Annotated in this window: 58 protein-coding genes and 2 riboswitches (1 of these 60 running past the window's edge); of the genes, 34 read left to right on the plus strand and 24 right to left on the minus strand. The window is 62.7% G+C overall.

What is annotated here, in order from left to right; translation table 11 throughout:
- Positions 1–437: 437 nt before the first annotated feature.
- Genes ABFY71_RS11440 through nagA form a run of 3 tightly spaced genes read left to right on the plus strand, consistent with a single transcriptional unit; the run spans position 438 to position 3,420 of the window.
- Positions 438–1,226 carry a GntR family transcriptional regulator gene (locus tag ABFY71_RS11440; RefSeq protein WP_347946118.1) on the plus strand — a complete coding sequence of 263 codons (789 nt, stop codon included), beginning with the start codon at positions 438–440 and terminating at the stop codon, positions 1,224–1,226.
- Between the two features lie 20 nt (positions 1,227–1,246).
- A complete protein-coding gene (locus tag ABFY71_RS11445) occupies positions 1,247–2,257 on the plus strand; it encodes an SIS domain-containing protein (protein WP_347946307.1) in 1,011 nt (336 codons plus the stop codon).
- The gene (gene nagA, locus ABFY71_RS11450; protein WP_347946119.1) at positions 2,254–3,420 is read left to right on the plus strand and encodes an N-acetylglucosamine-6-phosphate deacetylase; all 1,167 of its coding nucleotides are present in this window, start codon (positions 2,254–2,256) and stop codon (positions 3,418–3,420) included. Before ABFY71_RS11445 ends, nagA begins: the two co-directional genes overlap by 4 nt.
- Before the next feature lie 115 nt (positions 3,421–3,535).
- Here the strand turns inward: nagA and ABFY71_RS11455 are convergent, their stop codons facing one another.
- Positions 3,536–4,279 carry an SDR family oxidoreductase gene (locus ABFY71_RS11455; RefSeq protein ID WP_347946120.1) on the minus strand — a complete coding sequence of 248 codons (744 nt, stop codon included), beginning with the start codon at positions 4,277–4,279 and terminating at the stop codon, positions 3,536–3,538.
- A 424-nt stretch (positions 4,280–4,703) separates the two neighbouring features.
- On the opposite strand from ABFY71_RS11455, the gene ABFY71_RS11460 reads away from it, so the two are divergent.
- The 3 genes from ABFY71_RS11460 (at position 4,704) to ABFY71_RS11470 (ending at position 9,749) form a co-directional block, all read left to right on the plus strand.
- A complete protein-coding gene (locus ABFY71_RS11460) occupies positions 4,704–6,104 on the plus strand; it encodes a hypothetical protein (protein WP_347946121.1) in 1,401 nt (466 codons plus the stop codon).
- A gap of 251 nt (positions 6,105–6,355) precedes the next feature.
- Positions 6,356–9,043 (plus strand): OmpA family protein, encoded by a 2,688-nt coding sequence (locus ABFY71_RS11465; protein ID WP_347946123.1) that lies wholly within the window; start codon positions 6,356–6,358, stop codon positions 9,041–9,043.
- Between the two features lie 148 nt (positions 9,044–9,191).
- A complete protein-coding gene (locus tag ABFY71_RS11470; protein ID WP_347946124.1) occupies positions 9,192–9,749 on the plus strand; it encodes a hypothetical protein in 558 nt (185 codons plus the stop codon).
- Positions 9,750–9,796: 47 nt separating this feature from the next.
- Here ABFY71_RS11470 and ABFY71_RS11475 read toward each other — a convergent pair whose 3' ends face one another.
- A complete protein-coding gene (locus tag ABFY71_RS11475; protein WP_347946125.1) occupies positions 9,797–10,735 on the minus strand; it encodes an alpha/beta hydrolase in 939 nt (312 codons plus the stop codon).
- Positions 10,736–11,008: 273 nt separating this feature from the next.
- Here ABFY71_RS11475 and dapA point away from each other — a divergent pair, with 273 nt between their 5' ends.
- Both dapA and smpB read left to right on the plus strand, forming a co-directional pair.
- Positions 11,009–11,884 (plus strand): 4-hydroxy-tetrahydrodipicolinate synthase, encoded by an 876-nt coding sequence (gene dapA / locus ABFY71_RS11480; RefSeq protein WP_305582588.1) that lies wholly within the window; start codon positions 11,009–11,011, stop codon positions 11,882–11,884.
- Positions 11,885–11,889: 5 nt separating this feature from the next.
- Positions 11,890–12,387, plus strand: a complete 498-nt coding sequence (smpB, locus tag ABFY71_RS11485) for an SsrA-binding protein SmpB (RefSeq protein WP_305582586.1) — start codon at positions 11,890–11,892, stop codon at positions 12,385–12,387.
- Between the two features lie 113 nt (positions 12,388–12,500).
- On the opposite strand, the gene ABFY71_RS11490 is transcribed toward smpB, so the two are convergent.
- Positions 12,501–13,067 carry a LabA-like NYN domain-containing protein gene (locus ABFY71_RS11490; protein WP_347946126.1) on the minus strand — a complete coding sequence of 189 codons (567 nt, stop codon included), beginning with the start codon at positions 13,065–13,067 and terminating at the stop codon, positions 12,501–12,503.
- Positions 13,068–13,294: 227 nt separating this feature from the next.
- On the opposite strand from ABFY71_RS11490, the gene rpoZ reads away from it, so the two are divergent.
- The 10 genes from rpoZ (at position 13,295) to ABFY71_RS11540 (ending at position 23,616) form a co-directional block, all read left to right on the plus strand.
- On the plus strand, positions 13,295–13,663 hold the full coding sequence (gene rpoZ, locus ABFY71_RS11495) for a DNA-directed RNA polymerase subunit omega (protein ID WP_305582582.1): 369 nt from the start codon (positions 13,295–13,297) through the stop codon (positions 13,661–13,663).
- Between the two features lie 252 nt (positions 13,664–13,915).
- Positions 13,916–16,201 carry a RelA/SpoT family protein gene (locus ABFY71_RS11500; protein ID WP_347946127.1) on the plus strand — a complete coding sequence of 762 codons (2,286 nt, stop codon included), beginning with the start codon at positions 13,916–13,918 and terminating at the stop codon, positions 16,199–16,201.
- Positions 16,188–16,781, plus strand: a complete 594-nt coding sequence (gene pyrE / locus ABFY71_RS11505) for an orotate phosphoribosyltransferase (protein ID WP_305580472.1) — start codon at positions 16,188–16,190, stop codon at positions 16,779–16,781. Before ABFY71_RS11500 ends, pyrE begins: the two co-directional genes overlap by 14 nt.
- Positions 16,782–16,857: 76 nt before the next feature.
- Positions 16,858–17,277 carry a holo-ACP synthase gene (gene acpS, locus ABFY71_RS11510; protein ID WP_305580470.1) on the plus strand — a complete coding sequence of 140 codons (420 nt, stop codon included), beginning with the start codon at positions 16,858–16,860 and terminating at the stop codon, positions 17,275–17,277.
- Between the two features lie 30 nt (positions 17,278–17,307).
- Positions 17,308–18,102, plus strand: coding sequence for a signal peptidase I (gene lepB, locus ABFY71_RS11515; protein ID WP_347946129.1), 795 nt, complete (start codon positions 17,308–17,310; stop codon positions 18,100–18,102).
- Positions 18,099–18,806, plus strand: coding sequence for a ribonuclease III (rnc, locus tag ABFY71_RS11520; RefSeq protein ID WP_305580466.1), 708 nt, complete (start codon positions 18,099–18,101; stop codon positions 18,804–18,806). The genes lepB and rnc overlap by 4 nt, the downstream gene beginning before the upstream one ends.
- Positions 18,803–19,726, plus strand: a complete 924-nt coding sequence (era, locus tag ABFY71_RS11525) for a GTPase Era (RefSeq protein ID WP_347946130.1) — start codon at positions 18,803–18,805, stop codon at positions 19,724–19,726. The genes rnc and era overlap by 4 nt, the downstream gene beginning before the upstream one ends.
- 167 nt (positions 19,727–19,893) lie before the next feature.
- A complete protein-coding gene (gene recO, locus ABFY71_RS11530) occupies positions 19,894–20,601 on the plus strand; it encodes a DNA repair protein RecO (RefSeq protein WP_347946131.1) in 708 nt (235 codons plus the stop codon).
- 436 nt (positions 20,602–21,037) lie between these two features.
- Positions 21,038–23,308: a DNA topoisomerase IV subunit A gene (parC, locus tag ABFY71_RS11535; protein WP_347946132.1), complete on the plus strand. Its 2,271-nt coding sequence runs from the start codon at positions 21,038–21,040 to the stop codon at positions 23,306–23,308.
- Positions 23,305–23,616: a Dabb family protein gene (locus tag ABFY71_RS11540; RefSeq protein ID WP_347946133.1), complete on the plus strand. Its 312-nt coding sequence runs from the start codon at positions 23,305–23,307 to the stop codon at positions 23,614–23,616. The genes parC and ABFY71_RS11540 overlap by 4 nt, the downstream gene beginning before the upstream one ends.
- A gap of 20 nt (positions 23,617–23,636) precedes the next feature.
- Here ABFY71_RS11540 and ABFY71_RS11545 read toward each other — a convergent pair whose 3' ends face one another.
- The 4 genes from ABFY71_RS11545 to hemB all read right to left on the minus strand — a co-directional run bounded on the left by ABFY71_RS11545 (position 23,637) and on the right by hemB (position 27,079).
- A complete protein-coding gene (locus tag ABFY71_RS11545; RefSeq protein ID WP_347946134.1) occupies positions 23,637–24,626 on the minus strand; it encodes an endonuclease/exonuclease/phosphatase family protein in 990 nt (329 codons plus the stop codon).
- Positions 24,627–24,690: 64 nt separating this feature from the next.
- Positions 24,691–25,419 carry an arginyltransferase gene (locus tag ABFY71_RS11550; RefSeq protein ID WP_347946135.1) on the minus strand — a complete coding sequence of 243 codons (729 nt, stop codon included), beginning with the start codon at positions 25,417–25,419 and terminating at the stop codon, positions 24,691–24,693.
- A 59-nt stretch (positions 25,420–25,478) separates the two neighbouring features.
- Complete coding sequence (locus ABFY71_RS11555) at positions 25,479–26,006, minus strand: RDD family protein (RefSeq protein WP_347946137.1); 528 nt, start codon at positions 26,004–26,006, stop codon at positions 25,479–25,481.
- A gap of 59 nt (positions 26,007–26,065) precedes the next feature.
- Positions 26,066–27,079, minus strand: coding sequence for a porphobilinogen synthase (hemB, locus tag ABFY71_RS11560; RefSeq protein ID WP_347946139.1), 1,014 nt, complete (start codon positions 27,077–27,079; stop codon positions 26,066–26,068).
- 95 nt (positions 27,080–27,174) lie between these two features.
- On the opposite strand from hemB, the gene ABFY71_RS11565 reads away from it, so the two are divergent.
- From ABFY71_RS11565 to nusB, 8 genes are all read left to right on the plus strand, one after another.
- Positions 27,175–27,564 (plus strand): DUF6163 family protein, encoded by a 390-nt coding sequence (locus ABFY71_RS11565; protein WP_305580633.1) that lies wholly within the window; start codon positions 27,175–27,177, stop codon positions 27,562–27,564.
- Positions 27,565–27,774: 210 nt separating this feature from the next.
- Positions 27,775–28,284: a transcriptional regulator LdtR gene (ldtR, locus tag ABFY71_RS11570; RefSeq protein ID WP_305580631.1), complete on the plus strand. Its 510-nt coding sequence runs from the start codon at positions 27,775–27,777 to the stop codon at positions 28,282–28,284.
- Positions 28,285–28,584: 300 nt separating this feature from the next.
- On the plus strand, positions 28,585–29,796 hold the full coding sequence (locus ABFY71_RS11575; protein ID WP_347946140.1) for a L,D-transpeptidase family protein: 1,212 nt from the start codon (positions 28,585–28,587) through the stop codon (positions 29,794–29,796).
- Between the two features lie 46 nt (positions 29,797–29,842).
- Entirely contained in the window at positions 29,843–30,094 is a 252-nt protein-coding gene (locus ABFY71_RS11580) for a DUF6898 family protein (protein WP_347946141.1), read from the plus strand.
- Between the two features lie 49 nt (positions 30,095–30,143).
- A riboswitch (ZMP/ZTP riboswitch) is annotated at positions 30,144–30,226 on the plus strand.
- A gap of 120 nt (positions 30,227–30,346) precedes the next feature.
- Positions 30,347–31,648, plus strand: a complete 1,302-nt coding sequence (gene glyA, locus ABFY71_RS11585; protein ID WP_347946142.1) for a serine hydroxymethyltransferase — start codon at positions 30,347–30,349, stop codon at positions 31,646–31,648.
- A gap of 9 nt (positions 31,649–31,657) precedes the next feature.
- Positions 31,658–32,134 carry a transcriptional regulator NrdR gene (nrdR, locus tag ABFY71_RS11590; protein ID WP_305580623.1) on the plus strand — a complete coding sequence of 159 codons (477 nt, stop codon included), beginning with the start codon at positions 31,658–31,660 and terminating at the stop codon, positions 32,132–32,134.
- A gap of 5 nt (positions 32,135–32,139) precedes the next feature.
- On the plus strand, positions 32,140–33,204 hold the full coding sequence (gene ribD / locus ABFY71_RS11595; RefSeq protein ID WP_347946145.1) for a bifunctional diaminohydroxyphosphoribosylaminopyrimidine deaminase/5-amino-6-(5-phosphoribosylamino)uracil reductase RibD: 1,065 nt from the start codon (positions 32,140–32,142) through the stop codon (positions 33,202–33,204).
- 102 nt (positions 33,205–33,306) lie between these two features.
- A complete protein-coding gene (gene nusB / locus ABFY71_RS11600) occupies positions 33,307–33,801 on the plus strand; it encodes a transcription antitermination factor NusB (RefSeq protein WP_347946147.1) in 495 nt (164 codons plus the stop codon).
- Positions 33,802–33,813: 12 nt separating this feature from the next.
- On the opposite strand, the gene ABFY71_RS11605 is transcribed toward nusB, so the two are convergent.
- Both ABFY71_RS11605 and ABFY71_RS11610 read right to left on the minus strand, forming a co-directional pair.
- A complete protein-coding gene (locus ABFY71_RS11605) occupies positions 33,814–34,200 on the minus strand; it encodes a putative immunity protein (RefSeq protein WP_305580619.1) in 387 nt (128 codons plus the stop codon).
- 63 nt (positions 34,201–34,263) lie between these two features.
- Positions 34,264–34,713 (minus strand): outer membrane protein assembly factor BamE, encoded by a 450-nt coding sequence (locus tag ABFY71_RS11610; RefSeq protein WP_347946148.1) that lies wholly within the window; start codon positions 34,711–34,713, stop codon positions 34,264–34,266.
- A gap of 166 nt (positions 34,714–34,879) precedes the next feature.
- Here ABFY71_RS11610 and ABFY71_RS11615 point away from each other — a divergent pair, with 166 nt between their 5' ends.
- The 7 genes from ABFY71_RS11615 (at position 34,880) to iolG (ending at position 40,243) form a co-directional block, all read left to right on the plus strand.
- Positions 34,880–35,407: a ubiquinol-cytochrome C chaperone family protein gene (locus tag ABFY71_RS11615; RefSeq protein WP_347946149.1), complete on the plus strand. Its 528-nt coding sequence runs from the start codon at positions 34,880–34,882 to the stop codon at positions 35,405–35,407.
- A complete protein-coding gene (locus tag ABFY71_RS11620; protein ID WP_347946150.1) occupies positions 35,404–35,952 on the plus strand; it encodes a YceD family protein in 549 nt (182 codons plus the stop codon). Before ABFY71_RS11615 ends, ABFY71_RS11620 begins: the two co-directional genes overlap by 4 nt.
- Before the next feature lie 78 nt (positions 35,953–36,030).
- Positions 36,031–37,101, plus strand: coding sequence for a phosphate acyltransferase PlsX (plsX, locus tag ABFY71_RS11625; RefSeq protein WP_305580613.1), 1,071 nt, complete (start codon positions 36,031–36,033; stop codon positions 37,099–37,101).
- Entirely contained in the window at positions 37,098–38,075 is a 978-nt protein-coding gene (locus tag ABFY71_RS11630; protein WP_347946151.1) for a beta-ketoacyl-ACP synthase III, read from the plus strand. The genes plsX and ABFY71_RS11630 overlap by 4 nt, the downstream gene beginning before the upstream one ends.
- 240 nt (positions 38,076–38,315) lie before the next feature.
- A complete protein-coding gene (locus ABFY71_RS11635; protein ID WP_305580609.1) occupies positions 38,316–38,627 on the plus strand; it encodes an integration host factor subunit alpha in 312 nt (103 codons plus the stop codon).
- A gap of 24 nt (positions 38,628–38,651) precedes the next feature.
- Positions 38,652–39,107 (plus strand): MerR family transcriptional regulator, encoded by a 456-nt coding sequence (locus ABFY71_RS11640; protein ID WP_305580607.1) that lies wholly within the window; start codon positions 38,652–38,654, stop codon positions 39,105–39,107.
- Positions 39,108–39,205: 98 nt separating this feature from the next.
- Positions 39,206–40,243: an inositol 2-dehydrogenase gene (gene iolG / locus ABFY71_RS11645; RefSeq protein ID WP_347946153.1), complete on the plus strand. Its 1,038-nt coding sequence runs from the start codon at positions 39,206–39,208 to the stop codon at positions 40,241–40,243.
- A gap of 112 nt (positions 40,244–40,355) precedes the next feature.
- Here the strand turns inward: iolG and iolB are convergent, their stop codons facing one another.
- From iolB to ABFY71_RS11690, 9 genes are all read right to left on the minus strand, one after another.
- Positions 40,356–41,159 (minus strand): 5-deoxy-glucuronate isomerase, encoded by an 804-nt coding sequence (gene iolB / locus ABFY71_RS11650; RefSeq protein ID WP_347946154.1) that lies wholly within the window; start codon positions 41,157–41,159, stop codon positions 40,356–40,358.
- Positions 41,101–41,349, minus strand: a complete 249-nt coding sequence (locus tag ABFY71_RS11655) for a DUF3329 domain-containing protein (RefSeq protein WP_347946155.1) — start codon at positions 41,347–41,349, stop codon at positions 41,101–41,103. The genes iolB and ABFY71_RS11655 overlap by 59 nt, the downstream gene beginning before the upstream one ends.
- Positions 41,350–41,413: 64 nt before the next feature.
- A complete protein-coding gene (iolE, locus tag ABFY71_RS11660; protein WP_347946156.1) occupies positions 41,414–42,331 on the minus strand; it encodes a myo-inosose-2 dehydratase in 918 nt (305 codons plus the stop codon).
- 114 nt (positions 42,332–42,445) lie between these two features.
- Positions 42,446–44,293, minus strand: a complete 1,848-nt coding sequence (gene iolD / locus ABFY71_RS11665; RefSeq protein WP_347946157.1) for a 3D-(3,5/4)-trihydroxycyclohexane-1,2-dione acylhydrolase (decyclizing) — start codon at positions 44,291–44,293, stop codon at positions 42,446–42,448.
- 92 nt (positions 44,294–44,385) lie between these two features.
- Entirely contained in the window at positions 44,386–46,323 is a 1,938-nt protein-coding gene (locus tag ABFY71_RS11670; RefSeq protein WP_347946158.1) for a bifunctional 5-dehydro-2-deoxygluconokinase/5-dehydro-2-deoxyphosphogluconate aldolase, read from the minus strand.
- Positions 46,324–46,441: 118 nt separating this feature from the next.
- Complete coding sequence (locus tag ABFY71_RS11675) at positions 46,442–47,284, minus strand: MurR/RpiR family transcriptional regulator (protein WP_347946159.1); 843 nt, start codon at positions 47,282–47,284, stop codon at positions 46,442–46,444.
- 131 nt (positions 47,285–47,415) lie between these two features.
- Positions 47,416–48,393, minus strand: coding sequence for a DMT family transporter (locus ABFY71_RS11680; RefSeq protein WP_347946160.1), 978 nt, complete (start codon positions 48,391–48,393; stop codon positions 47,416–47,418).
- A 104-nt stretch (positions 48,394–48,497) separates the two neighbouring features.
- Positions 48,498–48,645: riboswitch (FMN riboswitch) on the minus strand.
- A gap of 516 nt (positions 48,646–49,161) precedes the next feature.
- Positions 49,162–50,511: an MFS transporter gene (locus ABFY71_RS11685; protein ID WP_347946161.1), complete on the minus strand. Its 1,350-nt coding sequence runs from the start codon at positions 50,509–50,511 to the stop codon at positions 49,162–49,164.
- A complete protein-coding gene (locus ABFY71_RS11690; protein WP_347946162.1) occupies positions 50,508–51,245 on the minus strand; it encodes an MBL fold metallo-hydrolase in 738 nt (245 codons plus the stop codon). Before ABFY71_RS11690 ends, ABFY71_RS11685 begins: the two co-directional genes overlap by 4 nt.
- 86 nt (positions 51,246–51,331) lie before the next feature.
- On the opposite strand from ABFY71_RS11690, the gene ABFY71_RS11695 reads away from it, so the two are divergent.
- Complete coding sequence (locus ABFY71_RS11695) at positions 51,332–51,991, plus strand: ArsR/SmtB family transcription factor (protein ID WP_347946163.1); 660 nt, start codon at positions 51,332–51,334, stop codon at positions 51,989–51,991.
- A gap of 158 nt (positions 51,992–52,149) precedes the next feature.
- Here the strand turns inward: ABFY71_RS11695 and ABFY71_RS11700 are convergent, their stop codons facing one another.
- From ABFY71_RS11700 to ABFY71_RS11720, 6 genes are all read right to left on the minus strand, one after another.
- Positions 52,150–52,362 (minus strand): VOC family protein, encoded by a 213-nt coding sequence (locus tag ABFY71_RS11700; protein ID WP_347946164.1) that lies wholly within the window; start codon positions 52,360–52,362, stop codon positions 52,150–52,152.
- A gap of 56 nt (positions 52,363–52,418) precedes the next feature.
- A complete protein-coding gene (locus tag ABFY71_RS11705; protein WP_305576829.1) occupies positions 52,419–52,811 on the minus strand; it encodes a cupin domain-containing protein in 393 nt (130 codons plus the stop codon).
- Positions 52,812–52,921: 110 nt separating this feature from the next.
- Positions 52,922–53,509 carry an HWE histidine kinase domain-containing protein gene (locus ABFY71_RS11710; RefSeq protein WP_347946165.1) on the minus strand — a complete coding sequence of 196 codons (588 nt, stop codon included), beginning with the start codon at positions 53,507–53,509 and terminating at the stop codon, positions 52,922–52,924.
- A gap of 37 nt (positions 53,510–53,546) precedes the next feature.
- Positions 53,547–54,005: a PAS domain-containing protein gene (locus ABFY71_RS19325; RefSeq protein ID WP_431021530.1), complete on the minus strand. Its 459-nt coding sequence runs from the start codon at positions 54,003–54,005 to the stop codon at positions 53,547–53,549.
- A 336-nt stretch (positions 54,006–54,341) separates the two neighbouring features.
- The gene (locus ABFY71_RS11715) at positions 54,342–54,749 is read right to left on the minus strand and encodes a VOC family protein (RefSeq protein ID WP_347946166.1); all 408 of its coding nucleotides are present in this window, start codon (positions 54,747–54,749) and stop codon (positions 54,342–54,344) included.
- A 240-nt stretch (positions 54,750–54,989) separates the two neighbouring features.
- Positions 54,990–56,231 carry the 3' portion of an aldo/keto reductase gene (locus tag ABFY71_RS11720; protein ID WP_347946167.1) on the minus strand. Its footprint extends 765 nt past the window's final position, so only the last 1,242 of its 2,007 coding nucleotides appear in the window; the start codon falls outside the window, past its right edge — the gene reads right to left on this strand; the stop codon is at positions 54,990–54,992.

Raw genomic sequence — 56,231 nt, forward strand, 5'->3', positions numbered from 1 at the left:
CGCCAGACTGGCCGCCGCCAGCCGCGCTGCCGCCGCGATTTCGCTGGCCGCGCCCTGAACGGCCCGGGCCGCCTCGACCTGTGCCGCTGCCAGAATCGCCAGCGCCTCGCTGTCAGCGCGGGTATCAAAGCCCGGGGCACTGGCATGGCTCATTTCGGTCTGCGGTGTGGTCATGGCGTTCTCCCCGTCGCCAGCGATAATGCCAAAAAAATACCACTTGTCCACCAAACCATCGCCATTCAGTCCGAAAGCCCCACCCCTGCCGTGGAAACCCCAATATGTTCAGGTGCGACCGGCGAATTCGCCCCGGCTGTGGATTGTCAGTTGGAAAATGGTATTTTATTGGTATTATACGATGAAGGGGCTGGCACCCGGCGAGCCAGACGCTAAACAGGGCTTGGCCGCACAGTGCCAGGCGTCAAGGGGCGAGGGGATAAGTGACGGATTTGTCGAACAGCTTCTTTGCCGACGGCCCGGTGCAACTGCCCGCCGGCGGCCCGCTCTATTTGCAGCTCAAGCGCTGGATCGAAGACGCCATCCATCGCGGTGCCATCAATCCCGGCGACGCGCTCCCCTCCGAACGCGATCTGGCAACCAGGGTGGACGTGTCCCGGGTGACCGTGCGCAAGGCCGTGCTGCATCTGGTCAAGGAGGGCGTGCTGGTGCAGCGCCATGGGTCGGGCACCTTCGTCGCGCCCTTGACCCAGCGCGTTGAACAATCGCTGTCCCAGCTGACCTCCTTTACCGAAGACATGGCGCGCCGTGGCATGGCGGTGCACGCCGAATGGCTCGATCGCGGCCTTTACGCGCCGTCGCCCGAAGAGACCGTCATTCTTGGCCTGTCATCTGACGACCTGGTCGCCCGCATCGCCCGCCTGCGCCTGACTGGGGATACGCCGCTGGCCATCGAACGCGCCAGCCTGTCGGCGCGCACGCTGCCCGATCCAGAGGCCATTGGCGATTCGCTCTATACCCATCTCGACAAGACCGGCAACCGCCCGACCCGGGCAATTCAGCGCATCCGCGCCGCCAATCTGGCTGAGGAGGATGCCCTCCTTCTCGAAGTGCCGGTCGGCTCGGCCGGTCTCAATATCGAGCGAACCTCCTATCTCGCCTCCGGGCGGGTCATCGAATTCACCCGCTCCATCTATCGGGGCGATACCTATGACTTTGTTGCCGAGCTCCGCATCGGCGAAGCGCCCACCATTGGAGGCAAAACGCCTTGAATCTGTCTGAACCGACCCATATGCGCCGCGAAATCGAGGAAATCCCCGCTCTTGTCGCTAATTTCCTTGATCGCAGTGGCCCCGTGCTGGACGCCACTGCCGCCGTGCTGCGCGCCCGCGATCCGGGCCTGGTGGCCACCGTGGCGCGCGGCTCGTCCGATCACGCCTGCGCCTATCTCAAATATGCCATTGAACTGACGCTGGGCCTGCCGGTGGCCTCGATCGGGCCATCGATTGCCTCGATCTATGGCAAAGATCTCAAGCTGGCCAACAGCGCCACGATCGCGGTTTCGCAATCGGGCAAGTCGCCCGACATTGTCGGCATGGCCGAGTCGGCGCGCCGCTCGGGCGCCATTTCCATTGCCATTACCAATACCGCCGGCTCGCCTCTGGCCGCCGCGTCAGATTTCACCATCGATGTGCATGCCGGGGTCGAGCAGAGCGTTGCCGCGACCAAGACCTTTGTCACCTCGGTGGTGGCCGGCCTGGCCCTGATTGCCCGCTGGAGCGGCGACCATGCGCTGACCGCCGCCGTCAGCGATCTGCCCGAGGCGTTGTCTCGCGCCGTTGCCTGCGACTGGTCGGCGATGCTCGCGGCCCTTGATGGCCACAACGCGCTCTATGTGCTCGGTCGCGGTCCCGGCCTGGCCATTGCCAATGAAGCGGCGCTGAAATTCAAGGAAACCTGCAATATCCAGGCCGAATCCTATAGCGCCGCCGAAGTGATGCATGGCCCCGTCGCCATCGTCACCCCGGGCTATGCCGTGCTGGGTCTGGCGGCGCGCGATGCAGCAGAAGGCTCCGTCGCCGCGATGACGCACAAGCTGGCCGGACAGGGCGCCCTGGCCTTCCTCACCAGCGATCAGGCCGGACCGGCCAACCGGCTGCCCTTCGCGGCGACCGGCCACCCGATCACCGACCCGCTGGCGCTGATTGTCTCCTTCTATGGGTTTGTTGAAGCGCTGTCGCGCCATCGGGGCTTTAATCCCGATCTGCCCGTTGCGCTCAAAAAGGTCACTGAAACGCTATGAGCGATCTCCTCGCCATTGCCGGCGCGCGCATCTTTGACGGACACGATTGGCATGACGATGCCGCGCTGCTGCTCGAATTCGGCATGGTGTCGGCCATTGTGCCGGCCAGCGCCGTGCCGGCCCATGCGGCAATGGTCCGCCTCGATGGCGGCAGCCTGGTGCCCGGCTTTGTCGATCTGCAGGTCAATGGCGGCGGCGGCGTATTGTTCAACAACGAGCCATCGCTGGCCGGCATCCGCACCATCTGCGCCGCGCATGCCCGGTTCGGCACCACGGCCCTGCTGCCGACCCTGATCAGCGATACGGTGGCGGTCAATATGGCCGCCATCGCCGCCGGTCAGGCTGCGGTGGCCCATGCGGTTCCCGGTTTCATCGGCCTGCACCTCGAAGGCCCCCATCTGGCGCTGGCCCGCAAGGGCACGCACGACCCGGCCTTGCTCCGGCCCATGGATGACAGCGATCTGGCGCGGCTGCGCGCGGCCCGCGATATCCTGCCCAATCTGCTGGTGACGGTGGCCCCCGAAGCCGTAACCCCGGCGCAGATCGCCGCCCTGCGCGAGGCGGGCATTGTCGTCAGCCTGGGCCATTCTGACGCCAGTTTTGAAATGGCGTCCGCGGCCTTCGCCGCTGGCGCCGGTATGACCACCCATCTGTTCAATGCCATGAGCCAGTTGGGCAACCGCGCCCCCGGCATGGTTGGCGCGACCCTGCACAACCCATCTATTCATGCCGGACTGATTGCCGACGGCATCCATGTCCACCCCGCCGCCATCCAGATCGCCCTGCAGGCCAAAATCGGCCCGGGCCGGCTCTTCCTCGTCACCGATGCCATGTCCCAGACCGGCACCGACCTCAAGGAGCTGACCCTTAATGGCCGCACCATTACCCGCTCAGCTGGTGCTCTGCGTCTGGCCGATGGCACGCTGGCCGGGGCCGATCTGGACATGATCGATGCCGTCATCTTCATGCACAGCACCATTGGCCTGCCCATTGAGGAGGCGATCCGCATGGCTTCGCTCTATCCGGCCCAGGCGCTGGGCATTGACGACAGCCACGGGCATCTGGCGCCTGGCGCCGTGGCCAGCTTCGTTCACCTGGGTGACGATCACGCCGTTCGCGCCACCTGGATCGGTGGCGCCCAGGTCTATCCGCGTCCGATATAGGGCATATTGGTCGCCATCACTGTCATGAACTGCACACTTCGACCCGTTCCGCAGGGCAAATCGCTCCGGTGGAGCGATTTGAGGAGAGAAGGCCTTGAGAGCTACGCTCGAATGGCTATCCGCGTCCGATATAGGGCATATTAGTCGCCATCACTGTCATGAACTGCACATTGGCGCTCAGCGGCAGCCCTGCCATATAGAGCAGGGCATCGACCACATGCTGCACGTCAAAGGTCGGTTCGGGCATCGTCGTGCCATTGGCCTGCAGCGATCCGGTATTCATCTGGCTGGTCATGTCGGTGGCCGCATTGCCGATATCGAGCTGGCCGCAGGCAATCGAGAACGCGCGCCCATCCAGCGAGATCGATTTGGTCAGGCCGGTAATGGCATGCTTGGAAGTGGTGTAGGACGCCGCCTCGGGGCGCGGGGTATGCGCCGAAATCGAACCATTGTTGATAATGCGCCCGCCCTGCGGGCTCTGGTCCCGCATTATGCGGAACGCCTCGCGCGCCACATAGAAGGCGCCGTTGAGATTGGTATTGATCATGTCCTGCCAGACCTGCACGTCCAGATCGCCAAACGACGTGGCGGGCGCAAACCGTCCGGCATTGTTGAACACCACGTCAACGCGGCCATAGGTGTCGCGCACCGTGGCGAAGAAATCGGCCACCGCGGCCGGATCGCCGACATCGCAGACGCCGGCATGGCCCCCGGTCGCCACGCGCACCGCTTCCAGTGCTTCCCGGCGCCGCCCGCAAATCGCCACGTCATAGCCTTGCGCGGCGAATCCCAGCGCCGCCGCCTTGCCAATCCCCGAGCCACCGCCGGTAATTACCGCGACTTTTCTGGTCTCTGTCATACTGCCTCCAAATGTGGCGCCGCGCCGCGCCAGCCGCTGATTTCGCCATATTGCCGCCACACCAGGGCGCGGCCATTTCCCGTGCTTGCCGCCCGCAATCTGCCATTCATGCCAGTGCCAGCCGGCAAAAGTCCCGGAAAACTGCGGAATTTAACGCTTGATTCAGTTCGGTTAACAAATGGTTTCCAGGTGTGTGCTGAATCTGCAACATCCGCATCCCAACCACGGTGCAGAGCTGCAAAACGGCCTTTGTGTGATTGCGTCGGCATTCACCATGCGTAGAGTGGGTCTTGCGAATCCATGCATGGGATCGTTTGTCGGTCGCAACGCGACGGCAACACACTGCACCACGAATAGTGTGGTCGCGTTTCGACAAACTGCCGGATAACCGGCACCAAGAATGACTGACTTTGGAGGTCAACCTATGAAACTCAAGAGCCTTATCCTCGGTTCTGTCGCTGCTGTCGGTCTCTCGACCGCTGGCTTTGCTGCCGATCTCGGCGTCCTCACCTCGCTGGACGTTTGCGACGACCTGGGCCTGTCCGGCCTGACGATCTCGTCCGACACCAACTGCCTGCAGATCTCGGGTAGCGTTGCCTACACGTTCGAAGCTGGCAAGTTCAGCGCCAGCCGCAACATCGCCAACACCTTCGTGTCCGGCAATACTCCAGCTGCTCCCGGGGTTGGTAACCTTGGTTCGAAAAAGAACGCTGATGGCGTTCGCAACATCGACGTTCCTGCCGCCAATGGCGATTGGGACTCGAAGGTCGAAACCTACCTGAAGTTCGTTGGAACTGCTTCGAGCGACTTCGGTCCTGCTCGCGTGGTGATCAACCTGCGCCAGCGTGACTACAAGCGCGTTCGCAACGGTGTTGTCGCTGTCAATGGCGATGAGCACGCACTGCGCGCACAGGATGCTTACGTTCAGATCGGCGACAGCACTGTCCTCAGCGCTGGTAAGAAGGGTTCGATCTTCAACGAAGGCGACGACGAGCCGTTCAACTTCACTGGCCTGTTCATGTCCGACGACGCCGACAAGGGCGTTTGGGAAGGTCCAGTATTCAAGGGTGGCCATGTCATCCAGCTCGAATCCTCGTTCGGCAACGGCGTGGTCGGCAAGATTGGTCTTGAAGCCCTCAATGAAACCGATGCCAACGCTGGCAGCCTGATCGGCGTGTTGGAATATGCTGGCGACGGCATCACTGCACACATCAGCGGCTCCATGGGCGGCCTGCTTGACGGCCAGCAGAACACTGGTGACGTCTATGGCGTTCACGCTGGCATCACCGGCACCTTCGATGCCTTCAAGCTGCGCGCAGCTCTGGCAGCTGGCGGCGGCTACAATCCAGCCGGCAACTGGTCGTACTGGAATGGCCTGGTTTCGGGCGAAGGCAACTTTGACATGTTCAAGGTCGCTCTCTCGGGTGAATTCGCTGGCGGCACTGCCATCGGCGGCGGCGCTCTCGACACCGACTACGGCTTCGGCGCCTCGATCGGCGCCAAGGTAACTGACGGCGTGGAAATTAACCTCGGCGGCCGTTACTTCAACGACGGTACCCCTGGTGTTGGCGATGGCTACCAGGTCGCTGCGCAGCTCGTTGCTGCTGTGACCGAGACCATCAAGATCACCGGTGAAGTTGGTGTCTATGGCCACGGCGAGAACGTTGCTCCGGTGGTTCCAGTCGCGGGTTCCTTCTCCGACGTGTACGGTTCGGCCGAACTGGCTTGGGCTCCAGGCGGTGGTTTCACCTCCTCGCTCGGCGCCAAGGTTCAGCAGAACGGCGCTTACAAGGTTACCTTCAAGGCAGCCAAGTCCTTCCAGTAATCTCTGGTTCGACCCACAATACGGAAAGGCCCGGCTCACGCCGGGCCTTTCTGCTGTCTGGACCAGCCTGGCGCCCGCGCTGATCCGTCCGGCTTGCTGATTCTGTGCACTGCCGACCGTTCGCGCATTACTCGTCGGCCCCGTTTCCAAAAATCCTTTGAAAACAATGGTTTACGCTCCCAATTTTCGTTCCCTCCGGCGCCGAAATGCACTAGCTTTGCAGCAAATGCGGCCAGTTCATCGGAGCGGGAATGATTAGGGACCTCCTCAAATGGGTGGCGCCGGGGCTTGTCACAATCCTGGCCGGAACAACGCTCACTCTGGCCATGAGCGCCCCCGATATCGCCCGCGATGTAGCCACGCAAACCACTGCCGCCATGCAGCGCGCCGGCTTTGACTGGGCCGAGTTGTCCTTTTCCATGCGCGATCTGACGCTGTCCGGCACCACCACCGATCAGCGCAATATCGAAGCCGCCCGCGAGCGCCTTGCGCGTATTGCTGGCCTGCGCAGCGTCGATACCAATGTGACGCTGGCCCCCATGGCCGCGCCCTATCGCCTGGAAGCGCGCCTCGCCGATGGAGAAATTGCGCTCACCGGCGGCGTTCCCGACCAGACCACTCGGCAAATGCTGCTGGCCCGCGCCGATCTGGAGCAGGGCGCGCTTGAATTGCGTTCCGGCATGCCGGAACGCCGGGCCTGGATTGCTGGTGCCCAGTTCGCCATCGATCAGCTGCGTTTTTTCGACCAGGGGCAAAGCACGCTGTCCGATCTGACACTCGATATCAGCGGCCGCGCCAAATCGGCCCGCGATTTTCGCGATCTGCTGATTGTGCTGCGGGCAGGGGCGCCGGCCGGGGTAACCCTGGGCGCTGTCGATATCACTCCGGCGCTGGTGTCGCCCTATCAATGGAGCGCCAGCTCGGACGGCAAACGCATCGAGATATCCGGCTATGTGCCCGACGAAACCCTCGCCGAGCGCTACCGCATGGCGGCAACAGGTGGACTTTCCGTCGCCACCGGTCTTGCACTAGGCTCGGGTGAGCCGGAAGATTTTGTTGATATATCGCAGCTGCTTATCGAGCAGCTCTCAACCCTTGAATACGGTACGGCCAGCATCATAGACGGGCAAAGCACGCTGACCGGTGCGCCACCGACCGAAGAGATCGCGCAGGCCGTGACCGACAATCTGGCGCCGGCCGGCTCGATTGTAACGCTCGAGCCGCCCCGCATTGCCGACTATTGGGTCAGTGCCACGCTGCAGCCTGGCGGCACGCTGGTGTTTGATGGCTATGCGCCCGATGCCGCGACGCGCGATGACCTGACGCAGCATCCCGGCGCCGACACGGCATGGCTGAAACTGGGGCGCGGCGCGCCCGAACGCTACCAGTCGGCAATGGATTTCGGTCTGGCCGCGCTGCAGCAGATGAGCGAAGGGCGTTTTGCCTTGCGTCAGAACGTGATGACGCTCAGCGGCGTCGCGCAGTCGAGCGAAGATTATTTGCGTCTGCTGACCGTTTTGGCCGAGGATGCGCCGCAGGGCCTGGTGCTGGCCCGCGCCGAAATTGCCCCGCCAGCGGCTTCGCCCTATCAGTGGTCGGCGATCAAGGCCCCATCGGGCGATTTGACGCTGTCGGGCATGGTGCCCAGCCCGGAGATCCGGTCGGCGCTACTGTCGGCCGCTGGTTCGTCCTCCAGCGCGACCCTGGCCTATGCCTCGGGTGAACCGCGCAATTTTATGGCCTCCGCCGAAACCGGCCTGGCCTTGCTGGCCTGGCTCGAGCAGGGCGAAGTCAGGTTTGACGGCAGCGGCTGGACCGTCACCGGGTCGGCCGGCTCGGCCATCGACAAGGCGGCGATCGAGGCCGATTTCGTGTCCCGCAAGCTGGCCGCTGCCGGGTGGTCGATGGCCATTGCCGCCGTGACGCCCACAGCGCCGGAGGCGCCCATGGCGTCGAGCGAGCCGGCAGTTCCCGCCGCCGCCGACCCCGTCCCCGCCGTGCCGGTCGCAGAGGACGCACCGCCACCTCCCGCTCCGGAGCCCGCCGCGCCGGCAGTCCCCACCGCCGAGAGTGACCCGGCAGGTCCAGCGTCTGCGCCCGCCGCACCTGTCGCGCCCGCGCCAGTGGCCGAGGCGCCTGAAGCGCCCGAACCGCCCGCAATCGATGCGACCTATGCGTTTTCGGCTGACCGTGCCGAGGATGGCGCCGTGATCCTGAGTGGGCAGGTGCCCAGCGATGCCGCCTTGCGCGACCTGCTCGCCATCACCGCTGCCGATACTGCGGCGGTCAGCATTGCCGACGGTGCGCCCGAGCAGTTCAAGGACAGTGCGGCTCTGGGGTTGCGGGCGCTGGCCCGCTTGCGCGCGGGGCAACTCGACTTTGCCGATGGCGCCTGGCGCCTGACCGGCACGGCAGACGATGCCAATGATCGCGATGCGGTTCTGGCGCTCATTGCGGCTGACCCGGCGGCTGAGTGGTCCTTCGCCGTCGATCTGCCGCCGGCCGCTGTGGCGGCCCCCGCGCCTGCGCCCCAGGCAGATGAACCCGCCGCGGCCAAGGTCGATATCGCCGCCTGCGCCGGTCCCATCTCCGATTTTACCGGACGGAACGCCATTCTGTTCCAGTCCGGCGCCGCGCTGATTGCGGCGGGTTCGGCGACCGCACTTGATGAACTGGCAATCCTGTTGGCGGCGTGCCCCGACGCGGTGATCCATGTCGAAGGCCACACCGATGCGGATGGTGATGCCAGGCTCAATCTCGGCCTGTCGGTTGCCCGGGCCGAAGCGGTGGTCAATGCCCTGGTCGAGCGCGGCATCAATCCGCAGCGGCTCTACGCCGTGGGCTATGGCGAGGCCAATCCGATTGCTGATAATGCAACCAGTGCCGGCAAGGCGCAGAATCGGCGCATTGTAGTGACGGTGAGCGATAGGCATTTTTGAGTCGTAACGCCGGGGGGAGAGCCGATGAGCTGGGATTCACTGCAGTTTCTGCTGGGCTATTACTGGCCCTATCTGCTGGTCGTGGCGCTGATCGGGCTGGCCGTCGGCTGGCGCAGCTTCAGCCCACCCAAAGCGTGATCATCCAGCCATGACCAATCTGGCCCATATCGCTGAAACGGCCCTGATGATGCTGGCGGCCTATCTGCTCGGCTGCGTCCTTGGCTATGCGGCCCGGCGCATTCTGTACGCTGGTCGCGGCACCCGCCAGGTCACCGCTGTCGCCGCGCCCCAAGCAGCGGCGGGCGCCGATGCGCCCTTGCGCTCGCGCCGCACCATGACGCCGGCGGCGCGGCTGGCCGCGTCAGTTGCCGACGAGCCAGCCCCGCCACGGGTCGCCGCACCTGCCGGCAAGCCCGCGCCAAAACCCAGACCCGCCGCCGCCAAATCTGCGCCCCCCAAGCCGGCATCAATGCCCACGCCTCGCGCCGGCGGCGCCGACAATCTCAAGCAGATCAAGGGGATCGGCCCCAAAATTGAGACATCGCTGAACGAGTTGGGCATCTATCATTTCGACCAGATCGCGGCCTGGTCCAAAGCCAATATCGACTGGATCGACAAGAAGCTGGCGCTCAAGGGGCGGATCGCCCGCGAGCGCTGGGTGGCGCAGGCCCGCGAACGCGCCAGCGCCGTCGAGCTCCGCGCCTAGACCGTTTTCAGCACAATCGGCGTCATTTTTGGCGGTGCCGGAATTGTCTAGGCGGCGCGCCCCAGCAGGCGCCTGCCGATGCTCGTGACGAAATCTGCCACTGCTTCAATCTCTTCATGCTGGTCAAACAGCGCCGGTGAGCCCTGGCCGGCAATCGTCAGCGCCGTGGCATCGGGGCGGCGACGCGCCATTTCCTCGAATGTTTCGCGGCGCAACTGGTCGGTCAGCTGCGTCCGCAGCAGCATCAGGGGCGCGCAGGTAAGGGCGTCAAACAGTGGCCATTGCGCCACCAGCACGTCGTCAAAATTGATCTCGGCCAGCGCGGCCAACAGGCGCGGATCGTAGAGGGGCAGGGCCCGGCCGCGCTTGTCGAGGTAATGGCTGCGCCCGATCAGTGCGTCCAGTTGCGGCTCGGGCAGGCCCGGATAGTCACCGCCCAGAATCCGGCGGAACCCCGTGCTCACCGCCTTGGCGCCGCGCAGCGCCTCGATATGCTCGAAATTGTGGCGCAGCCGGACCAGGCCGCGCGGGTCCGTCACCGGCCCGGCATCGAGCAGCACCGTGCCGGCCACCAGCAGCGGATGGGCGGCGGCGAAAGCCATTGCCACTTGCCCGCCATGGCCCTGACCCAGCAGCACGGCGCGTTCAATGCCCAGCGCCGCCAGGATGGCGGCCAGATCGCGCGCGTCGGTCAGCGAGTTGTAATCCTCCAGACGCCGGCGATTATCGGCCCGGCCACGGCCCGGCAGATCGAGCAGCACGAGCGGCCACGCGCCCTCATCGAGCCGGCGGAAATGGGCGGCAAAGGCGGTGAAGTCGCTCATATTGCGCTGATAGCCGGGAATGCAGACCACCGGCAGGCGCTGGCGCGACAAGGTGGCGGCCACATGCACTGCCGCGCGCACGCCTGCTTCCAGCGTCACATGGCGCACGGACAGATCGGCAAAGGCCGCGTGGTCGCTGGGCACGGTTCTCGGACGGGGCATGAAACGGGCACTCTTGCTGGGACACCACGCAGTGGTAGCACAGGATCAGTCCCATTCAATTGCCATCAGCCGCATGGCCGCCGACCCTTATCGCGCCCGGACCCGCAATCGGCCGGGCAAGGATCGAATTTGCGCGTTTGCGCCGCACAACTAGGCGTTGTGGAGTGATTTGATAAAAACTATGGTGCACCATCAAAAAACCGACGGGATCGCCGGTTCAAACCATCGGCTGCGGTACGACCGCGGCACGCCCAACTGAGGAATTTACGACAAATGCTGCGAGGATCGATACCGGCGCTCATCACTCCCATGCGCAACGGGGTCATCGATGAGAAAGCCTTCGCCAGCTTTGTCGAATGGCAGATCGAGCAGGGCAGCCATGGTCTGGTGCCCGTTGGCACCACCGGCGAAAGCCCCACCGTCAGCCACGAAGAGCATCGCCGCGTCGTCGAGATTGCGGTCGAGGTGGCCAATAAGCGCGTGCCGGTCATTGCCGGGGCAGGGTCCAACGCCACCGCCGAGGCCGTGTCGCTGGCCCGGTTTGCCGAAGATACCGGCGCCGATGCGGTGCTGTCCGTCGTGCCCTATTACAACAAGCCGAACCAGGAAGGGCTGTTCCAGCATTTCTCGGCGGTTGCCAGCGCTGTCGGCATTCCTGTCATCCTCTACAGCGTGCCCGGGCGCACCATTGTCGATCTGACCGTCGACACCATTGCCCGCCTGCACGAAGCCCACGCCAATATTATCGGCGTCAAGGATGCCACCGGCAGCATGGAACGCACCAGCATGCAGCGCAACAAGCTGGGGCCCGATTTCATCCTGCTTTCGGGCGATGACAGCACGGCCTTGGGCTTCAACGCCCATGGCGGCCATGGCTGCATTTCGGTCACCGCCAATATTGCCCCGCGTCTCTGCTCGCAAATGCAGGAATTGTCGTTGGCCGGCGATTTCGTCGGCGCCCGCGCCATCAACGACAAGCTGGCCTACCTGCACAAGGACCTGTTCATGGAGCCCAATCCGGCGCCGGCAAAGTACATTGCCAGCCGGCTCAACCTCTGTGCCAACGAGATGCGGCTGCCGCTGGTGCCGATCAGCAAGCCGACGCAGGACGCCATGGACTTTGCAATTGCCCATGCAGGTCTTATCTAACACCCATGGCCCCAAAGAACGACAAATCCAAAAACGGTGTGATCAGCCACGGTCTCGTGGCTGAAAATCGCCGTTCGCGCTACGATTACGCCATTGGCGAGACCATGGAGGCCGGCATTGTGCTGACCGGCACCGAGGTGAAATCGCTGCGCATGGGCAAAGCCCAGATCACCGAATCCTATGCGTCGCCCGAACGCGGCGAGCTCTGGCTGATCAACGCCCATATCCCTGAATACCTGCAGGCCAACCGCTTCAACCACGAAGAGAAGCGCCCGCGCAAACTGCTGGTGTCGCGCAAGCAGCTGGCCCAGCTCGATCAGGAAGTCTCGCGCGCCGGCAACACCATCGTGCCGCTCAAGCTGTATTTCAACGATCAGGGCTTCGCCAAGCTGCTGATCGGGGTCGGCAAGGGCAAGAAGAACTATGACAAGCGCGAAACCGAGCGCAATCGCGACTGGAACCGCGACAAGTCCCGCATCATGAAAGAGGGCGGGCGGGGCTAGTCAGCCAGACGCCGCCACGACCGCGTGGCGCAACGGGCCCACCCTGGTCTGCTGCGGTTACCCTGTTCCCCAACACCACATTTCCGGGCCTGTCGAAGGCCGAAAGCGTCGCGCTATTGTTCAGCTATGGGCGGTGTAACCGGCCGCGTGGCCGGCGGACGGCCAACGGCCTTGGCCAGATCGGCAACGTCCATGAAGAAATCGGCCTGGCGCCGCAGATCATCCGAAATCATCGGGGTTGAGGTTGTCAGCGTCGATACCACGGTGACGCGCTTGCCCATGCGCTGCAGCGCCGCCACCAGTGCGGTGAAATCGCCGTCGCCGGAAAACAGCACCATGTGATCATAATGGGGAGCCAGTTCGAGCGCGTCGACGCACAGCTCGATATCCATATTGCCCTTGATCTTGCGCCGACCGGTAACGTCGGTGAATTCCCTGGCCGGCTTGGTAATCACGGTAAAGCCGTTATAGTCCAGCCAGTCGATCAAGGGGCGAATTGAGGAATATTCCTGATCTTCCACCAGCGCGGTGTAGTAGTTGGCGCGCAACAGATAGGCCTTGGCCTTGAATTCGGCGAGCAGCCGTCGATAGTCGATGTCGATCCCGATCGCCTTCGATGTCGCGTATAAATTGGCGCCATCGATGAACAGGACGATTTTCTCGCGTGCGTCGATGGTCATTTTGAAGCTCTCAATCAGGATCCCCACAAGCCGGATCTCTTGCGCCAAGGAGGATCTGCTTAAATTCCACCGGAGCATTAAGGTGGTGCTGATGCCAGATATTCCAGCCTCTGACAAGATAAAATGCACAATTGTGACCGTTTGGCGGTGGGGCGGCAGGCTATCCTTGTGCCCAGGCACTTGCTCGTGTATGGGAGGCGCCTATTCCATAAATTTTGGAGACGTCCGTGGCCCGCGTCACCGTTGAAGACTGCATTGAAAAGATCGAGAACCGCTTTGATCTCGTTCTGATGGCTGCGCATCGTGCGCGCATGATTTCGTCGGGTGCCCAGATCACCGTCCCGCGCGACAATGACAAGAACCCCGTGGTGGCGCTGCGCGAAATCGGCGACGGCACGATCTCGGCTGAAGATCTTCGTGAAGATCTGATCCATTCGCTGCAGAAATATGTCGAAGTCGATGAGCCTGAGAGCCACGCTGCGCCACAGATCGAAAGCGCTGGCGACGACGATTCGATGAGCTTCGACACCATGAGCGAAGATGAACTGCTGCGTGGCATCGAAAGCCTGGCGCCCCCAGAGCGTCGCGACGACTAGACATCGTCCCGTAAGGGCAAATCGCGCCAGTGGCGCGATTTGAGATCACTGGGCCATGCGAGCGACGCTCGAATGGCCCAGGTGACCAGCAGGCACGATATTTTCAACACCCTCGGCCGCCAGCCGGGGGTGTTTCGTTACCGGGGCAGGGCAGTGGGCTGGTGCCGCCCCCCGCACATACTTCGCCGCTCCCACCTTTCCCATTTGCTTTCAACGCGCTAAGTTCAACCCTCCTAGCGAGCACCCGATTTCATGATGCGCCAGTACGAGCTTGTTGAACGCGTTCAGGCCTATAACCCGAACGTCGACGAGCAGTTGTTGAACAAGGCCTATGTGTACGCCATGCAAAAGCATGGCTCGCAGAAGCGCGCTTCCGGCGACCCCTATTTCAACCATCCGCTCGAAGTTGCGGCCATTCTCACCGAGCTCAAGCTCGATGATGCCTCCATCGTCGTCGGCCTGCTGCACGACACCATTGAGGACACCGACGCCACCCGGGCCGAGATCGATCACCTGTTCGGGGCCGAAATTGGTGCCATCGTTGATGGCCTGACCAAGATCGAGCGTCTCAATCTGGTCTCGCGCGAAGAAGCCCAGGCGGAAAACCTGCGCAAATTGCTGCTAGCGATCAGCCAGGATGTGCGGGTGCTGCTGGTCAAGCTCGCCGACCGCCTGCACAATATGCGCACCCTGCAATACATGCCGCCCGAAAAACGGACGCGCATCGCCCAGGAAACCATGGATATCTACGCGCCCCTGGCGGGCCGCATGGGTATGCAGGACATGCGCAGCGAGCTGGAGGACATTTCCTTCAGGATCCTGCAGCCCGAGCATTATCAGGCCATTGTCACCCGGCTCGATGAGATGCAGGCCGCCTATAGCGAGACCATTGCCACCATTTCTGCCGAACTGAGCGATCGCCTGCTGGCCGAAGGCATCCACGCGCGGGTCAAGGCGCGGGTGAAGTCGCCCTTCTCGATCTTCAACAAGATCGAACGCAAATCAATTGCCCTTGAACAGCTCTCCGACATTATCGGTTTCCGGGTGATCGTCGGCTCGATTGACGAGTGCTACCATACCCTTGGCGTGGTCCACACCAAGTGGAAAGTGGTGCCGGGCCGGTTCAAGGACTATATCTCGGTCCCCAAGCACAATGACTACCAGTCCATCCACACCACCATTGTCGGCCCCGGTCGCCAGCGGGCGGAACTGCAGATCCGCACCGAGGAAATGGACCGGGTGGCCGAATTCGGCATCGCCGCGCATGCCCTCTACAAGGATGGTGCCTCGGCCGATCTCAGCCGCATCGAAAACGAATCCCAGGCCTATGGCTCGCTGCGCTCGACTATCGCCCACCTGACTGCGGGCAGCTCCACCGAGGATTTCCTCGAATACACCAAGCTTGAGCTGTTTCAGGATCAGGTGTTCTGCTTCACCCCCCGCGGGCGGCTGATTGCCCTGCCGCGCGGCGCCACGCCGATCGACTTTGCCTATGCGCTGCACACCGATATTGGTGACACCACGGTGGGCGCCAAGATCAACGGTGCCATTCTGCCGCTGGTGACCCAGTTGCGCAGTGGCGACGAAGTCGAGATCATCCGCGACCAGAACCACATGCCGCCGATGAACTGGCTGGGCATTGCCGCCACCGGCAAGGCCCGCGCCGCCATCCGGCGCGCCGTGCGGCAGGCCGCCACCCAGCGGGCCTTCTCCCTGGGTGAGCATATTCTCAACATGATGCTGGAGCGCGAAGGCGTCATGCTCGACGATACCGAGGCCGCGAGCCTGGCCGAGGCGCTGGGCATGGCCAACCGCCGTGACCTGCTGATCGCCGTGGGTGAGGGCAAGGTCGGTTCCGAACCGCTGGCCACCGAACTGGCCGCCATCAAGGGCCTGCGCAAGCGCCGCCGCAAGCTCGACCTGCCGGTGGCCGACACTGCCGATGGCTGGTTCGCGCTGCGCTCCACCGATCTGTTCCGCTTCCGCGTGCCGGGTGGCCAGCGCTCAGGGCCCAATGCCAAGGCGGCGCTGGCCCAGCTCGATTTCCAGATGGGCGTCCTGGTCTCCAATGAGGGCGTCGTCCCCGGTGACCGGCTGGTGGGTATTCTCCAGCCCGACAAGCCGCTCGAGATCTATCCCATCCATTCCGATGCGCTGATCAACCTGCATGACAGCGACGTCGCCTGGCTTGACGTGCGCTGGAACCTGGCGGGGCGGGAGGATCGTGCCTATGCCGTGGTGGTGTCGATGGAATCGGTCAACAAGCCCGGCTCGCTCGCCCAGATTTCTGCCGCCATCGCTGCCTGTGACGCCAATATCAACAATCTGGTGATGCGGATGATTTCGCCCGACTTTCACCAGATGATCTTCGAAATCGAGGTGCGCGACCTTGCGCAACTGACCGATGTTCTGGCAACGCTGAAGCGCAGCCCCGGCCTGAGTGCCGTGCAGCGCGCCGGTATCCGCGAAGCGTCGATGATTTCCACGCTCGAATGGGACGGCCAGGTCGACAAGAGGTTTATTGATGACGAAAGATGACGTGCTGGCCATTTTCCGCGCCTGTGGCGCCTTGCTCGAGGGACATTTCATCCTGTCCTCGGGCCTGCGCTCGCCACTGTTCCTGCAAAAGGCCAGGGTGTTCCAATACCCCGCCGAGACCGAAAAGCTCTGCAAGGCGCTGGCCGAAAAGATCCACGCCGACGGTTTTGGCGCGGTGACCAAGGTGGTGTCGCCAGCCATTGGCGGCATCATCCCGGGCTATGAAACCGCCCGCCAGCTGGGCGTGCCGGCGCTTTACACTGAACGCGTCGATGGGCAGTTCGAACTGCGCCGCGGCTTTGAAATCGCGCCGGGTGACCAGGTCATCGTCGTCGAAGACATTGTCTCCACCGGCCTGTCCATTCGCGAATGCGTCGCCGCCCTGCAGGCCATCGGCGCCAATGTGATTGCCGCCGCCTGCCTGATCGACCGCTCCGCCGGGGAAGCCGATGTCGGCGTGCCGCTGGTTAGCCTGATCGAGTTCAAGGTGCCGGCCTATCCCGCCGACCAATTGCCGCCCGAACTGGCCGCCATCCCGCCCGTCAAGCCGGGCAGTCGCGGCATCCAGGGTGTGAAGTGAGTTCTTGCCCGGACACCCCCACCCCCTCTCAGGGGGAGGCCAGGTGGGGGTGCCTCCCCGCACGCGGAGCATTGCCATGATCATCGGCCTCGGCTCGGACCTGATCGAAATCCACCGCGTTGCCGCGGTGCTGGACCGCTATGGCGAGCGCTTCACCCAGCGCTGCTTTACCGAGATCGAGCAGCGCAAATCCGATCGCCGCGCCCAGCGAGCTGCCTCCTATGCCAAGCGCTTCGCCGCCAAGGAAGCCTGTTCCAAGGCGCTGGGCACCGGCCTTAGTTTCGGCGTCTATTGGCGCGACATGGGCGTGGTCAACCTGCCGTCGGGCAAACCGACCATGCTGTTGAGCAATGGCGCCGCCAAAGCACTGGATCGCCTTGTTCCGCCAGGCCATTGGCCCCACATACACCTGACCATCACCGACGATGCCGGGTTGGCCCAGGCTTTCGTCATCATCGAGGCGCTGCCGATTGACCCGGCTACCGCAACGGAATAACGCTGCCGCGTCAGCAAACCGGGGAATTCCATGAGCCAGCCTGTCGATAAGCCCGCCGGCAAGTCCGCGACCAATGAATGGGTTGAAACCTTCGTTGTCGTGGTTGAGGCACTGCTGATTGCCATCGTGCTGCGTTCGTTCCTCTATCAGCCCTTCTCGATCCCCACGGCCTCCATGCAGCAGACGCTGATGATCGGCGACTATTTCGTCGCCAATAAATTCGTCTGGGGCTACGGCAAGCACTCCTTCTCGCTCGGCCGTTACGGCAATTTCACCGCGCTGGACTTCGAGCTGCCGATCGCCAGCCGCATTCTGGGCCGTGACCCCAATCGGGGCGACATTGCCGTGTTCCGCCCGGTGCCGCAGAACATGGAATATATCAAGCGCGTCGTTGGCCTGCCCGGCGACAGCATCCAGGTCAGGGATGGGCGCCTCTACATCAACGACGTCATGGTCGAGCGCGAAGAGATCGGCACGGCCCAGGATACCGACAGCAATGGCCAGACCGTGCCGGTCACGGTCTATCGCGAAACCTTCCCCGAAGGCACCACCCACACCATTCAGGAAATCTCCGACAACGGCCCGCTCGACAACACCCCGGTCTATGTCGTGCCCGCCGGCCACTATTTCATGATGGGCGACAACCGCGACCGCTCCGCCGATAGCCGCGTGCTCAGCCAGGTTGGCTATGTCCCCGCCATCAATCTGATCGCCAAGGCCGAAGCGCGCTTCTTCTCCATCACCGACAATATTCCGCCCTGGCAGATCTGGCAGTGGCCAGCCAATGTGCGCTGGGATCGCATGTTCCAGCCCATCGATAGATGAGTCCCAAAGCGCGCAATCACGACAAGCTGCAGTTTCGGCTGGGCTATCGCTTCGCCGATCCGGACCTGCTGGATCGCGCGCTGACCCATTCCAGTGCGGTCTCGCCCGCCCGGCGTATCGAGCGCTCCTATCAGCGCCTCGAATTCCTCGGCGATCGCGTGCTCGGCCTGGTGGTGGCCGACATGCTGTATCGCCGCTACCCCAAGGCCAATGAGGGCGAACTCAGCCGCACCCTCAACACCCTGGTGCGCAAGGAAACTTGCGCCATCATCGCCCGCACGCTTGGCCTGGGCGGCGAACTCAATCTGGGTGAAAGCGAAGCGCGCACCGGCGGCGCCGAAAAGGAAGCCATTCTCGGCGACGTCACCGAATCCATCATTGGCGCGATTTACTGCGACGGCGGCATGGGCAAGGCCTATGAATTCGTCGAGCGGATGTTTGAAGAGTTTCTCGCCGACGGCCAGGCCAACAAGGCCGACGCCAAGACCACCTTGCAGGAATGGGCCCAGGCCCGCGGCCTCGAACCCCCCACCTATGTTCAGGTGGCCCGCACCGGCCCTGATCATGCCCCCGAATTCACCATTGCCATTGCCCTGGGCGATTTCGAACAGTTGAGCGCTACCGGCCCCTCCAAGAGGATCGCCGAACACAAGGCCGCAGAACTGTTCCTGATGCACCACAAGGTATGGAAGGAAGCCCCATGAACACACCCACCGAACTCACCGACACCTCTTGCGGCTTCATCGCGCTGGTTGGCGCGCCCAATGCCGGCAAGTCGACTTTGCTCAATTCCCTGGTTGGCACCAAGGTGTCCATCGTCACCCACAAGGCGCAGACCACCCGCAGCCAGGTGCGCGGTGTCGTCACCCAGGACAAGGCCCAGCTGATCTTCATCGACACGCCGGGCATTTTTGCTCCCAAGCGCCGGCTCGACCGCGCCATGGTGCAGAGTGCCTGGGGCGGGGCCGGCGATGCCGATATCGTCGGCTTCATCATTGATGCCGAGCGCGGCATCACCCCCGACATCGAGCCCATGCTCGAAGGCCTGGCCCAGCTCAAGCACCCCAAGATCCTGATCCTGAACAAGATCGACACCATCAAGAACGAGGCGCTGCTCGCCCTGTCGCAGACGCTCAATGAGAAGCTGCGCTTTGAGGCCACCTTCATGATCTCGGCGCTCAAGGGCTACGGCGTGGCCGATCTGATGGATTGGTGCATCAAGCACATCCCGCCCGGTCCCTGGCATTTCCCCGAGGATCACCTCACCGATCTGACCATGGCCATCACGGCAGCCGAAATCACCCGCGAGAAGCTGTTTCTGCGCGTGCATGACGAAATTCCCTACAATTGCACGGTGGAAACCGAGAGCTTCAAGATCCAGCCCAACGGCTCCTACAAGATCGACCAGGTGGTCTATGTCACGCGCGACAGCCACAAGAAGATCGTGCTGGGCGCCGGCGGCCAGACCATCAAGGCCATCGGCCAGGAAGCCCGCAAGGAACTGATGGAAATGTACGATGTGCCCATCCATCTGTTCCTGTTCGTCAAGGTCCGCGAAAAGTGGGGCGACGACCCCGAGCGCTACCGCGAAATGGGGCTGGAATACCCGCATGGGAAGGACTGAGAGCCACCTCTTCCCCTCTCCCCTTGAGGGAGAGGGTGGTTTTCCGTGTCCAGCGGAAAACCGGGTGAGGGGTACTGCGCGTGCCCATGCCCTAGCCGAAGTAAGAGACCCCTCATCCGGCCTTCGGCCACCTTCTCCCTCAAGGGGAGAAGGGTGGGCTCAGTGACATGGAATGGACCGGTGAAGCCCTGCTGATCGGCGTGCGCCGCCACGGCGAGAGCAGCGTCATTGCCGAGGCCATGGTGGCCGGGCGGGGGCGTTGCCTGGGCCTGGTGCGCGGTGGCCGTTCCACGCGCCTGGCCCCGGTGCTGCAGCCGGGCAATACCGTCCAGCTCACCTGGCGCGCTCGCCTCGAGGATCAGCTCGGCCAGTTCATCGTCGAATTGTTGCAGGCCCGGGCCGCCGAACTGATCATTGATCGCCCGCGCCTCTATCTCAGCCAGCTGGTCTGCGAACATCTGCGCCTGCTGCCCGAGCGCGACCCGCATGATCGCCTGCTCGGCATGGCCCTGCGCCTGATCGACAGCCCGCCCGATGGCGTCGCCTTGGTCCAGTTCGAACTGGCCGTGCTAGACGACCTCGGCTTCGGCCTCGATCTCAGCCAATGTGCGGTGACCGGCACGACCGACGACCTGACCCACGTCTCGCCCAAATCGGGAAGGGCGGTCTCGCGCGCCGCGGCGGCGCCCTATCTCGATCGCCTGCTGCCGCTGCCCAGCTTCCTCACCACCCGCGGCAATGCCAGCCCGCACGACATTGCCGATGCGCTCCATCTCACCAGCCACTTCCTGCAAAGCCGCGTCTTCGGCCCGCGTGAGCTCGCCCTTTCGGCCACCCGCGACGCCCTGGTCGCGGCGCTGACGCAGGAGCACTGATCTGCCGGGCCATTGTGGTGCCCCCTGAGGTCCCAAGGTTGTTCAGGCCTGGCATTGTTCTGTTCCGCTTATCCCCCTCTGTTCTGGCTATGGCACAATGCACCCATCACCCCACGCGGCGGCCTGCAGGCGAACAGTGGTGGGGTGGGCCGGGTGGAGGTTTTGCCTCTTCCACAGGTTCCGAGACGGCCGTGCGGGGGCGAGCGATCTCCGTGCCGCCGAACAGTTCCAAAAACCGGCGCCCCGAGGCGGCTTCCGTCTCATTTTTTAAATTTACCAGGGGCGATTGCCGCTTCGGGGTCCGCCTATCCATGAAAACCGCATTCAGGCGGCGTTTTGGCACGCCCAAACCCGTGCAAAACCGGGCGTCTGCGCCCACAAGCCGTCGCCAGCCGCTATAGTGATTTCCTGATTCGTTCTGCTGGAATGCTTGCCAATGGCCGACACCGATACCCTGCCACCTGCCGACGACCAGCGCGTCGTCGACCTCAAGCAGGCGCTTGAGGAGCGGTACCTCTCCTACGCCCTGTCCACCATCACCCAGCGGGCGTTGCCCGATGCGCGCGATGGCCTCAAGCCGGTGCACCGCCGCATCATCCACGCCATGCGCCTGCTCAAGCTCGATCCGGGCCAGGGCTACAAGAAGTCAGCCCGTATCGTCGGCGACGTGATCGGTAAGTTCCATCCCCATGGCGACCAGTCGATCTATGACGCCCTGGTCCGCCTGGCCCAGGATTTCGCGCTGCGCTACCCGCTGGTCGATGGACAGGGCAATTTCGGCAATATCGACGGCGATAACGCTGCGGCCATGCGCTACACCGAAAGCCGCATGACCGATGTGGCGATGCGCCTGCTCGAGGGCATCACCGAAGACGCCATCGATTTCAAGGCGACCTATGACGGCGAAGACGAAGAGCCCGTCGTCCTGCCCTCCAATTTTCCCAACCTCCTGGCCAATGGCTCCACCGGCATCGCCGTGGGCATGGCGACCTCGGTGCCGCCGCACAATGTCTATGAATTGTGCGAGGCCGCGCTCCATCTTATCAACGTCAATCCAGAGGCTTCGGCCCAGGACCTGACTCAATATGTGAAGGGCCCCGATTTCCCCACCGGTGGCATTTTGGTGGAATCGGCATCCTCCATCGCCCATTCCTACGCCACCGGCCGCGGCTCGTTCCGCCTGCGGGCCAAGTGGGAAATCGAGGAAACCGGGCGTGGCTCCTACCTGATCGTCGTCACCGAAATTCCCTATGGCATCCAGAAATCGCGGCTGGTCGAAAAGATCGCCGAACTGCTGCTGGCCAAAAAGCTGCCCTTGCTCAAGGACGTACGCGACGAAAGCTCGGACGATATCCGGCTGGTTCTTGAGCCGCGCGCCCGCACCGTCGATGCGGTGATCCTGATGGAGCATCTGTTCAAGGTCAGCGATCTCGAAACCCGCTTCCCGCTCAATCTGAACGTGCTTGATCGCGGCACGGCCCCCAAGGTGATGAGTCTGCCCCAGGCGCTCAAGGCCTGGCTGGAGCATCGCAAGGAAGTGCTGGTCCGGCGCTCCAATCACCGGCTGGCCCAGATTGCCCATCGGCTTGAGGTGCTGGGCGGCTACATCATTGCCTATCTCAACCTCGATGAGGTGATCCGCATCATCCGTGAGGAGGATGACGCCAAGGCATCGCTGATGGCCACCTTCGAGCTCAGCGATGTGCAGGCCGAAGCCATTCTCAACATGCGGCTGCGCTCCCTGCGCAAGCTCGAGGAAATCGAGCTGCGCAAGGAACATGACAATCTGACCCGGGAGCAGGGGCAGCTTGAAGCCCTGCTGGCCTCGGAAAAGCGGCAATGGAGCTCGATCAGCAAGGAAATCGAGGCGCTGAAGAAGGCCTATCCCCTGCTGGAGGCCGATGGCACCACCCCGCATGCGCTGGGCGCCCGCCGTACCATCCTGAAGGATGCGCCCAATGCCGATCTGTCCGAGGTCACCGAAGCCTTTATCGAGCGCGAACCGATCACCGTCATTCTCTCCGAAAAGGGCTGGATCCGCGCGCTCAAGGGGCATACCGACGATATCGACGAGAGGGGCTTCAAGGCGGGCGACCGGCTGAAACAGGCGATCAAGTGCGAGACCACCGACAAGCTGCTGATGCTGACCACCGGCGGCAAGGTCTACACCCTGGGCGGCGACAAGCTGCCGGGTGGCCGCGGGCAGGGTGAGCCCGTGCGCATCATCGTCGACATCGAGGAGGGCCAGGATATCGTCGATATCTTCGTCTATCGCGCCGGCCAGAAGCGCATCATTGCCTCAACCACCGGTTACGGCTTCATCGTTTCCGAAGACGAGATGATCGCCAATACCCGCAAGGGCAAGCAGATCCTCAATGTTGCGGCGCCCGTCGAAGCGCGCCTGCTGGTCCCCGTCGAGGGCGACCGGGTGGCCATTATCGGCGAAAACCGCAAGCTGCTGGTGTTCCCGCTCAGCCAGCTGGCGGCCATGGGTCGCGGCAAGGGCGTCCGGCTGCAGCGCTACAAGGATGGCGGCGTTTCCGACATCAAGACCTTCTATGCGGCCGACGGCCTGACCTGGACCGATAGCTCGGGTCGCACCTTCACCAAGCCGATGGAAGAGCTCACCGCCTGGATTGCCGACCGCGCAACCGCCGGCCGCCAGCCCCCCAATGGCTTCCCGCGCAACAACAGGTTCACCGGATGATCCGCCACTGCGTCTTCGTCAAGTTCCGCACTGATGTCAGCGCGGCCGAGCGCGCCGATATCTACGCCGGTCTCGCCGCCCTGGTCGGCCAGATCGATGGCCTGTTGCGCGCCGATTTCGGGCCCAATATCTCGCCCGAGGGCATGGCCAAGGGCTTCAATGATGGCTTCATCATGGATCTGGCCGACGCCGCCGCCCGTGACCGCTATCTGGTCGACCCGGCGCACAAGGCCGCCGGAGCTCGCCTCGTCGCGGCGCTCGAAGGTGGCCGCGAGGGCCTGCTGGTGTTTGATCTGCAGCTCGACTGAACGGCCCTGGGCGGGGCGCGTTAGGGCACCGAAAACCTGAACACCACCGGCAGGTGATCACTCGCCGTGGGTCGCCCGAGGCCAATCTGGTGCACCACCACGCCGCCTCGTGTCATCACATGGTCCAGCGGCAGGAACGGCACCGTGTCTCGCCAGGCGCCCAGATAGTGCCAGCTCATCGGGAACGTCAGCAGGTTCATCGTCTCGCGCACCAGCCCGTTGCCCGCCACGAAGGCGCGCAAGGCATAGGACCACGGCGTCGAGTTGAAATCCCCCGCCAGGATCAGCGGCCCCTCGATCTCGTCCACCACCGCCGACAGGGCCGCAAGTTGCTCGCGTTGCCGGTCGACCGGGATGGGCCAGTCCATATGCGTGGTCAGCACCGAAAACGGCTTATCCCCGTCTGCCTGGAACCGTGCCAGAATATGCCCGGTACGGTCGGTGACATAGGCATTGCTGGGGCAGGCGCCGTCCTGCACCTGTTCAAAGGGGAGGCGTGAATACAGCCCGAGATTGGCCCTCTTGCCGCCGCGACAGCGCGTGAAGAACGGATACTCGGCCAGTAGGCGCGGATGCAGATCGGTGGCCTGCTCGCCGAAATACTCCTGCAGTACGATGATGTCGGGGTCTTCAGCCTGGATGGCGGCAGTCACCTGCGCCATCTGGTAGTTCATCCCGAACAGGTTGTGCGTCATCATGGTGATGGTGCCGCGCGCCGGTGCCGCCGGTCTGGTCTGCAGCGCGGCCGCAAATTCGGGCAGCATGACATTGGCCGAGGCGGCAAAGCCGACAAAGACATAGATCAGGGCGACGCTGCGCAGCGTGCCGCGCAGGGCCAGCGCCACGATGACCAGGCCCAGCAGCGTGGCAGGAAACAGCAGGATCTGGGCATGATTGAACAGGTCAAACAGCGGCACCAGCGATCCCAGCAGCCCGGCAATGGTCAGCGAAGCGGCCAGTATTGCCCCCGATACGAGGCAAAACCGAATGGTCTGCAGTAGCATGGGCATAGGCAATCCTGCGGGAATGGTCAGCTGTCGATCTCGGGGAACCATGTGGCCCGAAGCTGGCGCCTTAGTCGAGCAATACCCAACCCAGGGGGCCGCGCTGCACCTGCAAGGGGTGGAACTGCGCCTTGTAGGCCATTTTGGGCGAATCCTTCACCCAGTAGCCCAGATAGACATAGTCGAGTTCGGCCGACCGCACCTGGGCGATGTGGTCGAGAATCAGGAAGGTGCCCAGGCTGCGACAGGCCAGGTCGGGGTCATAGAACGAATAGACCATCGACAGGCCGTCCGGCATCATATCGGTCAGGGCCACCGCCACCAGCGGCTGATCGGGGTGATTGCGCAGGCGGTATTCGATGACGATCGACTGCACCGGGGTGTCCTCGACCATGTACTCATAGTCGACATAGCTCATCTGGGTCATGCCGCCGCCAGCGTGGCGCGATTCCAGATAGCGCTTGAACAGATCGTATTGTTCGTGGGTTGCCGCAGTGGGCCGCACCTCGATGCTCAGATCGTCATTGGCGCGCAACACCCGGCGATAGCGCTTGGAGGGGGTAAAGCCCTGCGCCACAATCCGCACCGACTGGCAGGCATTGCAGCCTTCGCAGGCGGGCCGGTAAATCAGGTTCTGGCTGCGCCGGAATCCGTTCTCGCTGAGCAGATGATGCAGATTGGCCGCGCGCCGCCCGCTCAGATGGGTGAACAGCTTCCGCTCTTGCATGCCGTCCAGATAGGGGCACGGCATGGGGGCAGTCAGAAACAGCTGGGTGGCATCGGGTGTCTGGTCAGTCATTGATGACCCTTGGGTGCGATAGGGACAGTCTACCCCTCCCTATCCCCGGCGGCAACGGTTCAATAGGCCTCGCGGGGCCCCCGGCTGCGCGCCGATTGGTCGCGCCAGTGCCGTTCCATCGGCGAGCGCCGCACCATCAGCGTGCCGGTCACCAGGTCGTGAATCATCTGCCGGCGCGGAGTGAACAGCGCGAACAGCAGCGACAGGGGCCAGGAAATCCAGGTGGTGATCCAGAATACCCCGGCATGGATGATCGCCATCCAGCCATCCAGCGGCTGCCCGCGCGTCGGCGTCAGCACGATATCCATCGCCTGCATGCCCAGCGTGGCGCGCTTGGGCGAGCCCAGTGTGGCGCCATAATACAGCACGATGGTAGCGGGCACGACGACCAGCAGAGCCAGCCAGCCCAGCCCGAAGGTCACAAAGCCGGCAATCAGCCCGACAATAGCAAACGCCGTGATCAGCAATCCCATCACCACCAGGTCGATGAGGAAGGCAAATACCCGTCGGGTCAGCAACCCCTCGAACAATTCGGGGGCGGTCTGGGGGTCGGGGATAAGGGGGCCGGCAGTTTGCGACTGGTTCATGGCCAAGAGATTGTCACACCCGTGCCCGACTGCAAGAGGCGCGGCACACAAATATGGCGCTACTTGCCCAGATCGCGCGCTATCTCCAGCGCGAAATAGCTCAGCACCCCATTGGCGCCGGCCCGCTTGAAGGCATGCAGGCTCTCCAGGATCGCCCCCTTGCGGTCAATCGCGCCGGCGGCTGCCGCCAGCTCGATCATCGCGAACTCGCCGCTCACCTGATAGGCATAGATGGGAATGTTGAAGCTGTCCTTGGCCCGGCGCACGATATCGAGATAGGGCAGGCCGGGTTTGACCATGATGCTGTCGGCGCCCTCGACAATATCCTGCTCGATCTCGCGCAACGCCTCATCGGAATTGGCATAGTCCATCTGATAGGTGCGCTTGTCGCCCCTGAGACGGCTGCCCGACCCCACGGCCTCGCGGAACGGGCCATAGAAATAGGACGCATATTTGGCCGCATAGGCCATGATCTGGGTCTGCTCGAAGCCACTGTCGTCGAGCGCGGCGCGGATCGCGGCGACCCGTCCATCCATCATGTCCGATGGCGCGATGATGTCGGCACCGGCCTTGGATTGCACCAGGGCCGATTTGATCATCACCGCGACGGTCTCATCGTTGAGGATTTCGCCATCGCGCACCAGCCCGTCCTGGCCGTCGCTGGAATATTCATCGAGCGCCACATCGGCGATCAGCCCGATCTCGGGTACCGCGCTCTTGATCGCGCTGAGCGCCCGGCACATCAGATTGTCGGGGTTATAGGCTTCCGCGCCGTTCTCGCTGCGCAACTGGTCGGGCGTATTGGGAAACAGCGCCAGCGCCGGGATACCGGCATCGCGCGCCGCCTTGGCCGCCTGCACACACAGATCGACACTCAGCCGCTCGACGCCCGGCATGGTGCGGATCTGGGTTTTCTCATTGTGCCCATCGATGACAAACAGCGGCCAGATCAGATCAGCCGGCGTCAGGGTCGTCTCGCGCACCATGGCCCGGCTCCATGCCGTCTGGCGCGTGCGACGCAGCCGCCGTCCGCCAAGAAAATCCATGTCGTGCTTCTGCCACTGCTCGGCCATCTGGGTCTCCTGTGTCAAAGAGGGGTGTAGCAGTGCCGGCCACCCGCTCCAAGCACCGGCTTGTCGCATCCCTTGCGGACAGATAGAAAACCGTCATGGATTTCAACGCGCCGCCTATCGGGATATATATTCGAATCGTCGCCATCATCAGCCTCCTGCTCGGGCTCAATGATGCTTCGCGCCTGCTCGGCGTCAATCTGGGCGCTGTCAGCCCCATCACCACCCTGGGCATGACGGGCTTCGTCTACCTGGCGATTTTTGCGCTGGCCCGCCTGTTCGCCGCGGTCGGCCTGTGGATCAAGGCCAGCTGGGGCGCGGTGCTGCTGGTCGGCGCCACTGGCGTTGAACTGACACTCTACCTGCTGGGGAGCCCCGATGTGCAGATGACGGCAATCGGCTTTGCGGTGCGGCTGGTGCTGCTGGCATCAATCGTCATTATTTTCGTGTTGAGCATCCGCCACCGTCGCGCCAGCGCCGCCGACTGAATAGGGTCGGTCCAATTGCCCTGATGGCGTTCACACCCGCGTAAGGTTACAAATTCCTCAACTGGTGTAACGAATAATAAAGCCAAATTCTCATTACATTCCAGTAAGATGCTCTTAATCACGCTGCTTAGGGCGATCTTAGAAACAGCATCGTAGTTTAGCCTCACGAGATGCGAAAAATCGCACATACTGCAAAACAGTGAGGCTAACATGGCATTCAAATCCAACGCAGCCGAGGCATTGACCCCGGAACGTCCAAAGAGCTTGAAGCCGCTTTATCTGGAAGCGGTGTCCCGGGTAGAGCGGCTGCATCGCCGGCTGCTCGATCTGATCAAGGACGAGTTCGACCGTATGGGCTGGGATGATATCAATCCCGTCCAGGCATTGCTGATGTTCAACATTGGCGACGCCGAGCTGACCGCCGGCGAACTGCGCTCGCGTGGTTACTATCTGGGCTCGAATGTCTCCTATAATCTCAAGAAGCTGGTCGAAGCCGGTTACATTTTTCAGGAACGCTCGCGGTCTGATCGCCGCTCGGTGCGCATCAAGCTCAGCCCCAAGGGCGAGGAAGTCGCTGAAGTCATCGACGAGCTCTATGATCGCCACCTGAAATCCATCGACAAGGTCGGTGGCCTGGGCGATGACGAGTTTGACGGCCTGAACAAGGCTCTGGCCCGCCTTGAACGCTTCTGGGTCGACCAGATCCTCTACAAGCTCTAAGGCCCGCCCGGCAGCACCTGTTGCCGGTCTGCCACACTGATTTGCAAACACCGGTCCCCAGGGGCCGGTGTTCTCATTTCCGCCGCAAACCCCCATGAAGGCAGGTGCGTGGTTTGTAAGCATTTCCCGGCTAGATAGAGTAACAGAATGGGCCCGGTTCACATGCGTTTGACCGCGTTGTGGCTAGTTGGGCCTTTGTGGTAAAATTGCTCCTGCTTCGGTAATCAGAAAAAATCGGGTGAATTAATGCGGCTTAATCGACGTTCTCTCCTCCGGTACACGGCCATGGCCGGGGCCTCTATGGCCCTGCCAACTGCGCTGCGCGCGCAAGAGGGCGAGTCGTTGTTCGACATGTTCGAGCGCAATCGCGTACTCAACGACGTCGATAAGGGCGGCAACACCTCGGCCGCCGAGGCCCTGATCGCCACCAACGAGCCGATTCTGTCGTTTGACACGGTCTACAATCTGCAACTGGCAATCTCCCAGTATGAGCCCTTCGTCGCCGCTGGCGGCTGGGAAGAGATTCCGCAGGAGGCCTACAACCTGACGCTGGGCAATGCCAAGAAATCGGTGGTTGCGCTCAAACGCCGCCTGATTTCGTCGGGCGACATGGCCCTGGTCGAGAACGTCAATGACGTGTTCGACCCCGCCACCGATGCCGGCGTCCGCAAATTCCAGGCCCGTCATGGCCTCAGAATCACCGGGCAGGTCGATGAAGCAACCTGGTACGCCATGGCGGTGCCGGCCCAACAGCGGCTGCAGCAGCTCTATCTCAACTTCACCCGCGTTCAGAACTTGGCGCCCCAGCTCAGTCCACGCTATGTCGTGGTCAATATTCCGGCGGCCACCATCGAGGCGGTCGCTGATGGCATGGTGGAGCAGCGGCATACTGCCGTGGTCGGTCGCGTCGACCGCGCCACCCCGATCATGGCCAGCAAGGTCAGCCAGATCAATTTCAACCCCTATTGGCATGTGCCCAAATCGCTCGTCGAGCGCGATCTGACCAAGTACATGCTGGAAGATCCCGAATATCTGGCCAAGCAGAATATCCATATCTATGACGGCAGCGGCGCTGAGATTTCGCCCGCGACGATCGATTGGAACAATCTGGGCAACGCCATCAACTATATGTATCGCCAGGAACCTGGCGCGGCCAATTCCATGGGCCACTGCAAGATCAATTTCTACAATCCCTTCGATTGCTACCTGCACGATACCCCTGCAAAGGCCCTGTTTGACGAAAATGCCCGCTTCCACTCATCGGGCTGCGTCCGGGTTGAGGGCGTCAACCAGTTGGTGAACTGGCTGTTGCGCGACAATGGTGATTGGGATCAGGCCAAGGTGGATGCCCAGTTTGAATCCAACCAGCGCCTGGACGTCGAGTGCAAGGCCCGCGTGCCGCTGCACACGACCTACATTACCGCCTGGGCGAACCGTCAGGGCACGGTCAGCTTCCGTGACGACGTCTACAAGTTCGACGAGCAGGGCAAGGTCACCTTCGAACAGGGCTGAAACCGCTCACAACTCGACTTGCAACGCCCTCCCTGCCGGGAGGGCGTTGTCGTATTCTCAACCGCTCGAATCCTGCTACTGTGCGGGCATGGGGCAGGGTGAAGTACTATTCGAATTCTCGCAGGTCGGCCGGCAGATGCGGGTTGCCGCCATAGATGTCGACACCGGCACCGAGGTCATCGTCATCACGCCCGTTTCGGCGACCAGGCTGCAAATGCAGCAATTGGCCCTGGGTAAACTGCGCAAGAAACTGAGTGGCGAGACGCCTCCCGCGCCGCCGGCTGGCAAATTTGGGTGAGCTGCCGCACAATTCTGCTTTCGCCCGGCCTGGTCTTGGGCCATAACTGCGGTGTTCGCGCTACTGGCGAGAAGAGATGGGGAACCATCGGGGAACGCGAACCTTGCAGAGCCGCTCGCCTGGGCACCCAATCGCATTTTAGGGAGCCCCCATGTATCAACCCCACCGTACCCAGCCTTGGAATCGCTTGTCGCGACATGATAAAGGCAGCTTCACGCCCACTTGTATCGCCATTTGCGAGGTCATTGTTCCATGAGCGCCCCCCAGTCCGTTCCGCTCTTCCCGAATTTTTTCACCAATTCCGTGGCGCAGACTGACCCGGAACTGGCTGCCGCCATCGCTGATGAGCTTGGACGCCAGCAGGGTGAAATCGAGTTGATAGCCTCCGAGAACATCGTCTCTCAGGCGGTGCTTGAGGCACAGGGGTCGGTTCTCACCAACAAATATGCTGAGGGCTATCCCGGTCGCCGTTATTACGGCGGCTGCGAATATGTGGATGTGGCCGAAACGCTGGCCATCGAGCGCGCCAAGCAGTTGTTTGGCGTCGAATACGCCAATGTGCAGCCCAATTCGGGCTCCCAGGCCAACCAGGGCGTCTATCAGGCCCTGATCCAGCCCGGTGACACCATCTTGGGCATGTCGCTGGATGCCGGTGGTCACCTGACCCATGGCGCCAAGCCCAATCAGTCTGGCAAGTGGTTCAATGCGATCCAGTATGGCCTGCGCAAGCAGGACGGTCTGGTCGATATGGATCAGGTGCGCAGCCTTGCCCATGAACATAAGCCCAAGATGATCATTGCCGGGTTCTCGGCCTATTCGCGCGTGATGGACTGGGCCGCGTTCCGTGCCGTTGCCGATGAAGTGGGGGCAATCCTGTTTGTCGATATGGCCCACGTTGCCGGCCTTGTGGCCGGTGGGGTTTACCCCAGCCCGTTCCCGCACGCCCACGTGGCCACCACGACCACGCACAAGACGCTGCGCGGCCCGCGTGGCGGGCTGATCCTGACCGATGACGAGGCCATCGCCAAGAAGATCAACTCGGCCATTTTCCCTGGTATTCAGGGTGGTCCGCTGATGCATGTCATCGCTGCCAAGGCAGTTGCCTTCAAGGAAGCCCTGCAGCCGGAGTTCAAGACCTATGCTGCCCAGGTGGTGGCCAATGCCCAGGTATTGGCTGAAACCCTGGTCAAGGGGGGCGTCGATATCGTCAGTGGCGGCACTGACAACCACCTGATGCTGGTTGATCTGCGTCCCAAGGTCCTGACCGGCAAGGCGACGGAGCAGGCGCTGGAGCGCGCCCACATTACCTGCAACAAGAACGCCGTGCCGTTCGATCCGGAAAAGCCCGCCATCACCTCGGGCATCCGTCTGGGCACGCCCGCCGGCACATCGCGCGGCTTCGGCGCGGCCGAATTCCAGTTGATTGGTGAACTGATTATTGAAGTGCTCGATGGTCTCGCGGCCAATGGCGAAGCCAATAATGCGACGGTCGAGGCGCAGGTCCGCGCCAAGGTCAAGTCGCTCACCGATCGCTTCCCGATCTACGGTTTGTAAGGGTTTCCGATGCGCTGTCCCTATTGCGGTAATGACGATACGCAGGTCAAGGACAGCCGCCCGACCGAAGATTCCGGCGCCATCCGCCGCCGCCGTGTCTGCAATGGCTGCGGCGGCCGCTTCACCACTTTCGAACGCGTGCAGTTGCGCGACTTGACTGTGGTCAAAAAGAGCGGCCGCAAGGTCCCCTTTGATCGCGAGAAGCTGGCCCGGTCGGTCTATACCGCGCTGCGCAAGCGTGCCGTCGAGGCCGATCGGATCGAGCGCATGATCTCGGGCATTGTCCGTCAGCTCGAGAGTCTGGGTGACGTGGAGGTGACCTCTGACCAGATCGGCGAATATGTGATGGATGGTCTCAAGGAACTCGACGACGTGGCTTTTGTGCGCTTCGCCTCAGTCTACAAGAACTTTTCGGCTGCCGACGATTTCCGCAATTTCCTGGCCAAGCTGGCGGAAGGGCAGGGCACTCTGCGCGATGACGATTGACCCAGGTGTCACCTGAAGATCAGCGCTGGCTTGATGCCGCCGTACGCTACGCTACGCCATTCCTCGGCACTACCGGCGATAATCCCTGTGCGGCGGCGCTGGTGGTCGATCCGAGCCGACAAACCCTGATTGCTCGCGCCGTCACCGCCCGCGGCGGTCGCCCCCATGCCGAGGCAATTGCCCTGGCCAGCGCCGGGCTCGAAGCGGCGGGCTCAACGCTTTATGCAACGCTGCAACCCTGCCATCACTGGGGTCGCACGCCCCCCTGTGTCGACGCCATTGTCCGCGCCGGCGTGATGCGGGTGGTGGTCGGGGTCGCAGATCCCGATCCACTTGCGGCAGCAACTGGCCTCGAGCAGCTGCAGTCGGCGGGTATCGAGGTTGTGCTGGCCGAGCATGCACCCTCGGCGGCATTGCACGCCGGTCACCTGCATCTACGCACCGATGGTCGGCCCCATGTCACGGCTATGCTCGTGGTGTCGGCCGATGATCGGATTGTCAGCCCGGCCGCTGGTGCAGCCCGCGCCGTGCTGGACCTGCAGCGGGCCCGTGCCGATGCGATTTTGATTGGCGCGGCAATGGCCCGACACCACAATCAGCAGCTGGCCGTCGCCATCCCCGGCCTGGCAGCACGGACGCCGCTGCGCGTGGTGCTTGCCGGTGCGCAAGGCATTGATCGCAGCTTGAATCTGGTTGGCAGGCTTTCGGGATATCGCACTGCAGTCATTGCTGAAAGTAGGGTCCCGGTCGATGCGCCGGCATCGGTAGAAGTGCTGCGCGTTGCCGGATTGAACGGCCACCCCGATTTGAGGGAAGTTCTCACTGCCCTGGGCAAAAAAGGCCTCCAGAACCTGCTCATCGAGCCTGGCCCACGCCTGGCAGCCGCCCTGCTGCAGGCCGGCCTGATCGACTGTTTCGGGCTGATTGTCAGCAAGGACGCGGCGAACGATGGCCCGCCCGCCGCCAGCACCGGCAAGGTGGCCAAATTGATTGCCGCCGCGGGTCTTGTTGAGACCGAGCACCAGAACCACGATACCGCGACGTTGAAATTCTACCGTCGTCCCGCATAGCTGCCGCCGCGGCATATGTATTGATGTTCCGGCGGGAGACGACTATGGGGTGGGCCCTTGCCGGCGGGCGTCTGCAGACCGCAACCAACAGAGTGACTTTCCATGGCTGATGCCCCCAAGCGCGATCCCCAGAGCGACCGACCTGCCAATCAGCGTGGTGCTGCTCGCCTGGCGGCGGTGCAGGCGCTGTACCAGATGGATATTGGCCGGACCTCGCTCGAAGATACCTTGGCCCAGTTTGGCAGTTTTCACCTCGGTCGCGAGATCGAGGGCGAACAATATCTGCCGGCCGATGCCGATTTTTTCCGGCAGATTGTCACTGGCGTCACCAAGCACCAGCTCGCGATCGATCCGGCAGTGGACCGGGCGCTGGCGGAAGGCTGGCCGGTAGAACGCGTTGACGCCACGCTGCGCGCCATCTTGCGCGCCGCCGCCTTTGAGCTGCTCCGCCGCAAGGATATCCCGCCCCGCGTGGTAATTACCGAGTATGTCGATATCGCCAAGGCGTTCTACGAAGACGATGCCTCGGGCCTGGTCAATGGCACGCTGGACGCCATTGCGCGCGAGGCCGGCTCGGACCTGAGCGAATCCCGCTAGACCCCGCAGCCGCTATTGCGGCATCGGTGCCTTGTCGTCCTGCCATTTCTCTTCGGCCACATCGTCGCCGCCAGCTGCAATCACCGCCTTGATGGCGTAGTTGGCAGCGTGGCGGGCATGGTTCGGCACATGTGCACTGGCGGCTGCATGGGCAGCGGCACGCGCGGCCTCGCGGGCAACGGCGCTGCCGGCCTCCCGCGCCGCGGCGTGGGCTGCAACGGCGGCCTTGCGGGCCTCGGCCACGGTCAGCTTGCCACTGGCCCAGCGGCGCGCGGCTGAAATCGCAGCCTTTGGGCGGCTATCGCCCGGCTTGGCATCGTGGAACAGGGGCAGCACGCGTTCGGCGCAATCTGCTGCCCAACTGGCGATGGCTTTATGCTGTTTCGTATTGTGCTGCATCTTTATCTCCAAAAGCAAAAAGCCCCGGTCTCCCGGGGCTCTCGAATTCCATGGGCGCAGGCGCTAGAACGACTGCAGGATCTGCTGGATAAACGTACGATCCTCGCCAAATGACGGCGTCCGGCGGGTCTCGATGGTCACGGCCTTGCCATCCTTGAGCGTGTAGATGGCCTTGTCGACCACTTTCTGGTTCTTGTCGAAATAGACAGCCAGCACCGTGCGCGAGTCGATCATCGTCATGCCAAAAGCGGTTTGGCGTATCTTGGTCTGGACGTAGTACCAGGCGCTCTGATCGCCAAATGTATTGGTGGATTGCGGCGAGCCCAGTACCAAGGTGACCAGTTGCTGGCTCTGTCCGGGTCGGATTTGCGCCTGTGCGCTGTCAGAAATTTCATAGCCCTGTGTGCGGGAATTGACCAATGAGGTGCTGCTGCTGCAGGCGCCCAGTGACAACGCGATCACGACAGCGGCTGCGATTGGTGCTAGGGCACCGGAGACGGAACGCAGTGGCATGAATTTGACTTTCCCGATGGCTCTCGACTATAGGCACGGCTACAGCGCGGCACGCTTCAGCCGCCGGAATGTGTAGCTGCCAATCTGCCCGTCTGGCAAGCTGGCAATGGTCCGAAGGGGCTTTTTGCCCGGGTGTTAGGCCGATCACGAATCTGAGCGCAACCCCATGATATTCAATCTGTTCCGCAAAAATACGGCCATCGAACCAGTTTATGCCGTCTATAACGCCATTGTGGCGCAATCCCGGCAACCCCAGTTCTATGCCGATTGGCAGGTCCCCGACTCCGTTACGGGCCGCTTCGACATGATCAGCCTGCACATGGCGCTGTTGTTTCGCCGACTGCGCAGCGAAGCCGGCGGCGACAAGAGCTTCAGCCAGGCGGTTTTCGATCTGTTTTTCAAGGATATGGATCGTTCACTGCGCGAAATGGGCGTTGGCGATCTGGGCGTCCCCAAGCGCATTCAGAAAATGGGCAATGTCTTTTTCGGTCTGCTTGCGGCATTGTCAGAAGCGATGGATCGCAATGACCGTGCCGCCCTTGAAAGCGTCTTGGCACGCAATATCTTCGCCGATACCCAGGGGCCGCAAGTCCGGGCCATGGCCGAGTATCTGCTGCGCCAGGATGCGGCCATCGCCAAGCAGCCTGCCGAGACCATCACCGGTGGCATTATTGAGTTTGAGAGCGTGCAATGAGCCGACCCGACGCCCCCATTATCGACGCGATTGTGCGCATTGACCGCCTCCCTGCCTCGGGGCGTTCCATTGAGGTCGTGGCCGACGCAAAGGCCTGTGCTGAACTGGCAAAAATCCTCAATGTCCAGGCCGTTGAGGCCATGCAGGCGTCGCTGAGCGTAACCCCACTGCGCGGCGGCATCAGGGCGCTTGGGCATCTGAGCGCGCGCATTGTGCAGGCCTCTGTGGTGTCGTTTGAACCCGTCCCGCAGGACATAGACGAAGCCATTGATCGGGTCTTCCTGCCGCAAAGCGTCGACCATGTGCCCACACCGGGCTCGGAAGTGTTTGTCGATCTCGAGGATGACGATTTTCCTGATCACATTGACGGCCCGGAAGTCGATCTGAGTGGGCTGTTGATTGAAACCATCGCATTGGCGATCGAACCCTATCCGCGCCTGCCCGGCGAAACCCTCGAATCGTTGGGACTGGACACCGATAACGCGGACTCCGGGCCCTTTGCGGCCCTGACCAAACTCAAGAAGTCCACCGACATTGACCGCTAGTATCAGCGCCGGGGCTTGCACCGACTCTCTGATGCGATATGTTCGCATGCCTGCCGAGCAGGCCGAAAACGGGCTGAAATGACCGATACAATTACACTATCAGTGGATGCCATGGGCGGCGACAACGCCCCGCGCGCGGTTATTCACGGCGCCTGTCTGCTGTTCAAAGAGCACAGCAACGCCCGCTTCATCTTCCACGGTCGCCAGGAGCTGATCGCGCCGCTGCTTGAGGAATTTGCCGTCCTCAAGCCAGTTTCGACCGTGCGGCACTGCGAAACCGTGATCGCCATGGACGAGAAGCCAAGCCAGGCCTTGCGCAAGGGCCGCGGGACGTCGTCGATGTGGATGGCTATCCAGGCCGTCAAGGACGGCGACGCCGACGTCGCCGTGTCCGGCGGCAATACCGGGGCGCTGATGGCCATGGCCACCTTCTGCCTGCGCCTGATGGACGGCATTGCCCGACCCGGCATTGCGGCCATCTGGCCGACGCTGCGCAGCGACATCGTGGTGCTCGATATGGGCGCCACCATCGGCGCAGATGCCCAGCAATTGGTCGACTACGCAATTCTGGGCTCGGCCCTGGCGCGTTGCCTGTTTGACGCCGAATCCCCCACCGTCGGCCTGCTCAATGTCGGTACCGAAGAGGTCAAAGGCCTCGAGTCGATCAAGGAGGCGGGGCGCATCCTCAGCGACGCCAGCGGCTCGGGCTTCACCTATCATGGCTTTGTCGAAGGCGACGATATCGGCAAGGGCACGGTCGATGTGGTGGTCACCGAGGGTTTCGTCGGCAATGTCGCGCTCAAAACCGCTGAAGGCACGGCCCGTCAGGTTGGCTCCTATCTGCGCACGGCCCTAAAATCCAATCTGATGAGCCGCATTGGTGCGCTTTTTGCCACCTCTGCGCTCAATGCCCTGCGGCACCGGATGGATCCGCGCACCGTCAATGGTGGCGTATTCATGGGCCTCAACGGGATTGTTATCAAATCTCACGGTGGCACCGACGAAATCGGTTACAAAAGTGCGCTCAATCTGGCCTATGAGATGGCAAGGGCGAATCTGATCGAGAAGATCGGCGACACCATGAAGCGTTTCCCCATCAAGGCGGCACCCGCCGCTACTGATCCAGCATCCGAGGCAAAACCGGCGTGACGAAAACGCGTACCATCATCCGCGGTGTCGGTGGCTACCTGCCCGAAAAGGTGCTCACCAACGCCGAACTAGCGACGATTGTTGACACATCCGACGAGTGGATCCAGCAGCGGGTCGGCATTAAGCAACGCCATGTCGCGGCCGAGGGGCAGTATACCTCCGACCTGGCGGTTGAAGCCGCCAAGCGCGCCATGGCCGCCGCTGGCGTGACGCCCGACGACATTGACCTGATCATCGTCGCGACCACCACGCCTGACTACACTTTCCCATCCGCTGCTACCTTGGTGCAGATGAAGCTGGGCATGCATCATGGCATGGCCTTCGACATCCAGGCGGTCTGCTCGGGCTTCGTCTATGGCGTGGCCACGGCTGACAGCTACATCAAGAACGGCCTGGCAAACCGGGCATTGGTCATTGGCGCCGAAACCTTTACCCGGCTGCTGGACTGGACCGATCGCACCACTTGCGTGTTGTTCGGTGACGGCGCGGGCGCGGCGGTGCTTGAGAAAATCGAACTTGCCGATGATGCCCCGGAGCAGGGCATCCTGGCCTCGGCTCTGCGTTCCGATGGACACCATTGGGACAAGCTCTATGTCGATGGTGGCCCCTCCACCACCGGCACGACCGGGCATGTGCATATGCAGGGCAAGGAGGTGTTTCGCCACGCCGTGGGCAAGATCACCGGTGTGGTCTATGACACGCTTGAGCAGGCCGGCTATACCGTCGCCGATCTCGACTGGTTCGTGCCGCATCAGGCCAATAAGCGCATTATCGAAGGGGCAGGGGCCAAGCTCGGCCTGCCACCTGAGAAAGTCGTGATGACCGTCAGCGAGCATGCCAATACCTCGGCGGCCTCGGTGCCGCTGGCGCTGAGCGTGGCCGTGGCCGATGGACGGATCAAGCGGGGCGACCTGGTGATGCTTGAAGCAATGGGCGGTGGCTTTACCTGGGGCGCTTCGCTCATTCGCTGGTAAGCCCATGGCAACGCGATTGACCTTAGGTGTTTCAAGGCGTTAGTGTCGATTTCAGGTGGAGGACACAGCGCAAACTTGCCGCATGAGAGATTGTGCAGGACAAGGGCGCTGACCTGATGGACGGGTTTCTGCGGATCGACGCGATCTCAACCAGAGTCGTGTCGGCAGTATGCCAGCTCAAGGGCGCGGATGAGCGTTCCGGCGCGGGAACCTGGCCGTTCGGACAACACGGGGTTTCGAATGACGCAAAAGACGGTCACGCGGGCGGATCTCGCCGAAGCAGTGTACGGCACGGTCGGCCTGTCCCGAACGGAATCGGCCGAACTGGTCGAACGGGTCCTCGAACTGATCGGGGATGCCCTGACATCGGGCTCCAACGTCAAGCTCTCCTCCTTTGGATCCTTTCAGGTGCGCTCCAAGAATGAGCGCATCGGCCGCAATCCGAAAACCGGCGAAGAGGTGCCGATCCTGCCGCGGCAGGTTCTTGTGTTCAAACCGTCCAACGTGTTGAAGTCCAAGATCAACAAATCTATGGTTGTGTCTGGGAAATAAGTCATCCAGCGAGTCTCAACCTTCGTGGATAAGTCGCCAGACGCATTCCGGACCATATCTGAAGCCGCCGAGGAACTGGACCTGCCACAGCATGTCCTGCGTTTCTGGGAGACACGCTTCAGCACGATCAAGCCGCTGAAGCGCGGCGGGGGGCGTCGCTATTACCGCCCCGACGACGTCCTGCTGCTGCGCGGTATTCGTCACCTGCTCTACGATCAGGGTTTCACCATCAAGGGCGTGCAGCGCATCATCAAGGATCAGGGCAGTCGCTATGTCATCGCCGTTGGCGAGGGCAAGTCGATTGAGGACATCCTGCCCATGATCGAAAGCGCCGAAGCGGCCGGTGATGAGGCCGAGATCGAAGACGCCGTGATGCTGTCCAGCCCGCACCTGGACCAGGACTCCCGCGACAAGCTCTCCGCCGTGCTGCGCGAACTGCTCGAGTGCAAGCGTATCCTGGAACGCGCCAGGGAAGCGTGAGCCACCGCCCCTCGGGGAAAATTTAGAATGTATGTTCCGTATTGACAGGTCCATGATGCACGTGTTGCATCGCGGTCTATCTTTGCAGGAGACTACCCATGACTGTTCGTTTCGGCCTGCTTGGCGCCGGCCGCATCGGCAAGGTGCACGCCAAGGCCGTGTCGTCCAACCCCAAGGCCAGGTTGGTCGCCGTGGCCGATGCCGTCGACAAGGCCGCCACTGAGCTGGCCGGGCAGTATGGCTGTGCGGTGCGCAGTATTGCCGAGATCCTGGCGGCAACCGACATTGACGCCGTGGTGATCTGCACGCCCACCGACACCCATGCCGATCTGATCGAGCAGTTCGTTCGCGCCGGCAAGGCGGTGTTCTGCGAAAAGCCGATCGATCTCGACGTCGAACGCGTCAAGGCCTGCCTCAAGGTCGTCGATGCCGAGGCCGGCACCTTGATGGTCGGCTTCAACCGGCGCTTTGACCCCCATTTCATCGCCGTGCGTGACGTGATCACCAGGGGAGAAATCGGGGCGGTGGAAATGGTCACCATCGTCTCGCGTGATCCCGGTGCGCCCCCCGTCGACTATATCAAGCGTTCGGGCGGCATCTTCCGCGACATGACCATCCATGATTTCGACATGGCGCGTTTCCTGCTCGGCGAGGAGATCGAGTCGGTCACCGCACAGGCCTCCGTGCTGGTCGACAGCGCCATTGGCGCTGCCGGCGATTACGACAGCGTCTCGGTCATGCTGCAGACCGCGACCGGCAAGCACGCAACCATCTCCAACTCCCGCCGCGCCACCTATGGCTATGACCAGCGCATCGAGGTGCATGGCTCCAAGGGCGCCGTGTCGGCGGAGAACCAGCGCCCGGTCTCGATCGAAGTGGCCAATGCGCACGGCTATACGCGGCCGCCGCTGCATGACTTCTTCATGACCCGCTATCTCGACGCTTATGCCCATGAAATCAGTGCCTTCATCGATTCGGTTGAATCAAAGTCTCCGGCATCGCCGAGCGGCATTGATGGCCTGATTGCGCTGGCCCTGGCCGAGGCAGCGCTCAAATCGGTCAAGGAAGGCCGTACCGTCAAGGTAAGCGATGTCACTGGCGCGCTGGCGGACAAGAGCGTGTTCCAGGGGCGCTGAGGCACCCCCACGTGACCTCCCCTGAAGGGGGAGGGACCGCATCGAGGCCTTCGCACGATCCCAGGCAAGCATCAGATCGCTCCTCCCCTTCAGGGGGGGCTGGGTGGGGGGCCTATTTCAGCAGCCACTCATGCTCGGGTGCATTGTGGAATTTCCACACCCGCCTGGGCCCGGCCATGACGTTGAGATAATAGAGGTCATAGCCAGCGGTCGTTGCCACCGGGTGATAGCCCCGGGGCACCAGGGTCACATCGCCATCTTCAATCACCAGCGCCTCATCAAGGCTGCGGTCATCGGTATAGACGCGCTGCATGGCAAAGCCCTGCGGCGGGTTCAGCCGGTGGAAATAGGTCTCTTCCAGCTGGCTCTCATGGGGCAGATTGTCCTGATCATGCTTGTGCGGCGGATAGGACGAGGTGTTGCCCTGCGGGGTGATGACTTCCACCACCAGGAGGGAATGGGCCGCCCCGTCATCCTCCGGCATGATATTGTGGACGTGGCGCACATTGGCGCCCTTGCCCCGGGTGATCTGCGGGTGGCGACCGGGTGCAATGATCTGGGCCTTGTGCTCGCCACCACCGGGAGCGGCGCAGACCGCCAGCTCAAGATCGGTACTCGCCTCGGCGGTCCAGGCGCTGCCCATGGGCACGTAAACCGCCCATGGCGCGCCCTCGAACGGGCTCATCCGCTCGCCCAATTCGCCAAAATCGTCGCCGTCGACGCTGAACCTGCCCTTGCCGCCCACCAGCACCAGGCACAATTCCTGATCGCCGGCATCGCCGCCGATCGTCTCACCAGCGGTCAGCCTGTGCAGGGCAAAGCCGACATAGGTCCAGCCCGCGGTGGCCGGCGTGACATCATGTACCTGACCCACTGTCCCCTTCGGGCGGACGCGGAGGTTCGGATTGCTGGCCATTATTGGGCTCCTCCTTGGGAAAGGCGTAAAAGAAGGTGTAGAATGAATAGACCAGCGCGGCTCCCACGAGGAAGGCCCAGAACTGGTCATGGGTCCAGAACAGCTCCCAGATGAGCCAGATCACCAGGAATGCGCTCACGGCGAGGCGGCGCCACAATGGTCGAAACCAGCTTAGGTCATTTTCTTTCAAGCCAATCCGCCTTCTGCCTGTAAATCACTATCGTCTGGTGTGTAGCACACCACGTCGCCAAGATTCACCCCTTGGGAAAGCCCTGGGTTTCAACAGTGTAACCGGCTGCCGTCATGACGCGGATAAGTTCCTTGTAGCCAACCTGCGCCATGCGCAGCGGCGAGTTGGTCCTGGGGTCCTGCTCGGCCTCCACGACAAACCAGCCTTCATAGCCATAATCGGCGAATTTCTGCACGATGGCGCCGAAATCCAGCGAGCCGTCGCCGGGCACCGTAAAGGCGCCGAGCGCCACCGCATCGAGAAAGGACTGCCTGGCGCGGTCGAGCGCATTGATCACCGCCATGCGCACATCCTTGACGTGCACGTGATTGATGCGCTGGTGGTGCTTGTCGATGGCGCGCAGGACGTCGCCACCGGCAAAGGCCAGATGGCCCGCATCAAACAGCAGCGGAATACCCGCGCCGGAATGCGCCATGAAGGCGTCAAGCTCGGCTTCGGTCTCGACCACGGCGCCCACATGGTGGTGATAGGAGAGCGGCATGCCCTGTTCGGCGCACCATTCGCCAAATTCGGTGACCTTGCGGGCATAGGCCTGCATCTCGTCATCGGCCAGTTTCGGCTTGGTGTTGAGCGGGCGCGAACGATCACCCTGCACCGAGCGGCCAACTTCGCCATAGACAATGCAGGGCGCATCGACGGCCTTGAACAGCTCGATCATCGGGGCAATGCGCGCCTTGTTGGTCGCCAGATCCTCATCGACCAGCGTGCCGGAAAACCAGCCACCGCACAGGGTGACATCGGCGGCCTTGAGAATGGGCAGCATGACGGCCGGATCATCGGGGAAGCGGCGGCCCTTTTCCATGCCGGTAAAGCCGGCCGAGCGCGACTGGCGCAAGCATTCCTCCAGCGACACGTCATCGCTCAGTTCCACCAGATCGTCGTTCCACCAGGCGATGGGCGACATGCCGAGTTTGGCTTTCATTTTCACTCCCTGCGCTGTTCGCGCCAACCAACACCCCCACCCTTGATCCCTCCCCCTTGTGGGGAGGGATGCGAGAGCAGGGTGGGGGGGCTCTCCACGCTCTCGATGCAGGTTCTACCCCGCCCGCTGCGCCTTGAGTGCCGCCAGATAGGCCTCGCGTGCTGCCTGCACTTGCGGCCTGTCGCTGACTTCCGGCACGGCCACATCCCACCAGTGGCCACCGGCGTCGGTGCTGATCAGCGGGTCGGTGTCGATGACGATGACCGTGGTGCGGGGCGTGGCTTCGGTTTCATGCAGCGCCGTTTCCAGCTCGGCGAGCGAGGCGACCTTGTGCGCCACTGCACCCATCGACGCGGCGTGCGCCGCAAAATCAATGCCGGGCAGGGTGACGTGGTGGGTGTCCTGCAACAGATTGTTGAAGTTGGCGCCACCGGTGGCCATCTGCAGCCGGTTGATGCAGCCATAGCCGGCATTGTCGAGCAGCACGATGGTCAGCTTGGCGCCCAGCATGATCGAGCTGGCGATTTCCGAGTTCATCATCATGTAGCTGCCATCGCCCACCATGACCACGACATCGGCATCGGGGCGGGCCAGCTTGACTCCCAGACCACCGGCAATCTCGTAGCCCATGGTCGAAAAGCCGTATTCCATGTGGTAGCTGCCCGGCCCCGTGGCCTTCCACAGCTTGTGGAGTTCGCCGGGCAGGCCACCAGCGGCACAGACCACGACAGCGTGTTCGCGGGCGCGCTGCACGGCACCAATCACCTGGGCGTCCGATGGCAGCACGGCATTGGACGATGCGGTGGCCTCGTCAGCGGCAGTCAGCCAGTCATCCTTGCCGGCCCAGGCCTTGTCGGTCCAGTCGGGGTCGGCCAGCCAGCCGGTGAGGGCGGCATTGAGCGCTTCGAGGCCGGCCCGTGCGTCGGCGACCAGGGGCAGGGCGCGGTGCTTTTGCGCGTCGAAGGGCTGCACATTGAGGCCGATGATCTTGAGCGCGTCGTTCTTGAACAGCGCCCAGGAGCCGGTGGTGAAATCCTGCAGCCTTGTGCCGATGGCCAGCACCACATCGGCCTCTTCAGCCAGCGCATTGGACGCCGCCGTACCGGTAACGCCAACCGAACCCATATTGAGATCGTGGTCATGCGGCAGGCTCGACTTGCCGGCCTGGGTTTCCAGCACCGGCACGCCATAGCGTTCGGCAAAGGTGCGCAGCGCGGCGCTTGCCTGCGAATAGAGCACGCCGCCCCCGGCAATGATCACCGGTTTTCTGGCGCGGATCAGGGCCGCTGCAGCATTGGCGAACTCGTCGCCATCGGGCATGGGGCGACGCACGCCCCAGATCCTTTCGGCAAAAAAGCTCTCGGGATAGTCATAGGCTTCAGCCTGCACGTCCTGACACAGGCTCAGCGTCACCGGGCCGCATTCGGCCGGATCGGTCAGCACCTGCATGGCCCGGTGCAGGGCGGCCATGATCTGCTCGGGGCGGGTAATGCGGTCGAAATAGCGGCTGACGGGCTTGAAGCAATCATTGGCCGTGACGCTGCCATCGCCCCAGTCTTCCACCTGCTGCAACACCGGATCAGGCGCCCGGTTGGCGAACACATCGCCGGGCAGTAGCAGCACGGGCAGGCGGTTCACATGCGCCATAGCGGCAGCGGTGACCATGTTGAGGGCGCCAGGACCAATGGAGCTGGTGCAGGCCATGAACCGGCGGCGGAAGCTGGCCTTGGCATAGGCAATCGCCGCATTGGCCATGCCCTGCTCGTTCTGGCCGCGATAGGTGGGCAGGGTGTCCTTGACGCCATGCAGCGCCTCGCCAAGGCCCGCGACGTTGCCGTGCCCGAAGATCGCGAACACGCCACCAAATATCGGCACGATCTCGCCGTCGATCTCGGTCTTCTGCATGGTCATGAACCTGGCCAGGGCCTGGGCCATTGTCAGTCGGATCGTGTTCTGGCTCATGGTGTCTTGGTCCTCTTTATGACTGAGCCATCGGCTCTATCGTCTGACTGCCCCTTGTGGGGCGGCAGACGATTGGAACGGCAATGCTCAAATCACGCTTCCCTGTTCTCACTCAGCCGCTCCCAGGCCGCCACCAGGGCGCCGAAGCGGCTGGCCATGTCGGCCACGGCCGCGTCGTCACTGATATCGCCTGTCAGCCACGCCTTTGCCGCCTCGGCGAAGATAGTGCGGCCGACCGCAAAGCCCTTCACCATTCGTGAGGTCTGCGCCAGGGCGAAACCAGTTTCGAGCGCGGCCTGACTGGCTTCCAGCCCCAGCAGCACAATGCCGCGGCAATGGGGGTCCCGGGCTTCGATCACAGCATCGATATTGGCCCAGGCTTTGGCCGAGGCCTGCGGCTCCAGCTTCCACCAGTCGGGCTTGATGCCGGCGTCGTACACCGCCCGCAGGGCCCGGGCAATGGTGTCATCGTCCACCGGGCCATGCTTGCTGGCGATGATTTCGATCAGCAGGTCGCGCCCGACCTTGCGCGTGGCATCATAGGCGGAAACGAGCTTGTCGATCTGCTGGGCCTTGAGGTCGGCGGCGTCATCAGGATGATAGAAGCACAGCACCTTGATGCAGTGATCCACCGGCCAATCGATCAGCCGCGAGCCCAGATCCTGGCTGAACTCGAATTGCAGCGGTCGCGACCCCGGCAGCTCGATCGGCCGGCCGATCCAGAAATCGGGCTGCGCGCCAGCGGCAAACAGCGCATCACGGCCATATTTGTCGTCGATCAGCATGCCGAAGCCGGGACGGCCATTGGCCACCTGCAAGGCCGCCTTGACCGCCAGCGCCTTGAAGGCCGGGATGCGCGCCAGCAATTGGGCCTCACCCGCGGCCATGTCCTCGATCTGGCTGCGATGGTCGATTGCCAGCGCCATCAGGCTGGGGATGGCGCGGCGGCGATTGGTGGCCCAATGCAGATGGTTGAGTTCGGCATCCTTGCGCAGCGCGCGCTCGGCACTGCCCTTCGCCAGGAAATGACTGAGTTCGGTCCAGCTTGGATATTCCGGCGCGCACATCAGCCGCGACACGGCAAAAGCGCCGCAGGCATTGGCCCAGGTGGCGCTGGTGGCATGGGGTTCACCCGTGAGCCAGCCGCGCAGCCAGCCGCTCATGAAGGCGTCGCCGGCCCCCAGCACGTTATAGACCTCGATGGGAAAGCCCTTGCCGACAATGCCGTGCTCCAGGTCATCAGGAATGGCGCCATCATAGACAATACAGCCCATGGGGCCGCGCTTCAGGACGATCGTGCCGGAGGACAGCGTGCGGATCGTCCTGAGCGCGGTGAGCAGGTCGGCTTCACCCGAAGCGATGAGGATTTCCTCTTCGGTGCCAACGATCAGGTCACAATCGGGCAGTACCGACTGGTATTTTTGCGAGACCATGTCGGAGGCCACATAGCGCTCGAAGCCGGCATCATGGCCGGCCAAGCCCCACAGATTGGGGCGATAATCAATGTCAAAGGCGACGCGGGCGCCATGGGCCCTGGCTAGGCGAATGGCCTTTTTCTGTGCCGCCTCGCTATTGGGCCGCGAGAAATGCGTGCCGGTGACGACGATGGCCCGCGCTGCAGCGATCAGGCTCTCGTCGATATCGTCTTCGGACAACGCCATATCGGCGCAGTCGGTGCGATAGAAGATCATCGGCGAGACGCCTTCGGCCTCAACCGAGAGCAGTACCAGGGCGGTCAGCCGGTCCGGATCGGTGGCGATGCCGGCGGTTTCGACCCCTTCGCGCGCCAGTTGCTCGACGATGAAGCGCCCCATCTGCTCGTGGCCGACGCGGGTGATCAGCGCCGATTTCAGCCCCAGCCGGGCCGTACCCACCGCGATATTGGCCGGGCAGCCGCCAACGGATTTGGCAAAGCTGCCGACATCTTCGAGCCGCGTGCCGATCTGCTGGCCGTACAGATCCACCGAGGCGCGGCCAATGGTGATGACGTCGAGCGTCTTGCTCCCGTTTTCGGGCTGCGCAGCAAGCAAAGCAATTCTCCCATGCGGCCAATTGAATGGGGTGTTCAGCCGCCAAACCGATCACCCGTTATGAAACATGGGTTCCGGTTCATCGTCAATATAGAACGGGCATTCTATCAGTGGAATTTCAGCCGCGACGGCGCTTTTCCGCAATACTGACCGTCAGGGCCATGGCAAAGGCCATGCTGGCCGACAGGGAGCGGAATCCGGCATGGTCGGCCTCCACCACCTCGAACCACTCCTTGGAACACTCGGCCAGGGGCGAAAAGGCCGAGTCGGTCAGCGAGACGACGGGGATATCGCGCGCCGCCAGCGTCCGGGCCTGCGTCGTGCTTTCCGAGGCATAGGGCGCAAAGCTGATGGCAAAGGCGGCGTCGCGCGGCGAGGCCATTGCCAGAATGTCGTCATCAATGCCGGCCGAGGTGCCCACCAGCTGGCACTTTACCCGCAGCTTGCCAAAGGCATAGGCCATGTAGCTGGTGATCGGGTAGGAGCGGCGCTTGGCGATGAGATAGATGGTGTCGGCCTTGGCCAGCAGGGTCACCGCCCGTTCCAGCGCCTCGGGATCGACCGCAGCGGCCAGCGCGTCGAGCGAGCGATGGCCCGCATCGACAAAACCATTGAAGATCGTGGTGCTCTCGGCCAGCGCGGCGCCGTTGTGCTCAAGCGTCTTGAGGCGCTCCTCATAGGAGGAGGTGCGTTCGCGCAGGCGGGCCCGAAACAGCAATTGCAGCCCGGAAAACCCGTCAAAGCCAAAATGCTGGGCGAAACGCACCAGCGTCGAGGGCTGAACATGGGCGGCGGCCGCGATGCTGGCGGCGGTACCGAAGGCAATCTCATCGGGATGATCGAGCGCATAGGCTGCCACCTGCGTCAGCCGCTTGGCCAGTTCCCCCTTGCGCTCAAGAATGACGGCGCGCAGCGTCTCAAAATCTTCAGGCGGCAGGTCTCTGGTCTCGGTCAGGGTCATGGCTGGCTCTCGTCTCGGGCCAACTATAATCCCCAATCCGCGCCCGGGGGCAAGTTTTCCTGGAAAATCCGTTCCGGGAACGGAATGAGTGCCATGGCCCGCGGCGCTGGTCCGCGGGCCATGAGGCGCGTCTAGGCCAGGCTGGCAAGCTTGGGGCGTCTGTCGGCCTCGGCCCAGAAAATCAACATGGAGCCGCCCAGCACCAGGGCCGCGCCGGGCCAGAACCAGGCCGACGGCACCTGGCCGAGTGCTGCCCAGCCCAGCAGGCCGCCCAGCGGCACCTTGAGATCGCTGAAAGGCTGCAGGTAGGTCGCATCGGCCAGCTTGTAGGCAATGCCGAGCAGATATTGCGCGGCAGCGGTGAGCAGGCCGAGCAGCAGCAGCAGCCAGAGAGCCGTGCCGGTGGGCAGTGCGAAGGGGAAGCCGGTCGCGATGCCGGACGGCAGGACGTTCGGCGCCAGCCAGGCGAAGGCGTTGACCGCAAGCAGGATCAGCAGATGGTTGGGCGTGACCAGGACCAGCAGCGAAATGGTCAGGGTTTCAGGCGCTTCCTCGCGGGCGAGATATTTGGTGAAAATGTCGGTGCCGGCCCACAGCGCCGCGGCGATGATCGGCACCAAGGTGGTCCAGCCGAGGCCTTCCGTGCCGATGCCCGAAACGATGATGGCGCCGGCAAAGCCCATCAGGGCCGCGATAATGCGGACCGGGGTGGCGCGTTCGCCGAGCAGGATCGTCGAGCCGAGGATGATGAAGAGCGGGCCGGTGGCCAGCAGGGTCACCATCTGCCAGATCGGCACGCCGGAGGCGAAGCCATAGACGAAGACATGCACGCCCAGGGCCGAGACGAAGGCGCGCATCTGGTGGGCCAGGGGGTGGCGTGTGCGCAGCTTGTTAAAGCCGATGCGCAGGATCAGCGGCAGGGCCAGGATGGACGCGATGACATATTGCCAGAAAGCCATGCCCGTCGAGGACAGGCCAAAACCGCCATAGTCCACCGGCGTTGGCAGCACCGATTGCAGCACATTGCTGCCGGCGAATACCACGGCGGCGGCGATCATCAGCAGCGCGCCGGTGGCGGCGTTTGGGGTAGACGAGGAAACGTGGTTCATACAAAAATCCTTTCCGTAACCAGTTTCCTCAGGGTTACGGGAAGTTGCGCCAAGGCCCGGATCCGGCCCGAAATGGGGTACGGACGCGGGCGTGCCAGCGTTGGTCCCGTTCTCTTTCATCCGGACTATACCGTCGGCTCCGGAGTTACACCGGATCTGCTGACCTTTCGGACCTGGTCCGAAAGCGCTCGCGGGCTTGGCATCGCTGCCTTTACCGCCGGTGGGGAATCGCACCCCGCCCTGAGAACAATGCGGAACCCGTGGTCCCGCGAGGATGAACATAGGGCAGGGCGTGCGGCCGGACAAGTAGACACAAGGATGTAACTGTGCGTCGTTTGCGAACGATGAAGAAAATCTGTTCGCGCTAAAGCGCCGTCCGGCCTTTCAGCTTACGGTTACACGGGTAATGGGCGGCCATTGGACCAAAAAACTGTCGACATAGAACGGACCAAGGGCCGCCCATCACGATCCGCTTTTTGGGCGAGGTCCGGTTCAGGCGGTACCAGTATTGCAGGCCCGGCTGCCGAATTTCCATCCTCACTGGAAAGGCGCCCCTCTCCCACGGTCTTCCCGCCCGACCCTGCGTGGGGGCCGCGTGTTGGCGGGAACGGGACAAGTATGCGGGCGGCTTTGGGGGGCGGGGATAAGTTTTTTGCGGGGCCCTTCAGAAGGACGCAGGATTGCGGACGAAAGATCGTCGTTGACCGGAAGCTACCGACGTCATCGCGGACCACCTTTCCATATCAACCATGCTGATCGCCTCGGCTGCTATCGGCCAGGAGGATGTGAAGGCGCATCTGCCGGGTTGAGCCGGGGATGGGTCTCCTCGCCGAATACCCACAACACCAGGCCCGAGAGCATCATTGAAAGGGCAACGAACCAGAACGTCGCCTCAAGAGCCCCGCTGAAATGGGCAACCAGGCCAAGCCCGAGCGCGCCAATGCCGTATCCAAGATCACGCCAGAACCGATAGATGCCAATGGCCGAACCGCGCCAGCTGGGCGGTGCTATGTCGGCCACTGCCGCCGACAGGTTGGGATAAAGCAGCGCCATGCCAAAACCAGCTATGGCGGCCGATGCGGCCCACCACCACACGCCACTGCCCATCACCACCATGCCGACACCGAGACCAGAAATCCACATGCCCAACACATTGGGCCAGTGACGTCCAACGTGATCGGAAAGCCGCCCGGTGAAAAGCTGCGAACCACCCCAGACGAAACCATAGGCGCCGACGATCCAGCCGATGGAGGTAAGGTCCATGCCCTGCTGGAACAGGAACACCGGGAAGATGACCCAGACCAGCGCATCGACAAACTTCTCGACCAGCCCGGCCTGGCTGATCGCGGCCATGCGCCGGTCGCGCCAGGACATCAGCGTGAACACCTCCCAGGTCGTGGGATTGTCGGAGATGTTGGTTGGGTAGCGCGGACGATAGGCACTGGCACCAGCCTTGGCGGTGGCGTGGGTGGCCGCCTCTGCCTTGGCCCATGGCAGGGTATCGCGAACCCAGACCAGGGTCAGCACCAGAGCCGTGATCACGACGGCAAGTCCGAAGATCAGCAGCCCGAGCCTGGCGCCGAGCGCCGTTGCGGCGTAGCCGGTGACAATACCCGCCACGGCGACGCCGACATAACCGGCAAATTCATTGAGGCCGATGGTCAGCCCGCGCTGGTCAGCGCGGGTGATGTCGAGCTTGGAGGTCTGGGTCATAGACCAGGCCAAACCCTGATTGATGCCCAGGAGCACGGTGGCCGCGACGATCCAGTTCCAGTCGGGAGCGAAGTAGATCATGAACGGGACAGGCAGCGCCGCGATCCAGCCGAGCAGCAGGACGCGCTTGCGCCCGATCCGCTCGGACAGGCGGCCAGCAACGAAGTTCAGCACGCCCTTGACCATGCCGAAGGCGACAACGAAGGCGGTCAGGAGGATGAAGGAGCCCCGGGCCACGCCGAATTCGGCCTCGGCCAAGACCGGCACGACCGTTCGCATCATGCCCAGCGCAAAGCCCACCAGCATGACCTGGAGAAGCTGATGGACAAACTGCGTCAGGTTCTCGCGAATGCCGCGCGCGAGCGTGCCCACATTGTCACCTGAAAAGGCTGCACCTTCGCTCATGCGGCGGTCTCCAGCCCGGCATTGCGGGCCCGGTTGGCGGCTGCTTCCGGCGGCGGGGGCGGGATGTCGGCGACCATTTTCGCCACGAACTCGCCCTCATCGACAATGCGGAACGCCTTGTTGAAACGCTTCTCAAAGCCGATGGTCGAGCTCGGCTTGCCGCTGAGGCTGCGCCCACACACCGAGCCGGAGAAAGCGCCAGGCAGCACCTCCAAATGGTCAGGCAAGGCTTTGAGACGTTCCACGCTGGCAAACAGCGCCCTGGCACCGTCTTCGGCGCTGCTGGCAAGTTCGGTTCGCCCCATGTCGCCTACCATCAAGGTGTGGCCGGTCAAGACGAACCAGGGTTCCTCGGCACGACTCCGGTCCGTGACCAGCAGCGAGATGTGTTCAGGGGTATGGCCCGGCGTATGCATAACGGTGATCAACACATTCCCCAGCTCAAGAACACTGCCATCGTTCACGCCATGAAAGTCGAACTTCGTGCTGGCGCCGGCAAACAGGATGTACCTGGCGCCGCTCGCCTCGGCCAGAGCACGGCCCGACGAGATGTGGTCGGCATGGATATGGGTGTCGATCACGTAGAGTATCTTCATACCCGTGGCGGCAGCAGCTTCGAGATAGGGTTCAATGGGCCCGATGGGATCGACGACGGCCGCTGACGCTTTGCCGCCGCAGCCCAGGAGGTAGGACGCGCCTACCGGATCAAAGTGCAGAAACTGACGCAGGATCATGCTGGAACTCCGGTTAGACCAACCCTTGCGGACTGATCCGGGTTGTTATATTCAATTGTTCCATTGAATGATAGAGTGATGTCCTGATGTCAAGTCCCTCACCCAAGCTGGCCCTGTTCGAGCAATTCGCCCTGGTCGCCAAGACGCTGGGGCATCCGCAACGACTTGAGCTGATCGAGCAACTCGGCCAGGGGCCGCGCAGTGTCGATCTGCTGGCAGAAAAACTGGGGGCGCCCATCGCCAATGTCTCCCAGCATCTGCAGACCATGCGCCGGGCTGGCCTGGTCACAGCGGCGCGCCAGGGCAAGTTCGTGGTCTACCGGTTGGCCGATGCCAGTGTGCTGGCGGCCATGCAGGCTATCCAGCGGGTGGCAGAGAACAACCTGGCCGAGGTCGACAAAATTGTCCGGGGCTATTTCGAGCAGCGCGACAACCTGGAGCCGATAACGCGCGAGGAGCTCAGTGGCCGCCTGCGCGAGGGCATGGTCACCGTGCTCGACGTCCGACCGGCCGATGAATACGCGCTCGGCCATGTACCCGGGGCCCTGAACGTGCCGCTTGGCGAACTCGACGCGCGCCTTTCCACACTCGATCCTGACGAAGATATTGTCGCCTATTGCCGTGGGGCCTATTGCGTCATGTCCTTCGAGGCGGTGTCGCGACTTCGGCTGCGGGGCTTCAAGGCCAGACGCCTCGAAGACGGCATGCCTGAGTGGGCGGCAGCCGGCAATGAAGTCGCGTCGTGACAGGCGCCGTTTCAGATCATATCGGTAGTGGTGATGACCATTGGCGGCCTGGCTGGCAGCACGCTGGCGCCGTCGCCGGAATGGGCGACGGCACCGATTGCGGCGATGTTGCTTGCCGATCGGCGTCCGCTGCCCACCCGAAAGCGCTGGCCGCCAGATCACTCTGCGGCTGGTGAGTCGATGACCCAGGTCACGCCGAAACGGTCCTTGGTCAGGCCAAAGCCCTGTGACCATGGCTGCGGCTCAAACGGCATGAGCACGGTGCCGCCCGCCGACAGCGCCTCAAAGATGCGGCGGGCGTCCTCGACGGAGTCAGCCGAGACGGTGACGCCGTCGCCCATCTCGGTCTGAGTCAAGGGATGACCAGTCACGGGCACAGCACCTCTCGGATGAGATCGCAGCGGCTGCCTAATCGTGGAACCAGCCATCACTCCGTCGTCTTGCCGTCAAAATGTTCCGTGTCGGCTTCCGCCTCGGCCTTGGTGTGGTGGATGACTCCGTCCCGATGATTGGGCGGTGAATAGAGCGTGTAGAGCTTAAGCGGAACATCGCCGGTGTTGATGATGTTGTGCTTTGCCCCAGCCGGTACCACTACGGCGAAACCTGCTCGGATTGCGGTCCTGACCCCATCGAGAACGGCCTCCCCATTTCCTTCCTCGACGCGAAAGAACTGATCGAGTTTGTGGACCTCTGCCCCGATCTCCTCTTTCGGCTTCAACGCCATGACGACGAGTTGGCAGTGCTTTGCCGTGTAAAGGACGCGTCGAAAATCCTCATTGTCCACCGCAAGACTCTCGATGTTCTGCACAAAGCCTTTCATAGCAACTCCTCCTCGTTCACCGTTTGCCCTGCCCATCAACCTTGGGCTCAAGGCTAGGCTACCACGCTTCCTGGTCGAGGCAGCAGAATTGCGGAGATGGTCGCAGCGGACTATAGGCCCAGGGATGGCAAGGGAATGGTGATCCTTGTCAACCAACCCTGGGCCGTTACCTCGCGATCAATCCGCCCGCTGAACTCCCCTTCAATCAACTGCGACATGAGCTTGGTGCCAAAGCCCATGGTGGTTGTGCCGAGGGCAACGAAATCGGCAGCCTGTTCGCGCCAGCATAACACCAGCTCGCCGTCGATCTGCAGCCAGTCCACCAGAATCCGGCCATCCAGTTGCTGCAACGCACCATACTTCAGCGCGTTTGTCGTCAGTTCGTGAAAGACCAGGGCAAGCACTTCCGAAGGACGCTGTTTTACCACGAGCGGTGGCCCGGCCAGCGAGACTCGGCTGCTCTCAAGGTCGCCCCACATGAACGGCGCCAGGACTGCGTGAAGGACATCCTCGACGGACAACGCGCCGCGTGTTGATGCGGCCTGCGGCGCCTTGAATGCCAAATCGATGACTGAGGAAAGGGCCAGAATTCGCCCCCTGAGGCTCTCTTCCATCTCCCTGGCCGATTGGGCGCCGCGGGCGCTGAGCGAGATCAGCGCGGCAACGGTTGCCATGAGATTCTTGACGCGATGTACCATCTCATGCGCCACGACCTCCTGATGCTCAAGCTCCAGGCTAAGCGCCCTCTCGTGGGCCTCCGACTCCTGGACCCGGAACTGGTCGGAGCGGTCGGATACCACCGCCAGGACGAATTGAGAGCCCCCATTGGCTAACGTGCGAAACCCCACTTCGATCTGGAAAAGCGAGCCATCCCTGCGCTGCCCCCGGAGGGAGCGCCCTGGTCCCATTGCGCGCATTTGATCCGACCCCAATGCCTTGGACCGGAAGGGCGGCGTGACCGTCGCGCGGCCCGGCAGGGACCAGAATATCGACGCTCCTGCCGAGCAGATCTTCCGGTTCATAGCCGAACTGGCGGCCGACTTCGGCGTTCACCGCCAGCATGACCCCTAACGGATCGACGACAATGGCGCCGGCGGGAATGGTGTCCAGGACATCCTGAATCGAGAGGGTTAACCTCGACAAGTCGACGCTCTCTGCCACCCGGCTGGGGGCCGGGCCAGTGCTATCGTCCATAGTTGCCCCGCCGCTTGTTCGCCAGCTGAACCAGCCTACTTCAGCGGCCTCACGAAGTCTTGGCCAAAAACAAGCCTGCTGGATAGGCACGCCCTTCCAAAAAAAGTGCCGTCCAAATTTCGGCAACAGGGCGTGTGGGTGTCTTTAGCGTCCGGTAACGCACAGTGGGTTGCGCATTTATCCACGCAAGGGTGATCGTCAACGTTTGGCAGATGCTCGTCTGCGCCCCCACAAGATCAATTCATAGAAGCCGAACGGATATTCAGCGTCCGCTTTGGTGGTCTGGCCGGGCTGACCGTTAGGCCAGCACGTCACCGGTCCGTGCCGGCCGCCAGATCACTCTGCGGCTGGTGAGTCGATGACCCAGGTCACGCCGAAACGGTCCCTGGTCAGGCCAAAGCCCTGTGACCATGGCTGCGGCTCGAACGGCATGATCACGGTGCCGCCTTCCGACAGCGCCTCAAAGATGCGGCGGGCGTCCTCGACAGAGTCCGCCGAGACGGTGACGCTGTAGCCACTGCGGCCGGAAAAGTCCTGCATGTCCTGACCCATCAGCGCCTGATCGCCGATATCGATCCAGGCGTGAACGATCCGGTCGAGGCGGTCTTCCGGGACGCCTTGCGCCACTTCGGGCATGTCGCGATTGCTGATCATGCCACGGATTTCACCCCCGAGGATGGCAGCATAGGTGGTGAACGCTTCGCGGCAATCGCCGTCGAAATCAATGTTGGCAACGACTTTCATGACAAGTTCCTCTCTATGGCTATGGCGCCGTTCGAGCAGCCAACCGAACACCCAGGTGATCGCTGCTGCCCGCTACAGTCTTCCATCTCTACTAACGACGCGCGAGATCGGCTGCATCCGACAGCCCCCCGGAGCGAAAATATGGCCGATCGCTCCAGGCGGCGCCGTGGCCGGTTCTACGGCCGGCAAGGTCGGCTTCTCAGCAAAAAGAAAGGGCCCCGCAGGGCCCTTTCGGCGTTGCTAGCCGTGGTCTAGCCAGGCGACCTGTTCGGGCGTCAGCTTGATCTCGAAGGCCTTGAGGCTGTCGTCGAGTTCGCCCAGGGTGCGGGGGCCGATCAGCGGGATGGACGGGAAGGGCTGGGCCAGCACGAAGGCGAGGGCGACATGGATCGGGTTGTGCCCGATTTGCCGGGCCAGTTCGATGGCGCGGTCGCGGCGGGCGAAGTTCTTGTCATTGTACCAGCAGCGCACCAGTTCCTCGTTGTCGATCTTGTCGCGACCGGCGCGGTCGGTGAAGAAGCCGCGGCCCTGGCTGGACCAGGAGAAATTGGTGGTCTGTGTGTCGGTCAGCCACTTCTTCCATGCGTCGGTCGAGGACGTGACGCAGCCATCCCAGATCGGCACCAGCATTTCGCTGAGGGCGAAATTGTTGGATAGCGCCATGGGCTTGGTCTTGCCGCTGCGCTCGGCATATTCAACCGCGGCGTCGAACCGCTCCCGGGTCCAGTTGCTACCGCCGAACGGCCCGCGAATGCGACCGGCCTTGACCTCGGCGTCCATGGCATCGACGAATTCGCCGACCGGGACGTCGGGATTGTCGCGGTGCATGAAATAGACATCGACATAGTCGGTCTGCAGGCGATCAAGCGACTGGGTGAGCTGTCTGGCGATCACGTCGGGATAGACCAGCGGGCTGTGCGCGCCCTTGCCGATCAGCACCGAGCCTTCGCGGGTGCCGCGATTGGTGTGCCACTCGCCATAGAGTTTTTCGGTATAGCCATTGCCATAGACAAAGGCGGTATCAAAGATATTGCCGCCGCGCTCCCAGAAGGCGTCGAGCAGGATGGCGCCCGAGGCGAAGCTGCGGAAGTCCTCAAAGCCCAGCGCCACGGCCGAGGCCTGCTTGCCCAGGCCCGGTATGGCGCGCTTGGGAATGACGCCGCTATTGGGGCCGAGCGGGCGATTGGCCAGGGTGTTGACGCGGTTGGCCGCGGTTTCAACCGAGAACTCGATCCCGGCATCGCGGCGCCACTGGTCCAGCACGCGGGCATTGCCCAGGCTGTCATCCCAGCTCATGCCCGGCGCCGCCAGCTCCTGCCGCCTGGCCAGGATCGCCTCGCAGGCGGCATCGACCTCAAAGGAATAGACGTGGCGCTGTTCGCCGACGCTGATCGTTTCGGTCTTGCCGTTCTTGATGATGTCGATCTTGCCAAGGCCCTTGGTGCGATCGCCGCCGGCAAACCAGAAATCGGGCACTTCGAT

The organism is Devosia alba, assembly GCF_039938915.1.
GTDB lineage: Bacteria > Pseudomonadota > Alphaproteobacteria > Rhizobiales > Devosiaceae > Devosia > Devosia alba.

Coding starts and splice junctions, on each gene's coding strand:
- ABFY71_RS11465 (WP_347946123.1), top strand. CDS start 6,356: ATGATTAGGGACCTCCTCAAATGGGTGGCGCCGGGGCTTGTCACAATC.
- ABFY71_RS11605 (WP_305580619.1), bottom strand. CDS start 34,200: ATGCAGCACAATACGAAACAGCATAAAGCCATCGCCAGTTGGGCAGCA.
- ABFY71_RS11490 (WP_347946126.1), bottom strand. CDS start 13,067: ATGACCATCGACGCACGCGAGAAAATCGTCCTGTTCATCGATGGCGCC.
- nagA (WP_347946119.1), top strand. CDS start 2,254: ATGAGCGATCTCCTCGCCATTGCCGGCGCGCGCATCTTTGACGGACAC.
- ABFY71_RS11550 (WP_347946135.1), bottom strand. CDS start 25,419: ATGACTGACCAGACACCCGATGCCACCCAGCTGTTTCTGACTGCCCCC.
- ABFY71_RS11475 (WP_347946125.1), bottom strand. CDS start 10,735: ATGCCCCGTCCGAGAACCGTGCCCAGCGACCACGCGGCCTTTGCCGAT.
- ABFY71_RS11470 (WP_347946124.1), top strand. CDS start 9,192: ATGACCAATCTGGCCCATATCGCTGAAACGGCCCTGATGATGCTGGCG.
- ABFY71_RS11610 (WP_347946148.1), bottom strand. CDS start 34,713: ATGCCACTGCGTTCCGTCTCCGGTGCCCTAGCACCAATCGCAGCCGCT.
- iolD (WP_347946157.1), bottom strand. CDS start 44,293: ATGAGCCAGAACACGATCCGACTGACAATGGCCCAGGCCCTGGCCAGG.
- lepB (WP_347946129.1), top strand. CDS start 17,308: ATGAGCCAGCCTGTCGATAAGCCCGCCGGCAAGTCCGCGACCAATGAA.
- smpB (WP_305582586.1), top strand. CDS start 11,890: ATGGCCCCAAAGAACGACAAATCCAAAAACGGTGTGATCAGCCACGGT.
- ABFY71_RS11565 (WP_305580633.1), top strand. CDS start 27,175: ATGGATTTCAACGCGCCGCCTATCGGGATATATATTCGAATCGTCGCC.
- ABFY71_RS11455 (WP_347946120.1), bottom strand. CDS start 4,279: ATGACAGAGACCAGAAAAGTCGCGGTAATTACCGGCGGTGGCTCGGGG.
- ABFY71_RS11620 (WP_347946150.1), top strand. CDS start 35,404: ATGAGCCGACCCGACGCCCCCATTATCGACGCGATTGTGCGCATTGAC.
- parC (WP_347946132.1), top strand. CDS start 21,038: ATGGCCGACACCGATACCCTGCCACCTGCCGACGACCAGCGCGTCGTC.
- ABFY71_RS11690 (WP_347946162.1), bottom strand. CDS start 51,245: ATGATCCTGCGTCAGTTTCTGCACTTTGATCCGGTAGGCGCGTCCTAC.
- ABFY71_RS11710 (WP_347946165.1), bottom strand. CDS start 53,509: ATGGTACATCGCGTCAAGAATCTCATGGCAACCGTTGCCGCGCTGATC.
- ABFY71_RS11555 (WP_347946137.1), bottom strand. CDS start 26,006: ATGAACCAGTCGCAAACTGCCGGCCCCCTTATCCCCGACCCCCAGACC.
- dapA (WP_305582588.1), top strand. CDS start 11,009: ATGCTGCGAGGATCGATACCGGCGCTCATCACTCCCATGCGCAACGGG.
- rnc (WP_305580466.1), top strand. CDS start 18,099: ATGAGTCCCAAAGCGCGCAATCACGACAAGCTGCAGTTTCGGCTGGGC.
- acpS (WP_305580470.1), top strand. CDS start 16,858: ATGATCATCGGCCTCGGCTCGGACCTGATCGAAATCCACCGCGTTGCC.
- ABFY71_RS19325 (WP_431021530.1), bottom strand. CDS start 54,005: ATGGACGATAGCACTGGCCCGGCCCCCAGCCGGGTGGCAGAGAGCGTC.
- nrdR (WP_305580623.1), top strand. CDS start 31,658: ATGCGCTGTCCCTATTGCGGTAATGACGATACGCAGGTCAAGGACAGC.
- hemB (WP_347946139.1), bottom strand. CDS start 27,079: ATGGCCGAGCAGTGGCAGAAGCACGACATGGATTTTCTTGGCGGACGG.
- ABFY71_RS11460 (WP_347946121.1), top strand. CDS start 4,704: ATGAAACTCAAGAGCCTTATCCTCGGTTCTGTCGCTGCTGTCGGTCTC.
- ABFY71_RS11545 (WP_347946134.1), bottom strand. CDS start 24,626: ATGCCCATGCTACTGCAGACCATTCGGTTTTGCCTCGTATCGGGGGCA.
- ABFY71_RS11685 (WP_347946161.1), bottom strand. CDS start 50,511: ATGAGCGAAGGTGCAGCCTTTTCAGGTGACAATGTGGGCACGCTCGCG.
- ABFY71_RS11500 (WP_347946127.1), top strand. CDS start 13,916: ATGATGCGCCAGTACGAGCTTGTTGAACGCGTTCAGGCCTATAACCCG.
- ABFY71_RS11615 (WP_347946149.1), top strand. CDS start 34,880: ATGATATTCAATCTGTTCCGCAAAAATACGGCCATCGAACCAGTTTAT.
- ABFY71_RS11705 (WP_305576829.1), bottom strand. CDS start 52,811: ATGAAAGGCTTTGTGCAGAACATCGAGAGTCTTGCGGTGGACAATGAG.
- glyA (WP_347946142.1), top strand. CDS start 30,347: ATGAGCGCCCCCCAGTCCGTTCCGCTCTTCCCGAATTTTTTCACCAAT.
- ldtR (WP_305580631.1), top strand. CDS start 27,775: ATGGCATTCAAATCCAACGCAGCCGAGGCATTGACCCCGGAACGTCCA.
- ABFY71_RS11715 (WP_347946166.1), bottom strand. CDS start 54,749: ATGAAAGTCGTTGCCAACATTGATTTCGACGGCGATTGCCGCGAAGCG.
- ABFY71_RS11540 (WP_347946133.1), top strand. CDS start 23,305: ATGATCCGCCACTGCGTCTTCGTCAAGTTCCGCACTGATGTCAGCGCG.
- recO (WP_347946131.1), top strand. CDS start 19,894: ATGGAATGGACCGGTGAAGCCCTGCTGATCGGCGTGCGCCGCCACGGC.
- ABFY71_RS11680 (WP_347946160.1), bottom strand. CDS start 48,393: ATGAACCACGTTTCCTCGTCTACCCCAAACGCCGCCACCGGCGCGCTG.
- pyrE (WP_305580472.1), top strand. CDS start 16,188: ATGACGAAAGATGACGTGCTGGCCATTTTCCGCGCCTGTGGCGCCTTG.
- plsX (WP_305580613.1), top strand. CDS start 36,031: ATGACCGATACAATTACACTATCAGTGGATGCCATGGGCGGCGACAAC.
- iolE (WP_347946156.1), bottom strand. CDS start 42,331: ATGAAAGCCAAACTCGGCATGTCGCCCATCGCCTGGTGGAACGACGAT.
- iolG (WP_347946153.1), top strand. CDS start 39,206: ATGACTGTTCGTTTCGGCCTGCTTGGCGCCGGCCGCATCGGCAAGGTG.
- ABFY71_RS11575 (WP_347946140.1), top strand. CDS start 28,585: ATGGCCCTGCCAACTGCGCTGCGCGCGCAAGAGGGCGAGTCGTTGTTC.
- ABFY71_RS11695 (WP_347946163.1), top strand. CDS start 51,332: ATGTCAAGTCCCTCACCCAAGCTGGCCCTGTTCGAGCAATTCGCCCTG.
- iolB (WP_347946154.1), bottom strand. CDS start 41,159: ATGGCCAGCAATCCGAACCTCCGCGTCCGCCCGAAGGGGACAGTGGGT.
- ABFY71_RS11445 (WP_347946307.1), top strand. CDS start 1,247: ATGCGCCGCGAAATCGAGGAAATCCCCGCTCTTGTCGCTAATTTCCTT.
- era (WP_347946130.1), top strand. CDS start 18,803: ATGAACACACCCACCGAACTCACCGACACCTCTTGCGGCTTCATCGCG.
- ABFY71_RS11635 (WP_305580609.1), top strand. CDS start 38,316: ATGACGCAAAAGACGGTCACGCGGGCGGATCTCGCCGAAGCAGTGTAC.
- nusB (WP_347946147.1), top strand. CDS start 33,307: ATGGCTGATGCCCCCAAGCGCGATCCCCAGAGCGACCGACCTGCCAAT.
- ABFY71_RS11675 (WP_347946159.1), bottom strand. CDS start 47,284: ATGACCCTGACCGAGACCAGAGACCTGCCGCCTGAAGATTTTGAGACG.